Source organism: Nonomuraea aurantiaca (assembly GCF_020215705.1).
Lineage (GTDB): Bacteria > Actinomycetota > Actinomycetes > Streptosporangiales > Streptosporangiaceae > Nonomuraea > Nonomuraea aurantiaca.
Genome location: NZ_JAIWNB010000020.1, coordinates 56,509 through 112,532, shown reverse-complemented (window position 1 = coordinate 112,532; position 56,024 = coordinate 56,509). Strand labels below are relative to the sequence as shown.

Genomic DNA, 56,024 nt, shown 5'->3' with positions numbered 1-56,024 from the left:
ACGCCGAAGCGCTGAGGGCGCACGCCATCGAGGTGCTCACCGCACTCACGAGCGGATCACCCTCATCCCCGAGCGGATCGCCCACGCCGGGTACGCCCCGCCGCCCGTTCTGGAAGCGCACCTGACGGCACCGCCGGTGTGACCTGTGGGTATGGGGTGATGCTCCCGATGCGCCGGCCGGACGGCCAGCCGCCGGGGATCGCCGTCGAACGCCAGCTGCACCACGAATCTCGCCATACCCGCACGCTAGGCCCGCGGGCTGGACGGCCGCCGCATCACCGGGCACGGCCGTGGTGTATCACCTGATACATGACGCACACGCTGGCCGCCCTCCCGATGTTCCGTGAGCTGGGCGAAGAAGGGCTGCGCAGGCTGGAGTCCGTCGCGCGGCAGCGGCGCTACCCGGCGGGGCAGGTGCTCTGCACCGAGGGCGACCCGGCCGACCAGCTGATCGTGCTGCTCGACGGCCGGGTCAAGGCCGGGCGGGTGAGCGTCGACGGCCGGGAGGTGGTGCTGTCGGTGGACGCCGCACCCGTGGCGTTCGACAAGACGACGCTCCTGGTGGAGGGCACCCACCGGGCCACGCTGACGGCCCTCACACCGGTGGAGGTGGCCTACCTGCCAAGCGTGGCCGTGCTCGAGGTGATCGCCACCGAGCCGTCGGTGGCGGCCCGGCTCATGCGTACGCTCGCCCAGACCGTGCGCGACCTCGACGAGCGGCTCACGGACGCGGTCGTGCTCGACGTCTCCGCGCGGGTGGCCAAGTGGCTGGTACGACGGAGCGAGGGCGGCCGGGTCCCACTGCACGCCGGGCAGGCGGGCCTGGGGGCCGAGATCGGGGCGACCAGGGTGAGCGTCAACCGGGCCCTGCGCTCCTTCGAGCGTCGCGAGCTCGTCGAGATCGGCGACGGCGAGGTGACGGTGAAGGACGCCGGAGCGCTCGCCCGCATCGCGAAGACCACTCCGGCCGGCATTCCGGCCGGCGGCGGAACGAACTCCGGCAAGGTTTCCCCGAAAGACGAATAGGCGTCTATCGGAGTCCGGCGGGCTGTTCTATCGTCACCGTACATGGCGACCTCTCGCGCACCGCTGCGCTTCGCCGAGGCGATCTCCGCCACTGTTTCCGCGGCCCGGGAATCGGGTTTCTTCTTCGATTTCGACGGCACTGTCGCGCCCATCATGAACGATCCGGACGCGGTGCTCCCCGTCCCCGGGGCGGTGGAGCGGCTGAGCGCGCTGGCGGAGCTGTTCGCCCGCGTCGCCGTCGTCTCCGCGCGCCCCGCCGCGTTCCTGCGCGACCGCTTCTCCTGCGCCCCCGGCGTGCGGCTCTTCGGCCTGTACGGCCTGCAGACGGTGGTCGACGGCGAGATCAGGAACGCCGGTGAGGCTGAGTCATGGGCGCCGGTCATCCGCCGCCTGGTCGCCGACGCCGCCCGCGACCTGCCGGGCAAGGTGCTGGTGGAGGACAAGGCGCTGATGGTGGCGCTGCACTACAGAGCGGATCCGGCGCTGCGTGGCGTGGTGGAGAGGTGGTCGTCGGCGAAGGCCGCCGAGCTGGGCCTGGCCGAGCAGCTGGGCCGCATGGTGGTCGAGCTGAAGCCGCCGGTGCACGGCGACAAGGGCACCGTCGTCGAGGCGGAGAGCGGCGCCCTGACCAGGGCCTGGTACTTCGGCGACGACCTGTCCGACGCCCGCGCCTTCGAGGCCCTGCGTACGCGCGAGGAAGGCGACCCGGAGTTCGTCGGGGTCAGAGTGGCGGTGGCCAACAGCGAAACAGGCGACGAACTGGCCCGGCAGGCCGATTTCACCGTGGCCGGCCCGGCCGACGTCCCGGCCATGCTGGACGAGATAATCCGCGCTTTCCATGACAACCGGCAAACGCAATAGCCCGGCCGGAAATTCACCCGTCTCATTCGAGTCGTTCATCCGAGCCGGAAAGTCCTGTCGAGTACGCGCGGCACCATACTCTGGAGGGGTGAGCACCCTTGTCCTGGACGGTGGCCTGGCCACCCGCCTCGAAATGCTCGGCGCCGACCTGAGCGACGAGCTGTGGTCGGCGCGGCTGCTGGTGGAGGATCCGGCGCTGATCCGGCGCGTGCACGCCGACTACTTCGCGGCCGGCGCCGACGTGGCCACGACCGCGAGCTACCAGGCGTCGATCCCGGGGTTCGTCCGGCGCGGCCTCGACGAGGCGCAGGCCGAGCGGCTGATCAGGCTCTCGGTCGAGCTGGCCGCCCAGGCCCGTGACGAGGCCGGGGGCGGGCTGGTGGCTGCCTCGATCGGCCCCTACGGCGCCTACCTGGCCAACGGCGCCGAATACACCGGCGACTACGACCTCGACGAGCTGGGCCTGCTCTCGTGGCACCGGCCGCGCTGGGAGATCCTCGCCTCCAGCGGGCCCGACCTGCTCGCCTGCGAGACCATCCCGTCCTACCCGGAGGCGCGGGCGCTGGCCAGGCTGCTCGCCGAGACGCCTTCGGTCAAGGCGTGGGTGAGCTTCTCCTGCCGCGACGCCGCGCACCTCAACGACGGCACGCCGATCGCCGAGGCCGCCGCCTTGTTCGCCGGCAGCTCGCAGGTGGTGGCCGTCGGGGTCAACTGCACCGCGCCGCGGTACATCCCCGGCCTCATCGCCACGCTGGCCGGCGGCCTGCCGGTGGTCGTCTATCCGAACTCCGGCGAATACTGGGACGCCGAGCAGGGCCGGTGGCGCGGCACCGCCGAGCCCGTGGAGTACGGCCAGGCGGCCGAGGAGTGGCAACGGGCCGGCGCCTCGCTCATCGGCGGCTGCTGCCGTACCACTCCCGAGCACATCAAGCAGATCCGCGCCCACCTGACCTGAGCGCCGCGCCACGGCGGCTCCTGAGCATCGCGCCACGGAGGCCCGACGACGGAGGCCCGGCGGTCAGGCGATGGCGTGTCAGCCGCTGGCGTGTCAGCCGCTGGCGGTCAGGCCGCGACGTTCTCAGGGGTGCGGCGGCGGGACAGCACGCGGTCGAGGGCGAGCGCGCCGCCTCCGCTGAAGCCGACGGCCAGCGCGCCCGCCGCCAGCGACAGGACGAACTCGAAGCCGCCCTTGTCCACCGCGAACCCGTTGGCCCCGTGGACGAACAGGATCGCGCCCGCCATGTCGAGCGCCAGCAGCGTCCCCACCACGGGCAGCGCCACGCCGAGGATCAGCGCCAGGCCGCCCGCGACCTCCAGCACCGCCACCGCCGGAGCGGCGGCCGCGGCCAGCGGGATCCCGGCCGACTCGAAGAACTTGGTGGTCCCGGCGATCCCCATCGTGGCGAACTTCTGGTAGCCGTGCACCAGGAAGATCCCGCCGACGACCACGCGGGCGACCAGGATCGCTACGGAACGTGACTGGTCAAGCATGCGCACTCCATAAGGCAGTAGTTCAGATTTGAACCAGCACTCTACCCGGAAGTTCAAATCTGAACAACAAGTACACTGGACGCCGTGACGGACACCGCGTGGCTCGACGAGACGGAGATGGCGGCTTGGCGCGCCTTCCTGTCCACCTCCCACCTGCTGGAGCGGCGCATCGAAGAGCAGCTCAAGGCCGCGGCCGGGCTGACCCACCCGCAGTACGAGGTCCTGGCCCGCCTGGCCGACGCCCCAGACCGCCAGATGCGCATGACGGAGCTGGCCAGGGGTGTCGTGGTGTCGAAGTCCGCGCTGACCTACCAGATCGGGCAGCTGGAGAAGGCGGGCCTGGTCGAGCGGACCACCTGCCCGTCCGACGAGCGCGGCGTGCTGGCCGTGCTGACCGAGGCGGGCGTCCGCTGCCTGGAGCGCGTCGCCCCCGGCCACGTGGCGGTCGTCCGGGCCTACCTCATCGACCGGATGACCCGCGGCGAGCTGGAGACGATGACCACCGCCATGCGCAAGACCGAGCAGGCACTACGGCAATGACTACCGCCGGGCGCGAGACCGAGCAGGCGGCAGGGCGATCGCCGCGATGAGCGGTGGTCAGCCCTTGGCGGCCCGGGCCGCGCGCTCCATCTCGACCTTGGCGCTGGCGGCGTACTTGTCGACGTACTCCTGCTCCGACAGCTCCATGAGCGCGTACATGATCTCGTCGGTGACGGCGCGCAGCACCAGCCGGTCCTCCTCCATCCCGTAGTAGCGGGAGAAGTCGAGCGGCTTGCCGAACCGCACCCCGGGCCGGATCCCGAGCTTGGGCAGCGGGTGGCCGGGGGGCATCATCTCGAAGGTGTGGACCATGGCCCACGGGATCACCGGCACCCGCGACATGAGGGCCAGGCGGGCGACGCCCGTCTTGCCCTTGTACAGGCGGCCGTCGGGTGAGCGGGTGCCCTCCGGGTAGATGCCCAGGACGTTGCCCTCGCGCAGCACCCGCATGCCGGTGCGCAGCGCGGCCTCGCTGGCCTTGCCGCCCGAGCGGTCGATCGGCACGGTGCCGACGCCGCTGAAGAACAGCCGGGTGAAGAAGCCCTTGACGCCGCGCCCGGTGAAGTAGTCGGACTTGCCGAGCGAGATGACCTTGCGGCGCAGATGCAGCGGCCCGAAGAAGTGGTCGGCGAACGACAGATGGTTTCCGGCCAGAATGACCGGCCCCTGCCTGGGCACGTTCTCCACACCTTCCGCCCATGGCCGGAAGACGACGCGGAGGATCGGCCCCAAGATGGCCTTGACCACCCAGTAGAACACCCGGCCACCTCTTCTCCACAGCGCGGTCTGCAAGCAAAATCATCTTCGCATCTCAGGACCGATGCTCCTACCTCACCTCTCGCACAATCCACCTCGATCGTGCGACGATCGGGCAATTCCGGGATGAAATCCCATCGAGGAGCTGTTATGCCGCTCATGCCAGGCGCGGAGCCCTATCACCATGAAGCAGGACAGGTCGGCGTACTGCTGTGCCATGGCTTCACGGGCACCCCGCAGTCGTTACGGCCTTGGGGCGAGTATCTCGCCGGGCAGGGGGTGAGCGTCTCTCTCCCCCGCCAGCCCGGACACGGCACCACCTGGCAGGAGATGAACCGCACCCGCTGGGACGATTGGTACGCCGAGGTCGAGAAGGCGTTCGAGGACCTCCAGGGCCGCTGCGCGGACGTGTTCGTGGCGGGGCTGTCACTGGGCGGCTGCCTGGCGCTGCGGCTGGCCGAGGTGCACGGGGACGCGATCCGCGGCGTCGTCGTGGTCAACCCGTCGATCGTGCGCGACGTGCCGCTGCTGATGCTGGCCCCGGTGCTCAAGTGGTTCCTGCCGTCGGTGCCTGGGGTGGCCAACGACGTCAAGAAGCCGGGCGTGACCGAGCTGGCCTACGCGCGCACGCCGGTGAAGGCGGCCGCCTCGCTGCCCGGCCTGTGGTCGCTGGTCCAGGCCGACCTGGTGAAGGTGACGCAGCCGCTGCTGGTCTTCCACAGCACCGAGGACCATGTGGTGAAACCGAGGAGCGTGGAGATCATTCGCCAGAACGTACCGCAGGCCACGATCGAGGAGCTTACCGATAGCTACCATGTTGCGACGCTGGACAACGATGCCGACAAGATCTTTGCCGGTAGCCTCGACTTCATCCGGACACATGCCTCGGTACCCTTGCAGAGGGACTGATCGCACCCAGGGGGAAGTCGCGATCGCTGCGGAGAGGCCGATCTAGGTGACGCCCCAGAGTGACGAGGACGAGGTCTGGCGGCAGATCGTCGCGTCCTTCAACGACACAGCCGAGCGCGACTCGGCCGACCAGCCATGGCCGGACAGCGAGAACGTACCGGTCGAGCCTGTCCCCCGCGTGGTCAAACCCGCGGTCGACGAGGACGCCGACGTGGAGGCGGAGCAGGGCGACGACGACCTCGACGAGGATGGGGACGGCGAGGAGCGCTTCGTGCCCCCGCCCCCGCCGCCGCTGCCCAAGCTCGACCTGCCGACCAAGCTCGCCTGGGTGGCGCTGTTCGGCGGCCCCGCCTACCTGCTGATCGCCGCGATGGCCAACTGGCAGATGGAGGGCTGGGCGCTCTTCACCGCGGTGGCCGCGTTCATCGGCGGCTTCGTGGCGCTGGTGGTGCGGATGGGCGACGGCCCGCCCAACGACGGCTGGGACGACGGCGCCGTGCTCTGAGACCGGCCGCGCTCTGAGACCGGCTAGGAGTCCTTCAGCGAAGGCTCCCTGGGCCCGAACAACTCCACCACGTCCGTGTAGCGCTCGCGGGCGTCCACGGCGTGACCGACCGCCCAGACGTCGCCCTTGCCCTCGAGGTAGGTGACCGCCTGCAACCGCACGCTGTCCTTGCCCTTCGCGGCGCCGCCCCGGATGATCTCGCAGTCGCTCTTCTCGCAGCGCATCATGAACGGCTCGGCGGCCCGCGACGGGTCGAAGCCGGAGATCCAGAAGCGGCCCTTGCCGTCGCCGGTGACCCCGTAGAGCCGGGACTCGGTCTCGGGCAGCCGCTCGCGCTTCCAGCGCTTGCCGTTCCACGACAGGACGAGCGGATCCACCTCGCCGTCGCTGCGGTAGACCCCGCCCACGGCCAGCGCCCGTTTGGGGCCGTCGACCTGGATGTCGCGCAGATAGCCGCCGGAAATGTCGGGCACGCGCATGGGCTTCCAGGTGGCGCCCGACAGGTGCATGATCAGCGGTGCCCGGCCGGTGTCGCCGACGGCGAACCCGTTGGACACGCCATAGAGCGCGCCCGGCTCCAGGACCTTTCCGTCGTCGTCCCTTGGGGAGTCCTGGGTGGTCCACTCCCCGCCCTGGCCGGTGAGGATGAGCCAGGAGTCGTCGCGGCTGCCGACGGCCACGACGCGCCCCGGCCGGGCGTCGATGCCGCCGAGCCAGTCGCCCCCGCGCATCCCCTGCGCCCTGACCCGATCGAAGCCGCCGGTGTCTCCGTGGGCGAGGTAGGGCAGGCCGTCGTGACCGTCGCCCACGGCCCACACGTCGGACGGTGAGGTCGCGGCCACCCCGCGCAGGTTGCCGGCGCCGGTGGCGTCGCGCAGGGTCACCTCGGACCAGGTGGAGCCGTTCCAGTGGCGGACCGTGCCGCGGTTCTTCCAGACGTCCCAGATCTCCTGCTGGCCGACGGCCCAGACATCGCCTGACGAGAGCGCGGTAACGTCGGAGAGCGAGCCGTCGGCGTCCAGGCGGACGCTCGTCGACTGCTGCCACGCCTCAATGGTGGCGGGGCGGGGATCGGCATGCGCGGCGGGCGTGACCTGCGACAAGGCCACGGACGTCGCCAAGATCAGGGTGAGCGCACGCCGCTGATAGCGACGGGTCATGAGCAAATGCTACGGGTTCGCGGACCTCCCCGCCCCGTTAGGCCCCGACTCGCAACTCGGCGAGTACCGGCAGATGGTCGGTCGCGGCCGCCAGGTCGGCCTCGGGGGCGTCCGAGCCACCGCAGGAGACGACCGTCAGCTCGCGCGCCGCGAACACCGCGTCGATGCGCTCGCGCGGCTGCCGGGCGGGGAAGGTCAGCCCCTCCCCCCGGGGCGCGGCCGGCCGGCAGTCGGTGAGCCGCCCGGCCAGATAGCGCCAGGTGGGCTCGCTCTCCTGCTCGTTGAGGTCGCCGCCGATCACGATGGCGGCGCCGTACGCGGCCGCCGCACGCTCCATCAGCGTCATGGCCTCGTACGCGTGCCGCAGCCTGGCCGCCCCGTGGAGATCGAGATGGATCGAGCCGACGGCCAGTGGCACCCCCTCGACGCGCAGGACCGCGACGGCCAGCCCGCGGACCTCCAGGCCGGCGAACACCTTCAGCCGGTGGTGCTCGGCCGCCAGCACCTCGATCCCGGGGCGGGCGAACACCGCGACGCCGCCGAGCCGGCCCCCGGCCACCACCCGCAGGCCGCACGCCTCGGCCAGCTCGCGCCGCCGGCCACGCCAGTTGAGGAAGCGCGGGACCTCCTGGAGGCACAGGACGTCGGCCCGCATCGACTCGATCACCCGGACCAGCGCGGGCACGCTGTCACGCAGCCCACGGACGTTGTAGGTGGCCACGCGCGGCATCGCGAGGGTACCCGGTCAGCGCGACCTGGCGAGGTCGGCCGCGCCGACGACCCCGGCGGCGGCGCCCAGCTCGGCCAGCCGGATCTCGGCGAGCGGCCGGTGCCCCCTGCCGGTGAGCTGGCGGGCGAAGGTCTCGCGGGCCCGGTCGAGGAAGAGATCGGCCGCGCGGGAGACGCCGCCGCCCACGATGAAGCAGCCCGGGTCGAGGATCGCGGCCAGGTCGGCCATGCCCTGGCCGAGCCAGTCGGCGAGGCTGGCGAAGGCGGCGAGAGAGGCCTCGTCGCCCAGCTTGGCCGCCTCGGTGACCTCCTCGCCCTCGATCTTGCCACCCGCCAGGCCGAGCAGGATCTGGGCCCGCTCCGGCTGGGCGGTGGAGATCTGCCTGGCCTCGATGACCAGGGCGTTGCCGCTGGCGTACTGCTCCCAGCAGCCGAGCTGGCCGCACCCGCACAGCCGCCCCTCGGGCACCACCTGCATGTGCCCGAGCTCGGCCCCCATGCCCCAGTGGCCCCTGAACAGCTTGCCGTCGAAGACCAGGCCACCGCCGATGCCGGTGCCGACCGTGATGCAGACGACGTGCGACTGGCCGCGCCCCGCGCCGAACTTGGTCTCGCCCCAGGCCATGGCGTTGGCGTCGTTCTCGATGACGACCGGCAGCCCGACCAGCCCGCTGATCTTCTTCTGCAGGGGTTCCTCGCGCCAGGCCAGGTTGGGTGCGAACCGGACGACCGACCGGGTCTCGTCGACGAACCCGGCCGCGCCGACGCCGACGGCCTCGATCTCCCTGCCTTGGGCGAGCTCGCGCACGACCTCGGCCACCGTCGCGGCGACCTGCTCGGGCTGGTCGGCCGGGGTGGGCTTGAGCGCGTGGGCGATGACCTCGCCGTCATCGTTGACCACGCCCGCGGCGACCTTGGTGCCGCCGATGTCCACACCGATCGTGAGCATGCCCCTGTGTCTCCTCTATCCCAAACCTGGTCTATCCCAAACCTGGTCTATCCCGAACCTGGTCTATCCCGAACCTGGTCTATCCCAGATCAATATGTTCCACATTGTCGCGGCCACGCTCGCCGCTCTGATCGTCGCGTGGCCTGCGAGGGGCCGGCCTGCTCAGCGCGTCGATCGTCTGGCGGAACGCGGCGAACAGCTCGCCGCCGGCCGCCACCAGGTGCCCGGCGACGTCGTTGCCGGACTCCCGCTGTGCCGCGATGGCCCGGCAGACCGGGCAGGCACGGCAGATGTACTCCTCGTGGGGCTCGGACACCGCCTCGCTCCACACATCCCTGTCCCTCTGCCCGCCGCCGCCCCCGGTGAACGAGTTGAGCACGGTCCTGCCGACCTGGCGGGTGGCCCGTCCCTGGATGGTGTCGAAGAGCTTGCGCGCCTCGTCCGTGACGGTGCCGATCGGGTCTCTGTTGCTCTCAGTCATCTGGCCCTCCTGCTGTGAACCGTACCCGGAGCAGGCCGTCGCGGAGCGCCGCGCCGCTGATCCGTCTGCGGGCCAGCGCCGCGGGCAGTGCCAGGATCCTCCGGTAGGGGCCGGCGGTGATGATCAGCTCGTCGCCCTTGCGGGCCAGGTCCACGTCGGCCCGGTCGGCGCCCGGCAGGGCCAGGGTCAGCTCGTCGGCGGACAGCCGGAGCGGCGGCTCCACGTCCGGGGCGTCGAACGGGTCCACCTCCCCGTAGATCGCCGCGCCCACCTGGGCCAGCGCGTCCTTGCCGACCGGCTCGGCCGGGAGGTAGGGCACGACGTGGATGGGCAGCGGCGCGAACGACTCCTCGGCCTCGGCCAGGAGCCTCGACTGGGCCGCCACCCACTGGGCGCGCCACTCGTCGGCGCCCTCGGCGGGGAAGACCCGGTTGGCGATCACCGCGTCGACGCGGTAGCCGTACAGGTTGAGCGAGGTGAGGGTGCGCCTGGCCTCGGCGAGCACCACGGCCTCCGGCGTGAACACCAGGCGCACGGAGGCGTTGTCGCCGGTGAGCAGCTCGCGCACCTCCAGCAGGCCGCGGTGGAAGCGCTCGCCCGCGCTCAGGACCTCCTCGCCGGGCGCGCTGACGTGCGCGACGCTGCGCACGAACGGCGAGACGATCTTCATGATCTTGCGGCCGACCGGCATCAGCCTGGTCATGTGCCAGTCGAGCGCCTCGGGCAGGGCCAGCAGGCGCAGGGTCTCGGCGGTGGGGGCGCAGTCGACGACGATGACGTCCCAGCGGCCTTCGCGGGCGTGCTCGCGCAGCTCCAGGAGCGCGATGATCTCCTCGGCGCCGGGCAGGATGGTGATCTCCTCGGAGGTGATCTCGTCCAGGCCCAGCTCGGTGAGCAGCCCTCTGGCGTAGTCCTGCAGCTCGCCCCAGTGGCGCTCCAGCGTCTTCTGGGTGTCGACCTGGTGCAGGTGCAGCCCCGGCGCGACCTCGCCCGGCTCGACGCCGAGCGCGTCGGCCAGCGAGTGGGCGGTGTCGGTGGAGACGATCAGCGTCTTGAGGCCGCGCTTGGCGGCGAGCGTGGCGGTCGCCGCGGCGGCGGTGGTCTTGCCCACACCGCCCTTGCCGGTGAAGAGCAGAACTCGCGGGCTCACCTCAGTGCCCTTCGACGCGCTTCTTGAGGCCCTTGAGCGCGGTGTCCACAATGACCTTCTCCGCCTTGCGCTTGATCATGCCGATCATGGGCACCTTGAGGTCGGCCGCGAGCTCGTACGTCACCTCGGTGCCCCTGCCCGTGTCGGTCAGCTGGTAACTCCCCGCGAGCTCGGCGAGCATCTTGCCCGGCTCGACCACCTGCCAGCGGACGCTCTCGTCGTCCTGCCAGGTGTAGCCGAGGGTGTAGGCGTCGCTGATCACTCCGGCGTCCAGGACGAAGCGCACCGTCTCCGGTCTGCCGTCGGCACCGGTGCTGAGGATCTCCGCCTCTTTCACCTGGCCGGCCCATTCGGGGTAGGCCGCGAAGTCGGCGATGACGGCCATAACGGCGGCCCGGTCGGCGCCGACGGTGATGCTCGAAGTGGTGCGATCAGCCATGCGACCACCGTACCGGTCGGGTCACCATTCGAGGATGAACGGAACCCCCTTTCCCCGGAAATGACCCACGTTCACGCACTCGGTGCGGCCGATACGGGTGCGCCGGTGAAGTGGCTGGTGCACATGCCCGAACAGGGCGTAGCGCGGCTGCGTCCGCCTGATCGCCTCCAGCGTCGCCTCGCTGCCGCGCTCGAAGCGCCTGGCCACCACGTCGTACAGCAGCTCGGGCACCGCGGGCGGGATGTGACAGCACAGCACGTCGACCTCGCCGACCGCCTCGACCTTGGCGGCGAACTCCTCGTCACTGATCTCGTACGGCGTGCGGTAGGTGGTCTTGAGCCCGCCGCCGACGAAGCCGAACCGCCAGCCGCCGATCTCCACGCTCTGGCCGTCGAGCACCTGGTGGCCGTCCTGGACGTAGTCGGACCACAGGCGCGGGATGTCGACGTTGCCGTAGGTGAGGTAGGCCGGCGCGGGCATGGCCGCGAAAAGCTCTTTGTACTGGGCGCGTACGTTGCGCTCGATGTGCTCGCGCGGGTCGCCGTCGAGGGTGGACCACAGCCGCGCCGACAGGGCTCTGGCCTCGTCGAAGCGCTTGGCCGTGCGGAGCGCGATGAACTCCGCGGCCCGCTCGGCGCCGAACAGGTCGGGGAAGATGCCCTGCGCGTGGTCGTCGTAGTCGATGAAGAGGATCAGGTCGCCCAGGCAGATCAGCGCGTCGGCCCCCGCACCCGCGGCGGCCAGCGCGTCCGCCCGGCCGTGTACGTCGCTGATGACATGGACCCTCATGCGGGAAATCCTATGAGAGCGGCTGCTAGCGTGAGAATGACCCCTACCCGTGGGTAATTCAACGCGATAGCGTCCAGGCGGTCCCCCCGAACAGGAGTTGATTCGTGCGCGAGTACAGCGTCCCGGTGCTGGTCGACCTACCTGCCTCCGCGAGCCTGCCCGACACGGTCTTCAGGCGGGCCGAGCAGGAGCCCGGCGCAATCGTCATGCGGCGCAAGTCAGGCGCCGGCTGGCCCGCCGTCACCGCGTCCGAGTTCCGCGACCAGGTGGTCGAGCTGGCCAAGGCGCTGATCGCGGCGGGCATCGAGCACGGTGACCGGGTCGCGCTGATGTCGCGCACCCGCTACGAGTGGACGCTGATCGACTACGCGATCTGGTCGATCGGCGCGGTCACCGTGCCGATCTACGAGACGTCGGCGGTCGAGCAGGTCAGGTGGATCCTGTCCGACAGCGAGGTCAAGGCGGTGTTCGTCGAGCTCGACGCGCACGAGGAGACCGTACGCGAGGCCGCGCCCGACCTGAAGCCGATCTGGCGCGTCGACGAGACCCTCGACGGCTCCGAGGTGACCGACGCCGCCTTCGAAGAGCGGCGCGCCCGGGTCGGCTCGGCCGACCTGGCCACGGTCGTCTACACCTCCGGCACCACCGGCCGGCCCAAGGGCTGCCGGATCACGCACGACAACCTGCTGTTCACCGCCCGCAACGTGGTGGCGGGACCCCTGGAGGCGCTCTTCGCCGGCAAGGCGCCGGCGGCGCTGCTGTTCCTGCCGCTGGCGCACATCTTCGCCCGCATGATCCAGGTCGCCATCATCGAGGCGGGCGCCATCCTGGCCCACACCCCGAACATGAAGAACGTGGCCCCGGACCTGGCCGAGTTCCAGCCGACGTTCCTGCTCGGCGTGCCCCGCGTGTTCGAGAAGGTCTACAACGGCGCCGAGCAGCGGGCCATCGCCGGCGGCAAGGGCGCGATCTTCGCCCGCGCCGCCGACACCGCCGTCGCATGGAGCAAAGCCGAGAGCTCCGGCGGCGCGGGCCTGGGCCTGCGGCTGCGGCACGCCCTGTTCGACCGGCTGGTGTACGGCAAGCTCCGCGCGGCCACGGGCGGCCGGCTGACGGCGGCGGTGTGCGGCGGCTCGGCCCTCGGCGACCGGCTGGGCCACTTCTTCAGGGGCGTCGGCATCGAGGTGTTCGAGGGCTACGGCCTGACCGAGACCTCGGCGCCCTGCTCGGTCAACATGCCGGGCGCCAACAAGATCGGCACGGTCGGCAAGCCTCTGCCCGGCGTGTCGATCCGCATCGCGGACGACGGCGAGATCCTGGCCAAGGGCCGCCATGTCTTCCACGGCTACTGGCACAACGACCAGGCGACGGCCGACGCGATCGACGCCGACGGCTGGTATCACACGGGCGACGTGGGCGAGCTCGACGCCGACGGTTACCTGCGCATCACGGGACGCAAGAAGGAGATCCTGGTGACGGCGGCGGGCAAGAACGTCGCCCCCGGCCCGCTGGAGGACGCGCTCCGGGCGCACCCGCTGATCTCCCAGGCCATGGTCGTCGGCGACGGGCGGCCCTTCGTGGCGACGCTGATCACCCTGGACCCGGAGGCGCTGGACCACTGGAAGTCGGTCAACGGCCTGCCGTCGGCTACGCTCAGTGAGCTGTGCACGGATCCGCGCGTGCTGGCGGAGATGCAGAACGCCGTGGACACGGCCAATCGGACGGTGTCGAAGGCGGAGCAGATCAAGAAGTTCGCCGTCCTGGACGCGGACATCACCGAGGACAGCGGGCACCTGACGCCGACCCTGAAGATCAAGCGCAACGTGGTGATGCGAGACTTCGCCAAGGATGTGGACGCGCTGTACAAATGACTACGCTGGGTATATGAATCACTACCCGTTGTCCCGGATTCTCTGGACGCTCTTGACGCCACCCCGCTAGCCTGAGAAGGCAATCGGGACCGGAGATCTGTTACATCCCCGGTCCCTACCTTCAAAGGTAGGGGAGATAACTGTGAGCATCAAGGAAGCGGGTATGCGCTTCATCGGCAGCATCGAGAACGAATTCGTCCGGATAGGGGCCGACCAGATGGAGATGGGCCAGCAGCTCACTGAACGCATCAACGGCGTCGCGGACCGGGTCAAGACACTGGACGGCAAGGTCACCGTCCTGGACGCCAAGGTCACCTCCATGCAGGCGTCAATAGACGAGCTCCAGGCCGGACAGGCAAGGATGCAGACGTCGATAGACGGGCTTCAGGCCGGACAGGCAACGATGCAGCAGACCCAGACGCAGATGATGGACATCCTCATCGCCATCCAGCGCAAGCTCGACCTCAACTAAGCAGTCACGCGAACGGCCCCCGGCACCACGCCGGGGGCCGTTCGCGTGTCAGCCCTTCGTCGCGCCGCCCGTGAGCCCCTTGACGAACTGCTTCTGCAGCAGCAGGTAGAACACCAGGATCGGCAGCGTGGCCAGGAACATGAGCGCGAACATCCCGCCGAAGTCCGCCGCGTACTGCCCGAGCGACTTGTAGATGCCCGTCATGATCGTCGTACCCTCGCGCGGCCCATAGATGATCAGCGGGTTGAGGAAGTCGTTCCAGATCCACACCCCGAGGAAGATCAGCACGCTGGCCGTCGCCGGGCGCAGCAGCGGAAAGACGATCTTCCAGAACGTCTGCCACCGCGTGGCCCCGTCGATGGCCGCGGCCTCCTCCAGCTCCCGCGGCACGCCCTTCATGAAGCCGGAGAAGACGAAGACCCCGAACGGCACGTAGTAGCCGACGTTGAAGAGCACGAGGCCCTGCAGCGTCGACATCAGCCCGAGCGCCTTGAGCACCTGCGTGATCGGGATGAGGATCACCTGCGGCGGGATCATCAGCCCGCACAGCAGCAGGACCATGATCACCCGGGACCACCAGGTGTTCTGCCTGGCCAGGTAGTGGCCGAGCATGGCCGACAGGACCGTCAGGATGATGATCGACAGTGAGGTGACCAGGACGCTGGTCCGCAGCGACGACCAGAAGAGACTGTCCGGGCTGGTCAGTACCCGGATCAGGTTGTCGAAGGTGGGCGGGATCGGCAGCGACATGGCGCCGCTGGCGACCTGCCGGCTCTCCTTGAAGACGTTGATCAGCGCGATGTACAGGGGGATGAAGAACACTCCGCCGACGACCAGCGCGACCAGCGGGCGCAGCCACGGCACGGTGGGGCGCATCAGAGCTGCACCTCCCTGCGCTGCAGCACGCGCAGCGTGATCACCGACAGCAGCGCGATGACGATCAGCATGACGACGGCCTCCGCCGAGGCGTAGCCGGTGCGGTTCTCCACGAACCCCTCCTGGAGGATGACGAGCGCCACGCTCGCGGTCGTCCCCGTCCCGGGCCCGCCGTTGGTGATCACCTTCACGTGGTCGAAGATCTTGAACGCGGAGATGAGCAGGACGACCGTGTTGATGGTGAGCGCGGGCGCGAGCAGCGGCCAGGTGACGCTCCAGAACCTGCGCGCCGGACCCGCGCCGTCGATCGCCGCCGCCTCGGCCAGCTCCTGGGGTACGCCCTGGAGCCCGGCGAGATAGACGACCACGCAGAATCCGAGCATCTGCCAGCAGACGATCGACGACAGCGAGTAGAGCGCGATGTCCGGGTCGGACAGCCAGCCCGGCGGCTCACTGACGCCCAGCGCCCTGAGCCCCTGGTTGATCGGCCCGTCGTCGGCGAGGATGCGCGTCCAGATGACGCTGATGACCACGGAGCTGATCACCATCGGGGTGAAGAAGACGCTGCGCAGCGCGTTGTACAGCCAGCCGCGGCGATCGAGGAGCACGGCGATGGCGACGCCCAGGACGTTCGGCACGATGACGACGATCAGCGTGAGGATCGTGGTCACTCTCAGTGACTGCAGGAACGTCTCGTCCTGCAGGAGCAACTGGTAGTTACGCAGCCCGACGAAGTGCGTCTTGGGCCGCAGCAGCGCCTGGTCGGTCAGGCTGTAGCCGAAACTGAGCGTGATCGGCAGCACGACGAGGCAGAAGTAGATGAGCGTGCCGGGCGCGGCGAAGGACAGGAAATGCCACAGCCCGGCCCCTTTGCCGCCCGGCCGTCGCCAGCGTACTCCGGCCTGCGCGTGGCCGGGCTTGTGATGGTGGATGGTGGTGCCAGCGGCCATCAGGCCAGACCCCTCCTGGTCGGAATCGGACCCCGGTCAGATCGAGGGGCGGGCGCTCGGTGGCCCGCCCCGCCGGATCAGCCGGATTTCTCCCACTCGGTGTCGAGGAAGGCCAGTGCCTGGTCGACCGTCTTCTTGCCGCTGACCAGGTCCTGCGCCGTGGACCAGAACTTGCCCTGCATGCCCGGCAGCATCGCCGTGTCTCCGGCCTCCCAGCTGAACGCGGGGACGGTCGCCTTCTCGTTGAGCGCCTTCTGCCACAGGTCGTAGACGGCCTTGAACACCGGGCCCGTGTCCGACGGAGGCGTGTAGCCCTTGATCGCCGGGAAGAGCGCGTCGGCCTTGACCGAGGCGTCCAGGTTCTCCTTGGTGAGCTGGAAGGCCAGCGCGAACTTCTTGGCCGCGGCCATGTTCTTGGCCGTCGCGCTGACGGACAGCCCGCCGCCGGTGAAGGTCGGCATGTGCAGGGCGCCGTCGTCGCCGGGCCAGGCGAAGACCCCGATGTCGTCCTTCATGGACGAGGCGTCGGCCGCGGCGGCGAACCAGCTGCCCATCGGGTACATCGCGCCCTTGCCGCCGAGGAAGGCCTCCTGCGTCTTGGGATAGTCCTGCCCGATCTGCCGCTTGTCGAGGTAGCCCTTGGTGGCCAGGTCGGTGAACTTCTGCGTGGCGGCCTTCATGGCCGGGTCGGTGGCGAACTTCACCTCGCCGCCGCGCCGCTTGGTCATCCAGTCGGGCGTCTTGGCGTACAGGTCCGTGGCCAGGATGGCGGTCCACGGCTGGGAGGTGACGAACACGCCGCCCGTCACGAACGGGGTGATGCCCTTGGCCTTCAGCTTCTCGGCGTCGGCCAGCAGGTCGGCGTAGGTCTTCGGCGGCTCGGCGATGCCGGCCTTCTGGAACAGCTTCTTGCTGTAGTAGACGTTCGGGATCGTCTGCGTGTTGGTCGGCAACTGGAGGATCTTCCCATTGACCGCGCCGCAGGTCGGGCAGAGGAAGTCCTTCAGCTCCTCCGGCGTCCATGTGGCCAGGCTCGGCTCCAGGGCGATCAGGTCCTGCATGCCGATCTGTACGTCAGGCAGCTGCCCCGAAGCGGCCAGCTGCTTGGCGTAGTCGTTGCGCTCGGACTCCGAAGGCGCGGCGACCAGCTCGACCTCGAGGTCGGGGTTGGCCTTGGTCACCAGATCGACCTGGGCCTTCCAGTACGACTCCGGCAGGTTCGGCGAGGGGAACACCAGGAAGGAGACCTTCTGTTTGCCCCCGGAGGCCGGCGCCGAGGACTGGCTTCCACTGGGCGTATTGCTTGAGCAGGCACTAAGCGCGAGCGCGACGGCGAGTGTCATCGCCCCAGCCGCGAACAGCTTGTTCACTGTGCCACCCTTCTCACTCATCCGATCATTCGGTGGGGGCGCGAAATGATGCGTGTGAATAGGTAGGACCACTACTAGGGGTAACAGCTGAGCAGTGTCAACATAAGGCTTGATCCCGCAGAAAGGTAGGACCACTCCGGCTCAGCACATGCCATGTGATCGGATTGGTATGCGGGGAAAGGGTGTGAGACGCGTCCCGGCCGCCACTCCGAGGCCCCGGAGCAGCGGCAGGGCGCCCATGACCCGCCCGGCGGCACTCTCACGGAGGAGGGCGGAGCGGGAAACCATGTCATACCGCCAGTGCCCGGCCCCGTCAAGATCAAACGATGACCAGCTCGCCCGCCTGCTCCGACAGCGCGGTCCTGGCCGGCTCGGGCAGCCCGCCGTCGGAGATCACCACGTCGGCCTCGCCGAGCCGGGCGATCGTGCTGATGCCCACGGTCCCCCACTTGGTGTGATCGGCCAGCACGACCAGGCGGCTCGCGGCCTCGACCAGGGCGCGGTCGGTCTCGGCCTCCATCATGTTCGGCGTGGTGAACCCGGCCCGCGTGGTCATCCCGTGCACGCCTAGGAACAGCACGTCCACGTTGAGCAGCCGGATCGCGGCCACCGCCACCGGGCCGACCAGCGCGTCCGAGGGAGTGCGTACGCCGCCCGTCAGCACCACCGTCTGGTCCGGCCGGCCTCCGTGCTGGAAGACGTCGGCGATGCGCACCGAATTGGTCACCACGGTCAGGCCGGGCGTGTTCACCAGCTGGTGGGCGAGCGTCCAGGTCGTGGTCCCGGCCGAGAGCGCCACGGCGGTGCCCGGGAACACCATCTCGGCGGCGCGGCGGGCGATGACCAGCTTCTCGCCCTCCTGCTGGACCGACTTGGCGGCGAAGCCGGGCTCGTCGGTCGAACCGGCGCCGATGACGGTCGCGCCGCCGTGCACCTTGGCCAGCAGTCCCCGCTCGGCCAGCAGCTCGAGGTCGCGGCGGATCGTGATGTCCGAGACGCCGAACTCGCGCACCAGGTCGACCACCTTGACGGCGCCGTTCAGCCGTACGAGCTCCAGAATCGTCTGCTGTCGCTGGACGGCGAGCATCGCATCACCCAGTTCCCAACAGTTTCCCGACATTTCCCGACATGCCATTCGGACGCATCATGACACGCCACCTGCGGATTTCAAGGCCCGTGCTCGGTTGTGATGGTTCGTGGCGGCGTTCGACGTTAAGGAAATGACATCAAATCGTGCGTTGACAGCTGGTTGAGTGTGCTCTTCTCTGAAGGAAATCGAGCGAATTCGGGGGAATTTGAGGGTCCTGGCAAGGAGGAACCACCATGGTCCAACGTCTGCCGATCTCCCGTCGTAACCTGCTGCTCGGCGCGGCCGCCACCTTCGGCGTCCCGGCCGTCCTGGCCGGCTGCGGCTCCAGCCAGCCCGCGCCGCCGGGTGGTAAGTCGTCCGGAAATCTCGGCACGGTCACGTTAGGTTCCAACGCCTCGGACGAAATCCCCAAGAAGTCCCTCGAAACCGTTCTGAAGGGCTTCACCCAGGCCCAGGTGAAGATCAACACCGTGGACCACAACACGTTCCAGGAGAACATCAACCGCTACCTCAAAGGCACGCCGGACGATGTCTTCACCTGGTTCGCCGGATATCGCATGCAGTTCTTCGCCGAGCAGGGGCTCGCGACGGACATCTCGGACGTGTGGCGAGAGATCGGGAGCGACTACACGCCCGCCTTCAAGGCCGCCTCGACCGGCACCGACGGCAAGCAGTACTTCGTGCCGTTCACCTACTATCCGTGGGCCGTCTTCTATCGCAAGAGCGTGTGGCAGGAGAAGGGCTACGAGCCGCCCAAGACGCTGGACGAGTTCACCGCGCTGGCCAAGAAGATGAAGGCCGACGGGCTGATCCCGATCGGGTTCGCCGACAAGGACGGCTGGCCCGCGATGGGCACGTTCGACATCATCAACATGCGGACGAACGGCTACGACTTCCACATCTCGCTCATGGGCGGCAAGGAGTCGTGGACCGATCCCAGGGTCAAGCAGGTCTTCGACACCTGGCGCGGGCTGATGGAGTATCACCAGCCCGCCGCGCTGGGCCGTACCTGGCAGGAGGCCGGTCAGGCGCTGCAGCAGAAGAAGACCGGCATGTACCTGCTCGGCATGTTCGTCGCCCAGCAGTTCCCGGAGAACGAGCGCGACGACATCGACTTCTTCACCTTCCCCGAGATCAATCCGACCTACGGCACGGACTCCATCGACGCGCCCATCGACGGCTACATGATCTCGGGCAAGGCCAAGAACGTCGACGGGGCCAAGGCCGTGCTCAAGCACCTGGCCCAGGGCGCCTCGCAGAACATCGCCACCAAGCTCGACCCGGGCACCCTGGCCGCCAGCTCCAAGGCCGACACCAGCGGTTACAGCACGCTGCAGAAGCGCGGCGCCGAGCTGGTGTCCAAGGCGACGCACCTCGCCCAGTTCCTCGACCGTGACACCCGGCCCGACTTCGCCTCGACCGTGATGATCCCCTCGCTGCAGTCGTTCGTCGGCAAGCCGAACGAGATCGACTCCTTGCTGTCGAGCATCGAGAAGCAGAAGAGCAACATCTTCCGCTGATGGCCGCCAAGACCCGTCGCTACTCCGCCCGCGACGTGACCATCCTGGTCATCGGGCTGGGGGTGGCCATCATCGTCAACGTGGGCCTCATCTGGGGGCCCACGCTGGCCTCCATCGGGCTGTCGGGCACCGACTGGAACGGCATCAAGCCGATGGAGTGGGTGGGCGGCCGGAACTACGGCGACCTGGTCAACGACTATCCGCCGTTCTGGTCGGCCATCCGCAACAACGTGCTCTGGCTCGGCTTCCTCGGCCTGGTCGCGACGCCGTTCGGGCTGTTCTGCGCGGTGCTGCTGGACCGGCGGCTGCGGCTGTCGCGCGTGTACCAGAGCGCGCTGTACACGCCGGTCGTGCTGTCGCTGGCCGTTGTGGGGTTCATCGCGCAGCTCGTCTACTCCTCCGACTACGGCGTGCTGAACGCGGTGACCGGCCTGACCGTGGACTGGCTGGGCGACCGGTCGATCAACATCTGGGTGGTCATGGTGGCGGCCGCCTGGCGGCACGTCGGGTACGTCATGATCATCTATCTGGCCGGGCTGAAGGCGGTCGACCCCGCGCTCAAGGAGGCGGCCGCGATCGACGGGGCCAACGAGGCGCAGGCGTTCTTCCGGGTGGTGTTCCCGACGCTGCGGCCGGTCAACGTGATCGTGCTGGTGATCACGGTGATCGAGGCGCTGCGCGCGTTCGACATCGTCTACGCCATCAACAAGGGCAGGAACGGGCTGGAACTGCTGTCGGTGCTGGTCACCGAGAACATCGTGGGTGAGGCGAGCCGCATCGGGTTCGGCTCGGCGATCGCGGTGATCCTGCTGGTGATCACGCTCGGGTTCATCGTCACTTACCTGTCGCAGCTGTTCAGGGAGGAACGATGACGCTCATCGCGCCCACCGCCACGCCGCCGGTCCAGGACCGGCGGGAGCCGGTACGCCGCCGGGCGCGTCCGCTGCGGATCCTGCTGCACGCCTTCCTCGGCCTCGTGGCGCTGGGCTGGGTCCTGCCGCTCGCGCTGGCGCTCTACGCCTCGCTGCGCCCGTACGAGGAGACCTCGCGGCTGGGCTACTTCTCGCTGCCCGAGCATCTGACGCTGGACTACTACGGGCAGGCGTGGAGCCAGGCCGACCTGCCCCGCTACTACCTCAACACGCTGATCATCGTGATCCCGGGGGTGCTGATCACGCTGTTCATGGCGTCGTTCACCGCGTTCGCGATCGCGCGGCTGCGCATTCCGGGGCGCAAGGCGCTGCTGATCACGTTCACGGCGGGCAACCTGCTGCCGCCGCAGGTGCTGATCACCCCGCTCTACACCCTCTACACGCTCGTGCCGCTGCCCTCGTGGCTGTCGGACTCGCAGTCGCTGTACGACTCCTACCTCGGGCTGATCCTGGTGCACGTGGCGTTCCAGTTCGGCTTCTGCGTGTTCGTCATGTCGAACTTCATGCGCACGATCCCGGAGGAGATCACCGAGGCGGCGCTGGTCGACGGGGCCGGCGTGTGGCGCCGCTACTGGCAGCTCACGCTGCCGCTGTGCCGCCCGGTGCTGGCGGCGCTGGCCACGCTGGAGTTCACCTTCATGTACAACGACTTCCTGTGGGCGCTGGTGCTGATGTCGTCGGGCGACAAGCTGCCCGTCACCTCGGCCCTGAACAACCTGCGCGGCCAGTTCTTCACCGACTACAACCTGCTGGCGGCCGGGTCGATGCTGGTCGCGCTGCCCACGCTGATCGTCTTCCAGATGCTGCACAAGCAGTTCGTCGCCGGACTCACGCTGGGGGCCACCAAGGGCTAAAGGAGCGCGTGGAAGCGGGCGGCGACCTGGTCCCAGGTCCACTCGCCGGTGATCCAGTCACGGCCCCGGGCGCCCATCTTCCGGGCCCGTTCGGGGTCGCCGAGCAGCTCGATCAACGCCGCGGCGACCTCCTCCACGTCGGTACCGTCGACGACGAGGCCGGTCTCGCCCTGCCGTACCGCGTCCGGGGCGCCGCCGGACGCGCCCGCGACGACCGGCAGACCGGTCGCCGACGCCTCCAGGAACACGATCCCCAGCCCCTCGACGTCGACGCCGCCCAGCCGGGTACGGCACGGCATCGCGAACACGTCGGCGGCGGCGTAGTAGCCGGCCAGGCTCCCCGCCGGGACCGTGCCGGTGAAGCGGACGGACTCGTGCCCCCGCGCCAGCTTCTCCAGCCTCTTGCGGTACGGCCCGCCGCCCACGAGCAGCAGCACCGACTCCGGCACCGACCGCAGCACCCGGGGCCAGGCCCTGATGAGCTGGTCCTGTCCCTTGCGCGGCACCAGCCTCGACACGCAGATCACCACGGGCCGCCCGGCCAGCCCGAGCTCGGCCTTGACCGCGTCCGGGTGGAACTGGCCGGTGTCCACGCCCGGCGCCAGCCGTACCAGCTTGGCCGGCGAGATCGCGGCGGCCAGCCGGGCGCGTGTGTACTCGCCGAGGTAGGTCACCACGTCGGCGTGCTCGCCGATCCTGCGCAGCGCCCCGCGGAACAGCGGCGCGCTCGCCCACGACGCCTCGTGGCCGTGGGTGAGCATCACCACGCGCCGCGCGCCGGCCGCCCGTAACCCCGGCGCGAGCAGCCCCAGCGGGGCCGCCGAGCCGAACACCACGGTGTCCGCCCGCTGCTCGGCCAGCAGGCGGGCGGCCCGGCGGGCGACCGCCGGGGTCGGCAGCATGAGCGAGGTGGGGTGACGGACGATCCGGTACGGCTGGCGGCGGTCGAACTCCGCGCACCCCTGCCAGGCCGGGGCGTAGACGGCCACGCCGGGGGTGCGCAGGGCCAGCCCGTGCACGAACGACTGGATGCCGCCCGGCCGGGGCGGGAAGTCGTTCGTGACGATGAGCACACCGCTCACGGCTGCTGCCGGCCGTTCAGCGCGGCCCACTCCCGGGCCATGGCGATGCGTTCGGGGCCGGAGGGGTGCGACGCATAGAGGGCATATTCCACCGGATCCGGCGACAAGTCGGAAATATTGGTGATTGCCAGGCGTTTCTGCATCGAGATAAAGGTGGCCGGGTCCTTCGTGAGGTTCAGGGCGTGGAGGTCGGCGCGGGCCTCGATGTGGCGGCTGATCACGTTCTGGGCCGGCCCCGAGACGACCGTGGCCAGGCTCATCAAGCCCATGATCACACCCACCGCCCGCGGGTCGGCCGCCGAGCCGATGCCCGTGCGCCGCCGTAGCAGGCCCAGGAGCAGGAACAGCAGGATCGTGCCGAACGCGGCGCCCAGCCCGCCCACCAGCGTACCGACGAGCACGTCCCCGTATTTGGCGTGGCCCAGCTCGTGCGCCACGACCAGCTCGACCTCGGACTGCGGGGCTCTGAGCAGCGTGTCGTACACGACGATCCGGCGCGTGGCGCCGAAGCCGGAGACGTAGGCGTTGAGCGCGTTCGTCCGGCGGGAGGCGTCGGCGATCAGTACGTCCTCGACCGGGACATGGGCCCGCTCGGCCAGCATCATCAGGTTGGCTCTGAGCGCGCCCCCCGGCATCGGGCGGAAGTCGTTGAACAGCGGCTCGAACACGACCGGATACACGAACGACGCCACCAGGGTGAACGCGAACGCGCCCGCGGCGGCCGGGATCCACCAGCGCCGCAGCCACCTGGCCAGCGCCACCACGACCAGCACCATGATGGACTGCAGCACCACGTTCACGGCCAGGCTCTTGAGCCGGTCGCCGGTCCAGCCGGCCCAGTCCTGCGTGGACAGGCCGTAGTCGCGCAGCCGCACCTCGTACCAGATGCCCAGGGGCCACCTGATCGCCTCGACGATCGCGGTCAGCACCACCACCCCGAGCACGACCCGCACCCACCACGGCCCCCGCAGCTTACCCAGCACCTTGGCGCCGAACGGCGTGAGCACGAGCAGCCCCGCGAACAGCACGGTCAGCCCGAGGGAGAGGTAGCCGGGAAGGCTCGTGGCCGCGTCGAAGGCGGCGGCCCTGGCGATCTCGGCGGCACTGAAGTCACGCGCCGGATCCGGCGTCACCGTGGGGATGCCGGAGGGCATCACCCGCCAGGGCGTCGTGAACGCCACCACGGCCAGGATCACCACGCCGAGAACGACCAGCGCCCAACCGGCACCGGCCCGGCCGGCCACGCCGTCCCCACCGGACGTGACCCCGCCGCCGGACACGGCGCGGTCGCTCGGTCCTACGCGGTCGTCCGGCGCGGCGGACACGGCGCGGTCGCTCGGTCCCGCGCGGTCGTCCGGCGCGGCGGAGCCACTTGAGGCGTCGTCGTCAGGCGGCATGTCGCCGGTGCCCTGCAGATCGTCCATCCGCGTTCCCCTTACGCAAGCTGGTCCCGCACGTAGTCGCGCCATCGCGCCGTCAGCGTCCCCGCCGAGAGCCCGAGTCTGGTGAGCCCCTGGTCGATGCCACCCGTCTGGGCATCACGGTAGAGCCTCACCAGAGTCCCCTCACCGAACCGCGCGGCGATGAAGCGACACGCCAGCCACGCCTCCTGGTACGCCCGCGCCAGGCGTACGGGCTCCCGAGTGGACGGTGCGAATGCCGCAGACCCTGGCAATTCACTCGGCAAGCGCCCGGCCCGCACCTCTGCGGCCAACTCGGCGGCGGCCACCCGGACCGGCAACCCCGCGTCCCGGTAGCCCACGTAGTCGGCGAATCCCTCATAGAGCCACACCGGCAACCGCTTCGTCCCGGCCGCGACGTGGGTGAGCTCGTGGGTGAGCACGATGTCCCGCCCGGTGGGGGTCAGCCGGGCGAAGTTCTCGGGCACCACGACCACCCTCCCGCCGTCGGCCACCGCCGCCAGCCCGTCGACACTCCCCACCCCGGCCACCCGGGCGGCCTCGGCCGCCGAGCCGGGCACGAGCACCACGGGCCGCACCGGGCGGCCGAGCACGGCGGAGACCCGCGACCCGGCGGTATCGGCCCTGCGCGCCAGGTCGCGGAGCGACTCGGGCGCCGCGTGCTGACCGACGACGACCGACCGCACACCTCGTACGACCTCGGCGCCGTCCCCCCAGAGGCCCCGCGCCTCCGCCGGAAGCTCACGATCTCCGGCCCTCGGGCTGTGGCCGGTCGCGGACTGGCCGGGTCCGCCGGATGGCACGTCACGCACCGTCGCGGACTGGTCGGCCCTACCGGACGACAGATCACGAACCGCGACCGAGAGGCCGCCCGCCTCCAGCGACCGGTCCGGGGCGGCGCCGGCCGAGGCGAGGGCCAGGAGCAGCACCCCCGCCACCAAGACTCGGCGGCTCACCTGCACGGACACGTTCCCCGATCGTAGTCGCCCCTCGCCGCGGACCGGCAGTCGCGGAAAGGCCGGAGGTCGTCACGGAAAAGCCCGGACGTCGTCGCGGGAGACGCCGGACTCGTCGCGAAAGGCCCGGACGTCGTCGCGGGAAACGTCCGGACGTCGTCGCGGGAAAGGTCCGGAACACGCGAAGGTCCCGTCCCAGCTGGGACGGGACCTTCGTGACGGTCTATACAGGCCGGACTTACAGGCCGGGACGCACCGCACCCACGAACGACGCCTTGCGCCACCCGTTGAGCTTCTCGACGCGCACCGTCGAACCCGTCCTCGGCGAATGGACCATCTTGCCGTTGCCGACATACATGCCCACATGGCCGAGCCCATGGAAGAACAGCAGGTCACCTGGCTTCAGATTCTTCCAGGAGACCTTCTTCTTGATGCGGGCGAACTGGCTGTTCGTCACGCGCGGGATCTTGACGCCGGCCTTCTTCCAGGCGTACTGGACGAGACCGGAGCAGTCGAAGGAACCAGGTCCTGTGGCCCCGTAACTGTACGGGTCACCGATCTGGTCCTTGGCCACGGCGACGGCCGTACGGGCCTTCGCCTTCTGCCGAGCGACCGCTGTCTGCTGCGCGACCTTCTTCACGGACCTGACGGCCTTCGCCGCTGTGGTGGTCCGGGAAACTTCGGCCGCATCACGCGTCGTCGCCGCCTGCGCCGTCGGGGCAGGGAGGACCAAACCTCCGGCCGTCACGGTCATCGTGAGCGCTGCGCCACTCAGGGCAAGGCGGGACAGACGGGGGTTACAGGGGGAGGTAGACAGGATTTCTCCTTGGAGCTTCCACGAACGCCTACCGGGTTAGCTGACGGATTCGGGCCTGGAAGTCGCCCTACGGCGCGATACGCGCCGATTCACCCCTGATCCCGGGAGCGGGATCGCTGGGTCCCCGGCTCCGTGCCTCCTGGCTGCACGGACTCGGCAGGCCACCGCCACGTGAAGAACAGGTGGGAAGGCGGCGACCTAACGGATTTCTATCTGTCCACATCGGGGACCCGATGGAGAGTCGCGACGCCATGGCTTGTTCGCCGCGACGCCAGAAGTTACGCCCTTGAGTAACGCGCTGGCAAAGCCGTCATGGGGTTGTCAGGATCACTGAAAGGTCTCAGTAAAGTCTCCAACCGCAGCTGGAGCACCGGGCTATGTTACCAAAAAGTGACCCTTCTCACACTTGACGACACAGCGATCTGTCAGGTCCCTTTTGTCACTCTTGTCACACTGGTCCCACCAGTAACGCGCCGTAGGGCCCAGCGGATGGGGCCGACGAATGCGCGGAAGTGGGCGACTCGAGGGTCGCCAAGGAGCCGAGATCAGTGATCGTCGTCGCCTTTTGAAGGCATTCGAGGAGTGTGCAGCCGATCCGGCCAGCGGCATCGGCCTGCGTGCAGAGGGTCAGGTGACCAGCAAATCGGGGTCAGTTGAACAGCCGGTCGGGTTCCGCCGAACAAGCGACATGAGCCCGCTGAACAGCCGGTCAGAGCCCCTTGACCCCAGGCCGAGTCCGTCGGCCCGAGGCGGGGTCCGTCGGCCCGAGGCGGGGTCCGTCGGCCCGAGGCCGGGTCCGTCTACCCGAAGCCGGGGCCACAAGGCCGGGTTCGTCGACCGGCAAGCCGGTGAGTCCGCATGGACCGCCAAACGTCCACCGGCAGACCATCCGGCCCACGGCCACCTGAAGCCACGGACCGGGGTCAAGAGAGCGCACGTCACGGCGCCCAGCGCGCCCCACCGGAGGAGCGTGTCCCTGGACAGAGCCCAGCCACGGACGGCGGGTGGGGCCCACCGTGCTTGCCGTACAGAAAAGCAGCGGTTTTCGTACAAGAACTACGGCCGGATAGCTCCCACCAGCGTGCCGCCATAGGAGGACAGGGTGACGACCTTGACGACGTCGCCGGTCTGGGGAGCGTGGACGATCTGCCCGTTGCCCGCATAAATGCTGACATGGCCGAGCCCCGAGCTGAAGATCAGGTCGCCGGGCTGCAGGTCCTTCAGATCCACCTTGCGGGCCGCGCCCCAGGCCCACTGCTGCCACGTGGTGCGGGGCAGCGAGACGCCCCCGGCGCGCCACGACGCCTGCGTGAGGCCCGAGCAGTCCCAGCCGCGCGGTCCCGTGCCGCCGAACACGTACGGCTTGCCCACCTGCGCGTAGGCGAACCTGAGCACCGCCGCGGCGTTGCCGGAGGCCGAGCCGGTGTACTTGATGCCGGTGCTGTTGGGGTCACCGGTCTTGTAGGCGCCGAGCTTCTCGAGCAGCTTCTTCTGCTTCGCGATCAGCTTTTGGACCTCCGAGCGCTCCTTCTCGACCCCGTCGCGCTCTTTGTCGGCCGCCCGCAGCGCCGTCTCGGCCTTGTCGCGCTCCTCCTTGAGCCCGCGGTTCTCGCGGTCGAACGCCGCCAGCCGCGCCATCTTCTCCTCCGACAGCTGCCCCGCGAGCGCCATGCTGCCCAGCAGGCCCGTGGGATCCGGCTGGCCGATCATCGAGGGCCAGGAGGTGGTGTCGGGGCCGCGCTTGTAGGTGTCGACGGCCATCTCGACGACCTGGGCGCGCAGCGTCGCGACCGTCTCCAGCTTGCGCTTGTAACTGGCGTTCAGCTTGCCGTACTCGCCTTGGGCCGCCTTGTACTTCTCGGTCGCCGTGTTGTAGCGGTCGACGACCTTGTCGGCCTGGTCGTTCAGCTTCTTGAGCTTGGCTTTCGCCTGTTTGATCGTGGGCTTCGGCGCGGCCAGTGCCTCGCTTGTGGGGGAAAGCAGCAGCCCGATCGCGAGACCAGCGGCCAGTGGCACCCGGCCAAACCTCACAGTGTCGCCTCCAGGGGAATATATCTGGGGCGAAATGGTACAGAAGTGGCGGGTGTGCTTTCACCCTAACCACCGATTCGTAATCTAGGCGCGGCCCAGCCTGCGCAGCAGCAGAGCCGACGGAACCGGTCTGGCTCCCATGCGCCGGACGGACTCGGCCACCTCGCGGTCGGAGGAGACCACCGCCATGGCCCGGCCGGGCGGCTCGGCGCGGACGAGCTGGCGGATCAGGTCGTCGGCGATCTCGCCGGGCGCGCTGAAGAGCACCCGCACGCCGCGCGGCGCCACCACCTGGACGGGCGCGTTGAGCTCGGCGCCGTCGAAGACCACGGTCACCTCGACCCTGGTCTGCGCGACCAGCCCGCCGAGGCCGGTCATCAGCCGGTTGCGCTGGTCGGCCAGGGTCAGCGTGCCGTAGCCGGTCTTGGTCACGTTGTAGCCGTCGATGATCAGGTGCACCTGCGGCAGCCCGAGGAGCTGGTCGAGGAGCTGCGGGTCGTCGTCGGCCAGGGCGCGGGCGGGCACGCCCCGGACGCCGGGGCGCTCGCCCGTGAGCGCGGCGACCGAGTCGGCGGGCCTGCTGATCATGGTGGGCAGAGCCAGCTCCCTTCGCAGCCCGGCGGAGGCGTCCTGGAGCGCGTCGAGCAGCACCCTGACGCGGGCGTCCTCGATGCTCCTGCCCTCACGCGCGGCCCGGCGCGAGGCCTCGAGCTGTTTCTCCACATCGGCCAGCCGCTCGCGGAGCCGACGCAGCTCGGACTCGCCCGCGCTGCCCGCGGCCGTGGCGGCGGACTTGGCGTCGTCGGCCGCGTGCTCCATCTCCTCGGCGCGGCGCACGGCCGCCTTGCTCCGCTCGCGGGCCTCGTGGAGCTTGCGGCGCAGGTCGGAGTTCTCGGCGCGGGCCGCCCTCAGCTGCTCGCGCAGCCGGTCGGACTCGTCCTTGGCGGCGCTCTTCTGGGCGGCGAGCTGCTCGCGCAGCCGGGCCACCACCTCCTCGCGCTCGGTCCCCTCGGCCGCGACCGCCGACTGCTCGAGATCGGCCCGGGCGGCCTCGACCATCTCCGCCCACCCGACCGGCCGCGTCAGATAAGCCGCGGCGGCCACCAGCACGGGGTCGGCGGCGGGTGGCACGTTGCCCTCGATCAGCGAGGCGACGAGCTCGGGCCACCCGGCGGCCACCGACTCGGCGACCACCTCGCGGAACTCTTTGTCGTTCTCCAGCTGGGCGGCGATGGGCGCGCTGCCCAGCTTGGCGCGCTTACGCGGGTCGAATTTGGCGATGCCGCGCAGCGGCGGCGGAATCGTGGCAGCGGGCATGGACCCGAGGACCTGCGCCGCCAGATCGACGACGTTGAGTCTCACCTGCTCGGGAAGCGGGCGAGACAGACCTTCACCCGCTGAACTCATCCCACGGTCCCTTCGTGACATGCCCTTTCAGACAAGGGTACGGCTGTCGTGTACCTGACCGTAACGGCAGGTCGCATATGGACAAGCGCTTGCTAGGGGTATACGACTGGGCCGGGACCCGCGTTCACCCGGTGTTCATCCAGGAGGCCCACCGTGACGGACGAGATGCGCACATCCACCCGTGACCTGGTGGAACTGCGCGATCGGCTGGGAATCTGGCTCAGCGGGCGAGTTGACCGGCCGGTGACGGTGTCCGAGCTGTCGAGGCCCCTGGAAAACGGCATGTCCAGCGAAACGCTCTTCTTCACCGCGTCCTGGCCCGGACAGCGCGTCCGGTGCGTGGCCAGGATGGCGCCCGCCCAGGAAGCGGTGCCCGTCTTCCCTTCGTACGATCTGCGGGCCCAGTTCGAGATCATGCGCTCGGCCAGGGAAAAAGCTGGAATTCCAGCGCCGAGGGCCCTCTGGTTCGAGCCCGACCCCGGTCCGCTGGGCACCCCCTTTTTCATCATGGAACGGGAGGATGGTGCCGTACCGCCCGATGTCCTGCCGTACACGTTCGAGGGCTGGATGCTCGACGCGGCGCCGCGCGATCGGCGCCGGCTGCAGGACGCGACGGTGGCGATCGTGGCCGCGCTGCACGACGCGCCGTTCACCGAGCGGGACCTGGCCGTACTCCCGCAGGGCGGGCTGCGCCGCCACGTGGACGGGCAGCGCGCCTATTACGAGTGGGCGCACGGCGGGACGCGGATCCCGCTGCTGGAGCGGGGCTTCGACTGGCTGGAGGCGCACTGGCCCCGCGACCCGGGACCCGACGTGCTCTGCTGGGGCGACGCCCGCATCGGGAACGTGATGTATCGCGACTTCAGGCCTGTGGCGGTGTTCGACTGGGAGATGGCCGCGGTGGGGCCGCGGGAGCTCGATCTGGCGTGGATGATCTTCCTGCACCGCTTCTTCCAGGACCTCACGGAGGGCCTTGGCATGCCCGGAATTCCCGACTTCATGCGACGCGACGATGTTTGCGAGAAATATCGGGAGCTGACGGGTTATCGGGTGCGGGACATGGAGTTCTACGAGATGTACGCGGCGCTGCGGCACGGGGCCATCATGGCCAGGGTGTGGCAGCGCCGGATCCACTTCGGCGAGCAGCCCATGCCGGACGACCCCGACGACCTGGTGCTGCACCGGGCCACGATCGAGCGGATGCTCAAAGGCTGGCGTCGTACACCGTGAGCGCGATCTGCACCCGGTTGTTGAGGTCCAGCTTGGTGAGGATCCGCGAGACGTGCGCCTTGACCGTGGCCACGCTCATGTAGAGCTCGCGGCCGATGGCGGCGTTCGACTTCCCCTGGCCGACGGCCAGCGCCACGTCGCGCTCGCGCTCGCTGAGCTTGGCCAGCAGGCCGCGGGCCCTGTCCGTACGCCGGCCCGCCCCGCCGCCGTCATCGGAGACGTGCGCGATGAGCTGGCGGGTCACGGCGGGCGACAGGATCGGCTCGCCCGCCGCCACCTTCCGGATCGCCTCGACCAGCTCGCGCGGCGGAATGTCCTTCAGCAGGAAGCCCGCCGCCCCCGCGCGCAGTGCCCGCACCACCTGGGCGTCGGCATGGAAGGTGGTCAGCACCACCACCTCGGGCGGCGACTCCGCGGCGCGCAGCGCCTCCGTCGCGGTGAGCCCGTCGACGTCGGGCATCCGGATGTCCATCAGCACCACGTCGGGCCGGTGCGCGGCGACCAGCGGCGGCACCTCCGAGCCGTCGCCCGCCTCGGCCACGATCTCGATGTCGCCCGCCCCGCCCAGGATCATCGAGAGTCCGGCGCGTACCAGGGCGTCGTCGTCGACGATCAGCACGCGGATCGGCGCGGTCATGCGTCCTCCAGGGAAGTCTCCACCGGCCAAGGTAACCAGGCGCGCACCAGGAAGTCGCCTTCGCGGGTCGCGCCGTGTTCGAGTCGCCCGCCCGCGAGCTGGGCTCGCTCGGTCAGGCCGATGAGCCCGGCGCCGGCTCCGGGGATGCGCGTGTTCTGGCGTACCCGAAGCGGGTTGCGGACCTCTGCCGTCAGGCCCGCCCCCGGACCGCCGGCGACGGTGACCGTCACGGGAGCGCCGCTCGCGTGCTTGCGCGCGTTGGTGAGCGCCTCCTGGACGATGCGGTAGACGTTGCGGCCCAGTCCCTCCGGCGCGTCACCGGCGTCGAGGGCGAAGTCCACCTCCATGCCCGCTTCGTGGCACTCCTCGATCAGCGGAGGCAGGTCGGCCAGCGTGGGCTGCGGGCGGTCGGGCACGGGGTCGCCGGCCGCGGGCGCCGAGTAGCGCAGCACGCCGATCACTTCGCGCAGGTCCTGCAGCGCGTGGTGGGCGCTGCTCCTGATCGCCGCCGCGGCCCTGGCGATCTCCTCGGCGGGCGCGTTCGGCCGGAACTCCAGCGCTCCCGCGTGCAGGCTGAGCATGGAGATGCGGTGCGCGAGCACGTCGTGCATCTCCCTGGCGATCCGCTCGCGCTCGAGCCGCTTGGCCTCCTCCGCCGCGCTGTCGGCGCGCTGCCTGAGCGACCAGACGAGCTGCCGCCTGGCCCGCACCACGATGCCCCAGGCGAACACGGTCAGCACGATGGCCACCCCGACCACGGTCTGCCCCAGCACGCCCAGCTCCTTGTCGGGCCTGAGCATGGAGAACGGGATCAGCGTCAGGCCGCCGAGCAGCGCGACCGGCCCGGAGATCTTGAACGGCCGGTGCACCGCCACGGTGAACAGGGCGACGACCGCGGCCCCGCCCACCAGCGTCAGAAAGGCCGACAGCACCGTGGTCACCAGCGCCAGCCCGACCGGCCACCTGCGGCGCAGCCACACCGCCGCGCACGCCAGCGCGCCGACCACCTGCTCGATCACCACCACGGGCGTCGGCTGTCCCTCCAGGTCCGGCATGCTCAACAGAGCCAGCCCGCAGGCGCTCAGGAACATCAGGACGTCGACGATCCAGTCGCGGGTCGAGCGCCGCACCGGACGCCGCTCATCGCCGTCCCCCAGCAGGACCGAGGGCAGCAGCCACCGGTATTCCGTCACGTTCCACGAGGTTAGAGCCTGGCCGGGCCCAGGGACAGCGACCAAAGTCGATGGTCGCCGAGACCTACGGCCGACGCGGCGGGGATCGCGGGCGCGGAACGCTGGATGGCATGAAGGTGATACTGGACCTGGTCGGCTGGCTGCTGGTGGCGCAGGGCGTGGGTGGCGTGGTCAACACCCTGCTGGGCTGGTGGCGGTGGGCCCACGACCTGCTGCTGGTCAACATCCTGCCGTTCCTCCACGGCCGCGAGATCTTCGCCTCCATCGTGATCGGCGTGCTCGGGCTGGTGCTCCTCTCGGCCTCGGCGTCGATGCGCAAGCCGGCGAGCCGGACGTGAGTCACGACAGCGCTGCGCGAGCCGCCAAGCCGGACGTGAGCGCGACGACGCTGCGTCCGCCGCGCAACCAGGCCGACAGGCGGGCGATCTCCTGGTGGACGGTCCAGGCGATGATCCTGGCAGTGCCGGTGGCCGGCGCCGCGGTGGCGGCCTACTGGCTGTTCACCGACCGGTCCACCTGGCTGGGGATCGTGACGGCCGTCTTCGCGGCGGGCTGCCTGCTGCTGGCGGTGGCCGCGCCACGCGCGTACTACCGGGTGGAGCGCTGGGAGGTCACCGGCGAGGCCGTCTACACGCGCAAGGGCTGGCTGACCCACACCTGGCGGGTCGCGCCGATGTCACGCATCCAGACTGTCGACACCGCGCGGGGGCCGGTGCAGCGACTGTTCGGGCTGGCGGACGTCACGGTGACCACCGGCTCGGCGGCGGGCGCGATCAAGATAGAGGCGCTGGACCACGAGCTGGCCGCCGAGCTGGCGCGGCGCCTCACCACGATCACCCAGGCGACGCCGGGGGACGCGACGTGAGCTGGCGGAAGCTCTCCTCACGGAGCCTGGCCGCGTCGTCGGTGCTGTCGCTGGCGATCGTGGCGCCGGCGGTGACCGTCCTGGTGCGTACGCTCATCGGGCTCGACTGGCCGCTCGGCGCGACGGCCGCGGCGGGCGCGGGCGCGGCGGTGCTGATCGTGGCCGGGGTCCTGGCCTACGCCTGGGCGCGGCTCCGCTCGACCCGGTGGCGGCTCACCACGGAGCGCCTGGAGCTGCGCTCGGGCATCGCCGTACGACAGCACCGCTCGATCCCGCGCGACCGCGTGCGCAGCGTCGACCTCACCGCGGATCCGGTACGGCGGGTGTTCGGGCTGACCGTCGTCAAGGTCGGCACCGGAGAGCACCCGGGCGAGGGGACCGAGCTCACCCTGGACCCGCTGCCCAGGCGGGAGGCCGAGGCGCTGCGCCGTACCCTGCTGCGGACCGGCGAGGTCCCGCTCGGGGACGGCGGCGCGCTGGCGGAGCTGCGGTGGGCCTGGATCAGGTACGCGCCGCTGTCGGTGTGGTCGTTCGCGGGCGGCGCGCTGGTGCTGGGGGCGCTCTACAAGCTGCTCGACGCGTTCGGCGTGAACCTGTTCACCACCGGGACGGCGGCGGGCGCCTGGGGCTGGGTCACGGCGCGGCCGTGGCTTGCGGTGCCGCTGCTCGTGGCGGCCAATGTGGTGGTCGGGGTGGCGGGGGCGCTGCTGTTGTTCGCCGAGTCGTGGGGGCGCTACCGGCTGGAGCGCGAACCGGGGCGGCTGCGGCTGCGGCGCGGGCTGCTGACCAGCCGGTCGCTGACGCTGGAGGAGCGGCGGCTGCGCGGCGTGGAGATCAGTGAGCCGCTGCTGCTGCGGCTGGGCGGTGGAGCGCGGGTCAAGGCCGTGGCCACCGGGCTGCGCAAGGCCGCCGAGAACGAGACGGAGGACGTGGCCGCGCTCACCCCACCGCTCCCCCGCGCACTGGCCGAACAGATCGCCGAACGCGTCCTGGGCCTGGGACGGCCCGGAACGGAGTCCCCCTTGGCTGAGCCGGGGCAGGGCGCGACGTCGCCCGCCATGAGCCCGTGGCGGGCCGGGCTGGTGGCGCATCCGGCGGCGGCCCGGCGCAGGCGCGTCGTCCGCGCGGTCGTCGCCGTCGCGGCACTGGCCGTGCCGGCCGCAGTGCCGTCACTCCTCTGGACGTGGCAGGGGGGCTGGATCTGGCCCGCGGCCGTGCTGGTCATCGGGCTCCCGGCCGGCCTGTGGCTGGCCGCCGACGCCTATCGGGGGCTCGGCCACGCGCTCGGCCCGCGCCACCTGGTCACCAGGCGGGGCTCGGCCGCACGGCGTACGGTCGCGCTCGACAGAAGCGGCATCGTCGGCTGGACGGTCGAGCAGTCGTTCTTCCAGCGCCGCGCCGGCCTGCTCACGCTCTCGGCGACGACGGCGGCGGGGGACGGGCACTACGACGTGGTCGACGTCGGCACGGGCGAGGGGCTCGACCTGGCGGCACGCGCCGTGCCCGGCCTGCTGGAGCCCTTCCTCGCCGGGAAAAGCAGCGAGCCGCGGATCTCCCCCGGCTTGCCCACGCCCCTGTATTGGACAAGCTAGATCACGCGGCTCATTTGCTTTGCGGGGCCCACGCTATTTACCGCGCTTGCAACGCACTTGCAGAGCTGTAACCGTCGCCGTCAAGCTCCCGCCGGGGGGACGATCCGCGAGGGGAGGATCCGTGGCGGCTCCAGGGGCGGCTCACCTGCCGAGCCCGCGCCAGGCGGGCCGCCTGCGGCCAGCCGCCTGCCGGGGCCGCCGAGTGCCTCTACGGGGAGCTGAGCGGCCCCCAGAGGTCCGGTGCGAAGCAAGTCATACCCGTGACCGTGACCGGGCTGGCGGTGCGCGACAGTGGCCGCTGAACGGCCTGGAGCGCCCGCCGCCCGGCCAGGCTGGAGCGCCCGCCGCCCGGGTCAGCTGCCGATCGGCTTCTTGGCCAGCTCGGCCAGATACGTCTTGGCCAGGGACAGCGCCCCGTCTCGTGCTTCCTTGTCGGGCATCAACTTGACCTTGGGCGAGTTGACGGGCTCGTCCTTGGGCCGCTCGGCGCCCGAGTAGTCCACCACGATCACCGTCGCCCCCTGCCGCAGCACCACCGTGCCCGAGGAGGCGAAGGTGTCGCCGTGCATGATCCGCACGTACTGGCTGAAGGCCGCCTCTCCCACGCCCTTGACCTCGGACAGCCCGCTCCACGAGATGCCGCCGATGGTGGAGCCCGCGTTGGTGCCGCGGCTGCCGCGCTGCCCCGCGTAGTAGGCCCGCGCGGCCGGCGCGTCCTCGACGCCGGCCCGGTTGGTGAAGCGGTGCGTGGTGATCAGCGCGCTGCGGATGCGCTTGACGTCGGCGCCCACGGGGATGTCCAGGTTCAGCCACCGGCACTCGGTCTGCGCGTCGCCGCCCGCCTCGGTGCCGCGGGCCCGCGGCGTGGGCGAGGGGACCAGCCGGGTGACCGATCCGGTCATGGCCTGGCAGGCGGCCGGGAAGACGGCGAGGTTGGTGGGCGAGGGCGTTCCTTCGGGCGTGGGCGTACTGGTGGTGACGGACTTGTCCGGCTGGGCCAGCACGTTGGGGTGCTGCGCCTTCCAGGCCGCGATGCCCTTGGCGATGTGCCCGAGTACGGTGCTGGCCTCGCGGATCCCGTTGGCCTCGGTGACCGACTGGGTGGTCGCGTTGCTGAGGATCCGCGCGTCCTTGCGCTGCTGGTCGGCTTGGTACTTGACCTTGATCGTCATGTCGTCGACGCGGGCGTGGGCCTCGCCGAAGGAGTACCACAGCAGCTTGCCGGAACGGCGCCAGGTGTACTGGGCGAACGCGGCGTCACCGATGCCGGGCACATCCTTGACCGGGGAGACGTACTCCTTCTCCCCCTTCTCCGGCGTGGGCTTGGCCGTCTCGGCGTACTTGCCGCCGCCGTAGTCGATGTCGTAGGAGTTCTGGGCCATCGTCCGGCCGGTCTTCGCGCCGTCGCCGCGGTGCTGCTCAACGCGGACGTCGATCTCCCGGCTGCGCCAGTATTCGCCGAACGAGATGCGGCGGTTGACCCAGTTGCAGGTGAAGCTGAGCGTGTAGTCGCCGTCCCTGGAGCTCTTGGACACCGTCGCCTGAGGCACGAGGCGTTCGGCCTCGGTCTTGGGCAGCATCGAGCACACGTCGAGCGCCGGCGCCGCCGCCGAGACGGGCGACTTGACCGGCTTGGCCCCGGTCGAGGGCGTGGAGCGGGCGACCTTCCCGTACACGATGTACGCGCCCGCGCCGCCCGCGATCAGCACGACCACGGCGACGGCCACCACGGGCAGGATCCACGACCGCCTGCGCGGCGGAGGCGGGGGCGGAGGCTGGGGCGGCCCCCAGGGCGGTCCAGGTGGCATGGTCGGCTGCTCGAACTGCCTGCCCTGGATCGGATAGGGGTTGGTCGGCGGCTCGAACGCGCTACCGGGATTCACGAGGGACTCCTGAGGTTGCCCTGACTTGCGGGGAAACATGCTAGTCACACCACTTGCAAGATGCTTGCGAAGGGCTCAGTTGTGCAGCGCCGCGGAGACCACGCGGGCGGCCTCGATCGCCGTCTTCCTGTCGGCCGGGGAGCTCGGCGAAACGTCCTCGCGGCGCAGGATGACCTCGCCCATGAGGTTACTCGTACGGAAGAGCAGCGTGCTGTCCGATCGGCCGGATTTGGTGCTGCTCAGGTAGAGCTCGTAGGAGTCCTGGACGAACGCCGCCTCGCCCACCCCCGGCACGTCGGCCAGAGGGCCGACGGTCTTGCGGAAGACCGTGCCCTTCGCCGCCGCCCGGCTGCCCCGCTCGCTGTCGAACCGCAGCCGGGCCACGGCGGGGCCGCTGTAGTCGCCGTTCGGCTGCTCGGCCCTGGTCCGGACGGTGATCGAGCGGACGATCCGGGAGCCGTCGCGCACCTGCCACACGCACTCGCCCGCCCTGGTGCGCAGCCGCTGCACCGTGCCCTTCAGCACCTGCCCGGGGTCCTTCTGCCCTGGCCCGGGGTCGTTCAGCAGTTGCCCGGCCCGCGCGTCGCCGATCAGCCCGCACGGGTCGGGCGCCGCCGCGTAGCCGCCCGTCTCCTTCGGCCCGTTCAGTACGCTCAGGCCGTACCAGCCGCCCGCCCCCACCACCGCGACGGCGGCCAGCACGGCGAGCACGAGCCACCACCGGCGCCGCCGAGCACCGGAGGCGGTCACGCCGCTCAACCGCTCGTCACCCAGCCGTTCGCCGATCTGCTCGGCCGACGGCCGGGCCGCGGGGTCCTTGGCCAGCATGGCCATCAGCAGGCCGCCGAGCTCGCGCCCCGCCCTGGCCGGGAACGGCGGGTCGTGCAGCAGCACCGCGGCGGCCACCGCGGCCGGCAGGGCGCGCTCGAACGGCGGCCGCCCCTCCACCGCGGTGTAGAGGCTCGCGCCGAGCGACCACAGGTCGGAGGCGGGGCCGGCGGGCTGCTCGTTCAGCCGCTCGGGGGCCATGTAGCCGGGCGAGCCCGCGGTGCCCTGCCGATCGCCCCGGCCGCTCATCGGAGTCGCGATGCCGAAGTCGGTGAGCATGGCCGAGCCGTCGGCGTCGAGCATGATGTTGCCCGGCTTGACGTCCTGGTGCAGGATGCCGTGCGCGTGCGCCACCCGCAGCGCCGACAGCACCTGCGCCCCGATGCGGGCCACGGCCTGCGGCGGGAGCGGGCCGCGCTCCTCGATGACCTTGTCCAGCGAGCGCCCGGCGACCAGGTCCATGACGATCCACGGCTGGTCGCCGTCGAGCACCACGTCGTGGACGAGCACGATGGCGGGATCGCGCAGCCGTCCAGCGGACCTCGCCTCATGGATGGCCCGATCGGCGAACTCGGCCCGCTGGCGCGGCGTCAGCCCGGCCGGCACCCGCATCTGCTTGACCGCGACCTGCCGGTCGAGCGTCTGGTCGAGCGCCCGCCACACGGTGCCCGCGCCGCCTTCGCCGAGCCGCTCCACCAGGCGGTAACGGCCGGCCAGGAGGTAGAAGTCAGCCTGCACTGCGCAACGCCCGCTCGCTGGCCCGCGCGGCCTTCAGCGCCGACTGCCTGATGTCCTCGTCGGTGGGCTTGGTGGCGAGCGTGGTGTACTCGACGCTCACCACCAGGTTGGCCAGCCGGTAGTAGACGTGGGCGGAGTGCACCCGCCCCGACGGCCCGGTGAGCTCGAAGGCGAAGCCCTCCTCCCCGATGCCGGTGAGGGCGTGGACGGGAGTGCGCTTGGCCTTGAGTGAGTTCTTCACGCCGATCTCCGGCCAGGTCCAGTCGATCTCGTCGTACTTGGCCCAGTAGCGCTGCTGGTTGCCGAGCAGCGTGTGGGCCGTCACCGGAGTCATCGACCAGGGGTCGGGGGTGTCGGAGTCCTTCTGGAGCTGCAGCCCCACGCCGGTGCCCTGGACCGGCCAGCCGCACTTGGGGCCCACCTCGTCGGAGCCGGGTTGCGGCTTGGGCGGCTGCCGGGTGTTCAGCAGCTCGCCGATCTCGGCCTGGGCGAGGAGCGAGCACACGTTCATGGGAACGCTGAAGGCTTCCGGCACCTTGTCCTGATTTTTCGTCACAAGGTACGTAGCGCCGGCGGCGATCACCAGCACCGCCACCGCGGCGGCGGCGATCCAGACGATCGCCTTACCGCGGCGCTTCACCCGGCCGGGCGCGGTGAGGTCGTGCTGCGTCGCGAGCCGGGCCGTCCGCCCCGCCGCGACCTCCCCGAGCGCGTGGCCGGCGGCCCGCGCGTCGAGGCGGGCGGCGGGATGGCGCGCCATCATGGCAGCGAGGACCGGCCCGATCGGGCCGGGCACGACCGGCGGCGGCAGCGTCAGCGTCGCCCTGATCCGCTCGGCCGGCGAGCCGCCGTAGGCCGGCCCGCCCGCGGCGGCCGTGAACAGCGTGGCGCCGAGCGACCAGATGTCGCTGGCCGGACCGCCCGGCTCACCCTCCAGCCGCTCGGGCGCGATGAAGCCGGGCGAGCCGATCATCAGCCCCTGCTCCGTGAGCGTCGCCTGCCCCTCCTGCCGGGCGATGCCGAAGTCGGTGAGCACCACCCGGCCGCCCTCGGTGAGGAACACGTTGCCCGGCTTGACGTCGCGATGCTGCACCCCCTGCGCGTGCGCGGTGGACAGCGCGTCCAGGACGCGCACCCCGATGTCGGCGACCTGCTCCTGCGGCATCGCCCCGCGCTCCCGGACCGCGTCCGCGAGCGTGCGGCCCCGCAGCAGCTCCATGACCAGCCACGGCCGCTCGTGCTCGACGATGACGTCGTGCAACGCCACGATGCCCGGATGGCGCAGCCGGGCGGTCGCCTGCGCCTCGCGTACGGCCCGGGTGACGAGGTCGCCGCGCTCCTTGGCGGACAGGCCCTCGGGCAGCGTGAGCTCCTTGACCGCCACCTCGCGGTCCAGCATCTCGTCCCTGGCCAGCCACACCCGGCCCATGCCGCCGCTGCCGAGCGGCCGCAGCAGTGAGTAGCGGCTGGCGAGTCTTCCCCCGGACATAAACGGAAGGGTAACTAAGGATCAAGCCGGACAGTTATTCGTTCGAATCTGATAACTGTCGGTCTACCTCTCTATGGTCTTGGTTCGTGGATCCGGTTCAAGGCACTCTCGACGAGCTCGGCACTCCGCTGAGCGACGTCACGTTCGTCGTGTTCGACCTCGAGACGACCGGGGGTTCCCCGGCCGATCACATGATCACCGAGATCGGCGCGGTCAAGGTGCGAGCGGGCGAGGTGCTCGGCGAGTTCTCCACGCTGGTCGATCCCGGCGGGCCGATCCCGCCGTTCATCTCCGTGCTGACCGGCATCACCGATGCCATGGTGGTGGCCGCGCCGCGCATCGAGTCGGTGCTGCCGGCCTTCCTGGAGTTCATCCGCGGGACCACCCTGGTCGCCCACAACGCGAGCTTCGACACCCGTTTCGTCAAGGCGGCCTGCGCGGCCCACGGCTATCCCCCACCGGCCAACCCGGTCGTCGACACCGTCGACCTGGCCCGCCGCGTGCTGACCCGCGACGAGACGCCCAACGCCAAGCTCGCCACACTGGCCCGGTTCTTCCGCAGCCCGACCGATCCCTGCCACCGCGCCCTGCACGACGCCAGGGCCACCGTCCACGTGCTCCACGGCCTGATCGAGCGGGCCGGCTCCTTCCAGGTCCACACGCTCGAAGAGCTCAAGTCCTTCGTCCGCGCCCCCACCCCCGAGCAGCAGCGCAAGCGCCACCTGGCCGAGTCGGTGCCCCACTCCCCCGGCGTCTACCTCTTCGAGGACGACCGCGGCGAGGTCCTCTACATCGGCAAGAGCACCAACCTGCGCAACCGCGTCCGCTCCTACTTCACCGCCAGCGAGACCCGCCCGCGCATCCGCGAGATGATCGGCATCGCGGAGCGGGTCCGCCACATCGTCTGCACCACCGCCCTCGAAGCCGAAGTACGCGAGCTGCGCCTGATCGGCGGCGCCAAACCCCGCTACAACCGCAGGTCGCGCTTCCCGGAGAAGGTCGTCTGGCTCAAGCTCACCGACGAGCCGTTCCCCCGGCTGTCGATCGTGCGCGAGCTCAAGGACGACGACGCCGCCTACCTCGGCCCCTTCTCCAGCAGCCGCTCGGCCGAAGACGCCCGCATCGCCCTGCACGAGGCGGTGCCGCTGCGCCAGTGCACCCAGCCGATCAGCCTGCGCACCCAGCGCGCGGCCTGCGTCCTCTATGAGATGGGCCGCTGCGGAGCGCCGTGCGAGGGCAGGGAGAGCCAGGCCGACTACGCGCTGCACGCCCAGGCCGCCCGCCGGGCCATGACCCTCGACGCCTCGTCGGTCTTCTCCGCGGTGTCGGCCCGCATGGAGCGCCTGTCGGTCGAGCAGCGCTACGAGGAGGCGTCCATCGACCGCGACCGCCTGGCGGCCTTCGTCCGCGCCGCGGCCCGCATGCAGCGCCTCACGGCCATCACCCGCATCCCCCAGCTGGTCGCCGCCAGCCCGGCCTTCGACGGCGGCTGGGACATCCACGTCATCCGCTACGGCCGGCTCAGCGCGGCCGGCGTCATGCCACGCGGCGCCCACCCCGTCCCCTACGTCGAGTCCCTCGTGGCCATGGCCGAGAGCGTCATTCCCGGCCCCGGGCCCGTCCACGCGGCCAGCGCCGAAGAGACCGAGTGCATCCTGCGCTGGCTGGAGTCACCGGGGGTGCGCCTGGTGGAGGTCGACGGCGAGTGGAGCCTGCCCGCCCACGGCGCCGCCCGCCACAAGGCCCGCATCGACCTCGCCTACCGCGGCCTCGATCAGGGCCGCTAGAGTTGGCCCATGGTCACGGCTATCGTCCACATCAACGCCGAGGTAGACCGGATCCCGGAGGTCGCCCAGACGATCGCCGAGATCGAGGGGGTCAGCGAGGTCTACTCCATCACCGGCGAATACGACCTGCTGGCGATGGTCCGGGTGGCCGCCTACGAGCAGATCGCCGAGGTGATCCCGGGGCGCCTCAACAAGGTGGCCGGCGTGCTCCACACCGAGACCCACATCGCCTTCCGCACCTACTCCAAGCACGACCTCGACGCGGCGTTCTCGATCGGCTTCGGCGAAAGCGACTAACTCGGGAAAATCAGGCTTTTTTACGGCTGGCACGATGAGCCCCAATGCGAGTGCGGGGCTGGGCCCTGTCCAGGGATACGGTCCTGAGGTGTGCGGGGCTGGGCACCGCACCCGCCGCGTGCAACTCACCGTGCCCGCAGTGTGCAGCTCGATGTACTCGCCGTGCGGCAGCCGCTTGATCACGGCGGACTCGACGCCGTGCGAGACGACACCCGCGCGAGAGAACACCGGCCCTGAAGACACCTGAAAACACCTGAGGACAAAGGAGCGGGCCCGGACGGATGATCCGTCCGGGCCCGAACCGAAGAGAAACTACCGCGTCAGCGAGTGGTCGTCGCCGGCGCCGATCGCCGCGTGCTCCTCTTCCTCATGCCCTTCACCGTGCGCGTGCCCGTCGCCGAGAGGAATCTTCTCCCCTCCGTACGCCTTGGACATCCGGGCGCGCAGCTTGCCGAGCGGGCCGCGCATGCCCTTCGGCGGGATGCCCGCGCTGTCGGGGGCGGCCGGCAGCATCAACACCGGCTCCTTGCCCCGCACGTGCGCCTCGATGTCCTCGTGCGGCGGCGTGTGCAGCTCGATGTACTCGCCGTGCGGCAGCCGCTTGATCACGCCCGACTCGACGCCGTGCGAGACGACGCCCGCGTCGTAGCGCTGCAGGCCGAGGCAGATGCGATACGTGATCAGGTACGCCAGCGCGGGCGCCAGGAAGATCAGCACCCGCCCCGCGTACGTGGTCACGTTGAGGCTGATGTGGAAGTTGGCCGAGATCTCGTCGTTGGCGCCGAGCAGCCAGAGCACGCCGTAGAACGTGATGGCCGTCATGCCGATCGCGGTGCGGTGCGGGTTGTTGCGCGGGCGCTCGGCGAAGTGGTGCTCGCGCTTGTCGCCCGTCACCCAGCGTTCCAGGAACGGATAGAGCGCCAGGCCCGTCATGATGATGCCCATGGGCACCAGCGCCGGGATGATGACGCTGAGCGGCAGTGTTCCCGCATGGGACGTGCCGAACAGGTTGATCTCCCATGGCACCATGATGCGCAGCGCGCCTTCGAGGAAGCCCATGTAGAAGTCGGGCTGCGAACCGGCCGACACGTCGGCGGGCGTATAGGGACCGAACAGCCAGATCGGGTTGATCTGGGCGAACGTCGCCAACCCCGCCACCACCGCGAACGTGAACAGGAAGTACGCGCCCGCCTTGGCCATGAAGGCCGGGTAGAAGGGCGCTCCCACCACGTTGTGGTTGTTGCGGTTCTTGCCGGGCATCTGGGTGTGCTTCTGCGTCCACATGAGCACCATGTGGGCGGAGACGAGCGCCAGGATGATGCCCGGGATGAGCAGGATGTGCAGCGAGTAGAACCGGGAGACGACATCCTCACCCGGATATTCTCCGCCGAACAGGAAGAACGTGACGTACGTGCCGACCAGCGGCAGCGAGATCGCCACACCCTCGGTGATCCGCAGACCGGCGCCGGACAGCAGGTCGTCGGGCAGGGAGTAGCCGGTCAGCCCTTCGAGGAGCGCCAGCGTCAGCAGCCCGACGCCGATGAGCCAGTTGAGCTCGCGCGGCTTGCGGTACGCGCCGGTGAAGAACACCCGCAGCGCGTGCACCGTCATGCCGGCCACGAACATCAAGGCCGCCCAGTGGTGCATCTGCCGCATGAGCAGACCACCCCGGACGTCGAAGCTGAGCTCCAGCGACGACGCGTAGGCCTGGGACATCATGACGCCCTTGAGCGGGGCGTACGACCCGTCGTAGGCGATCTCCGCCATGCTCGGCTTGAACCAGAACGTCAGGAACGTACCGGTCAGCAGCAGGATGACGAAGGAGTAGAGCGCGATCTCGCCCAGCAGGAACGACCAGTGGTCGGGGAAGACCTTGCGAAGATTGCGCTTGAGGAAGTTGCCCGCGCCGAGGCGCTCGTCGAGGAAGTTCGACGGGCCGCCGATGGCCTTGGGAACAGTGGTCAGCTCGCTCATGCCTGGCCTCCCTTGGACCTGGCCTCGGCTTCGGCGTCGCCGCGCTCCCAGTAGCTGGGACCGGGCGGCACGTTGAAGTCCCCCTTGGCGACGAGGAAACCCTCACCGTCGACCGTGATCGGCAGCTGCGGCAGCGGCCGGGCGGCCGGGCCGAAGATGACCTTCGCACCGTCGGCGGCGTCGAAGGTCGACTGGTGGCAGGGGCAGAGGATGTGGTGGGTGGTCTGCTCGTAGAGAGCCGCGGGGCAGCCCACGTGCGTGCAGATCTTGGAGTAGGCGACGATGCCGTCGTGCGTCCAGTTCTGGTTCGTCCCGGACTTGATCTCTTCGGGGCGGAACTTGATCAGGATCAGCGTCGCCTTGGCCAGGGCGTTCAGGTCGTGCTGGTAGCCATCGGGCACCACCGACAGGATGCCGCCCGGCGAGTTGAAGTCGGCGGCGCGGATCGGCTGGCCGGTGCCCTCGACGACGAGCCTGCGCGGCTTGCCGTCCTTGGTCTTCTCACCCCAGACCGTGTGCCGCAGCGTCTTGTTGAAGGCGGCGCCGGGCATCTTGGAGTTGTCGAGGTCACGCAGCAGCACCACCGGGAGCAGGCCCAGCGGCGCGGCCGCGAGCAGCAGCGTGCGGCGCAGCAGCTTGCGCTTGACGAACCCGCTCTCGTTGGCGCCCTGAATGAAGGTCTCGGCGACGACCCCCCGGGTCTCCTCGGCGGAGACCATGGGGTGGCGCTCCTGGACCAAGGAGTACTTCGGCATGATCATGCGGACCCAGATCACGATGCCGACGGCCAACCCCAGCAGCGCCACCGTCAGCGTGCTGCCGAGCGCCAGGTTGGACACACCGGTGCTCTCCGGGCTGCCGACCTGGAAGTAGACGTAGGAGATGATGAACGCGATGGCCGCGAGGAACGTGACCGTGAAGCAGAGCGCCACGATCTTCTCGGCCTTGCGCGCCTTCTGCTCGTCCTGCAGCGTGACGCCCGGGATCTCTACCTCGACGTCCTCGCGTTCGGGGGCGCCGAGCATCGAGGTGCCCGGTGCGGGGGTGCCGATGACGCGCCGTGGGACGCGTTCGTCCGGCTGCTCGATCTCGTGCTCGTTGTCTGTCATGACTTCTGTCGCTTCTTCGCGGTGATCCAGATGGCGGCGAGGGCGAGGGCACTGAGGCCCGCTATCCAAGCTACGAGACCTTCGGTGACCGGGCCAATACGCCCGAGGCCAAAACCTCCCGGGTCCGTCTGCTCGCGAACACTGGTGATGTAGGCGATCATGCTGCGCTTCTCTTCAGGCGTGATCGTCGAGTCATTGAAGACCGGCATCGCCTGCGGGCCGGTGATCATGGCCTCGTAGATCTGCGTGGGAGACGCCTGGTTCAGGTTGGGGGCGTATTTGCCCTGCGTCAGCGCGCCGCCCGCGCCGACCCAGTTGTGGCACTGGATGCAGTTGGCGCGGAACAACTCACCGCCCTTGCCCGCGTCGCCGAGCTTGGCGTCGACCTGCTCCTTGCCGGGCACCTGCGGACCGCCGCCGAGCGACTGCACATAGGCGCCGAGCTTGCGGATCGAGTCCGGGTTGACCCACCTGTGCTCCGGCTTGCGCGGCGCCTGGGCGCCGGAGTCGGCCGCGGGCATGCGGCCGGTGCTCACCTGGAAATCGACGGCCGCGGCCCCGACGCCGATGAGCGTGGGAGCCTTCCCGCTGATGCCCTGCGCGTTGAGCCCGTGGCAGCTGGAGCAGTGCAGCTCGAACAGGGCCTTGCCCTCGGCCACGTCGTCGACCCTGCCTGACGCGAGGGCCGCGTCAGCAGGCTTACCCACCTGGACAAAGGCGGTGTATGCCATCCCGACCAGCGCCAACGCGAAAATCAGGACGGCGTATCTCGCGAGGGGATGCCGCCGCCAAGCGGTGATCCTAGTCACAGAGATCCCGTTCCTTAACGAATAATGTAGATGGTCGCGAAAAGACCGATCCAGACGACGTCGACGAAGTGCCAGTAGTAGGACACGACGATGGCGCTGGTGGCCTGCTCATGCGTGAAGCGCTTCGCGGCGTACGTGCGTCCCAGCATGAAGAGGAACGCGATCAGGCCACCCGTAACGTGCAGGCCGTGGAAGCCCGTCGTCAGGTAGAACACCGAGGTGAAGGCGTTCGCGGACAGGGTCGCGCCCTCCTTCGCCAGCTCGCCGTACTCGTACAGCTGACCGGCGACGAAGACCGCGCCCATCAGGAAGCTCACGAGGTACCAGAAGCGGAGCTTGCCGACCTGCCCCTTCTCCGCGGCCCATACGCCCAGCTGGCACGTCACACTCGACAGGACCAGGATGATCGTGTTGACCGTCGCGAACGGGATGTTCAGGTGAGCGCCTTCGGCTTCCACGCCCTTCTGCAGGAGCGCGGGGCCCCACTCGAGGCCGTTGCCCTCGCTCACCGACCGGATGGTGAAGTACATCGCGAACAGCGCCGCGAAGAACATGAGCTCGGAGGACAGCCAGACGATCGTACCGACACTGACCAGATTGGGTCTGCGGTACGGCTGTGCTGTCGTCGTCGAAGTTATTGCGGATGCTGTCGCCACGGGCAGCATTATTGCGGCTTCTGTGGGCGGTCCCGCGCACGACCCCCCCGTAAGCAGGAACAAACATGCCCGTAACCTCAAAAAATGAGGACAAAACGCCCGCCAGAGACGGTGGCCTGGGATTGCGGGCCAGGGCACCGGTACGATCCCAGGTGACCATACAGCTACGACCGATAGTGAGCGCGACCGTGAGCACCGACGACACGATGAGGGTCCTCGTCTACAGCGACGACGCCGCCACCCGTGAAGAGGTTCGGCTGGCGATCGGCCGGCGACCCGCCGCCGATGTCCCCCTCGTGGAGATCGTGGAGTGCGCCACCGAGCCCAAGGTTCACCAGTGGCTGGGTTCCGGCGAGATCGACGTGGCCATCCTCGACGGCGAGACCCAGCCCGCCGGCGGCATGGGCGTCTCGCGCCAGGCCAAGGACGAGGTCTACGACTGCCCGCCCGTCTGCCTGATCATCGCCCGGCGCGACGACCGCTGGCTGGCCGACTGGTCCAAGGCCGACGCCGTGGTGCCGCAGCCGCTGGAGCCCATGGTCCTGGCCGACACCGTCGCCGACCTCATGCGCCGCCGCGCCTTGACCCGACTCAACGCGAAGTAGGTGCCTGCCGTGGATGCCCGGACGACCTGGCCCGCCCTGCTCTCGGCTCTCCTGTCGGGTGAGCATCTGACCGCTGATGAGACGTCCTGGGCGATGCGGGAGATCATGTCGGGCTCCGCGACGTCGGCCCAGATCGCCGGGTTCGCGATCGCGCTGCGGGCCAAGGGCGAGACGGTGGCCGAGGTCGTGGGCCTGGCCCGCACCATGCTGGAGCTGGCCACCCCCCTCGACGTCGAGGGCCCGGTCGTCGACGTCGTCGGCACCGGCGGCGACCGCGCCCACACGGTCAACGTCTCGACGATGGCCGCCATCGTGGCCGCCGGCGCGGGCGCGCGCGTGGTCAAGCACGGCAACCGGGCCGCCTCCTCTTCGTGCGGCGCCGCCGACGTGCTGGAGCACCTGGGCATCCGCCTCGACCTGACGCCCGAGCAGACGGCCCGCGTCGCCCGCGAGGCGGGCATCGCCTTCTGCTTCGCCCCGGTCTACCACCCCGCGCTGCGCTTCGCCGGGCCGCCGCGCAAGGAGATCGGCGTCCCGACGGTCTTCAACTTCCTCGGCCCGCTCACCAACCCGGCCCGCCCCGCGGCCCAGGCCATCGGCGTCTTCGACAAGAACATGCTGCCGGTCCTCGCCGGCGTCTTCGCCGAGCGCGGCGTCTCCGCCCTGGTCTTCCGCGGCGACGACGGCCTCGACGAGCTCACGATCGCGACGACCTCCACGGTCTGGATCGTCAAGGACGGCGTCGCCACCCAGACCGTCTTCGACCCCTCCGTCCTCGGCATCCCCCGGGCCGACGCGGGCGCCCTCAAGGGCGGCGACGTCGCCTTCAACGCCCAGGCGGTCCACGACCTGCTGCGCGGCAAGACGGGCCCGGTGCGGGACGCCGTGCTGCTCAACGCGGCGGCGGCCCTGGTGGCGCTGGACGGGCCCGGCGACGACCTCGACGCGGCCATGATCGACGGCTACGCGCGCGCCGTCCAGGCCGTCGACTCGGGCCGCGCCGCCGCCGCCCTGGACCGCTGGATAGAGACCAGCCGCTCCCTCCGACCGGCCTGACCCAACCAGGGCCCTCAAGTACGGCACGACCCTCAAGAGGGCTGCCATGAGGGCTACAGGGACGGACAGAGGGTTTCTGCGATTAGCGATAGAGCATGGTGGGTGCGGCCTTGAGTGAGCTCCACTTGAGCCACTCCCGCCAGCTCTCCTGCCAGTGCCCCCACCCGTTGGTCGGCTCCAGCACCCGGGGCGAGCCCGTGATGATGATCGGATCCCCGATCAGCGTGTTCTTGATGAACCAGGCCGCGTTCTCCGGGCTGACGTTCACGCACCCGTGGCTCACGTTGGCGTAGCCCTGCGAGCCGACCGACCACGGCGCGCTGTGCACGTACTCGCCGCTGTTGGAGATGCGCACGGTGTTGTAGACGGTCATCTGGTAGTAGCCCGCCGACCCGGGCCCGATGCCCGGCGAGGTCATGACGGTCACCGGTTCCCTGGACATGGCCAGGTGGATGCCGGAGGTCGTGTAGTACTTCCAGTCCCCGCCCTGGCCGGCGCTCATCGGCATGGTGCGGATCTTCTTGCCGTCGCGGCGGACCGTCAGCACGTGGACGTCGGTGCTGCCCTTGGTGATCTGCGAACGGCCGATCTTGAAGTCGAAGGCGAAGTCGCGCTTGCCGTACACGCCTTCGGCCCCGCGTACGCCGGCCAGGTGGGCCTCCAGGCGGACGTCGGTGTGCGCCGGCCAGTAGTGCAGCGGCCGGAAGTCCACGTGCCGGTCGTCGAACCAGTGCCAGGCGCCCTCGACCGGCTTCGAGCTGTGGATGAGGAGATTGCGCTCGACCGCCACCCGGTCGGTGATCGGCTGGTCGAACGTGATCATGACCGGCATGCCGACGCCGACCGTCAGGCCGGTGTCGTACCGGTTCGGCGTCACCGTCTCGATGTCGAAGGTCTTGGTCGCCTTGACCGTCGAGAAGGTGCTGGTGGTCTCGATCGGCTTGCCGTCGGTTCCAGTGGCGAGCGTGGTGATCGTGTACGTGGTGCCCGGCCTGGCGGTACGGGTGCTGCGCCAGGCGGTGCCGTCGGCGCTGAGCACGCCCGGCAGTCCGCCCGCCTTGCCGCCGCCCTGGATCCGGACGCTCTTGAGGGTGCCGGACTGGGCGGCGACGACTACGGTCTGGTCAGTCGGGATATTTCCGGCTTTGTCGAGTGGATTCACCACCACGGTGGCCGCCACCGCCGGCTTCGCCGCTCCCGCACCGACCGCGGCGGTCTGACCGGCGGCGGCACCCCCACCGGCACCGGTCGCCCCGGCGCTTCCTGAAGGGACGGTCTGGGTCCCCGAGCACGACGTCAGCAGGGCCAGGGCCAGCAGCCCGGCGGATCCATGAGCCAAGCGCCCCACGTGCACTCCCCCGTCCGAGATCGATCCATTCCCCTCACTTGTTACCCTGAGTGCTCGATTCGTCACATCCGTGCACCGGCAAAGAACAACAAAAAGCGGGCGTCCTCTCCCAGAAGAGGACACCCGCCGAAAGCCTCGCGGTCAGTGCGAGAAGTTACCCCGGTAGTACTGGAACACGAATCCGATCATGGCCATGATGATCAGGAACACGCCGATCAGGAACATCCAGAACCCGATCACGAACCCGGCGAACGCGAACGCCGCCGCCAGGCAGAGGAACAGCGGCCACCAGCTGCTCGGGCTGAAGAACCCGATCTCACCGGCGCCGTCGCTGATCTCGGCCTGCTTGTTGTCCTCGGGCTGGTCGCCGATGCGCCGCGCCGTGAACATCAGGTAGTAGCCGATCATGAACGCGAAGCCGACCGAGATGGCCATGGCCGTGGTGCCGACCGGCTCGCCGTGACCGGTGTCCGCCTTGGTCCAGAACCAGTAAGCGACGTCCACGCCGGCGAAGAACAGGCCGCACAGCAGGAACAGCCAACCCTGTACCTTCATCAGGCCTCGACCTCCTGGGGCGTCTTGGCGGACACGTGCGGGTAGTGCAGGTCGAACGCGGGACGCTCGGACCGGATCCGCGGCAGCATGCTGAAGTTGTGCCGCGGCGGCGGGCAGGAGGTCGCCCATTCGAGCGAGTTGCCGTAGCCCCACGGGTCGTCGACCGTGACCTTGGGCGCGCTGCGCGCGGTCTTCCAGACGTTGTAGAAGAACGGCAGCACCGACAGGCCGAGCACGAACGCGCCGACCGACGAGATCAAGTTCAGGTCGGTGAAGCCGTCGGCGGGGCTGTAGTCGGCGTAGCGGCGCGGGAAGCCGACGACGCCGAGCCAGTGCTGGATCAGGAACGTCGCGTGGAAGCCGATGAACAGCAGCCAGAACTGCACCTTGCCGAGCTTGTCGTCGAGCATCTTGCCGGTGAACTTGGGCCACCAGAAGTAGAAGCCCGCGAACATCGCGAACACCACCGTGCCGAACACCACGTAGTGGAAGTGCGCCACGACGAAGTAGGTGTCGCTGATCTGGAAGTCGAGCGGCGGCGAGGCCAGGATGACGCCGGTCAGGCCGCCCAGCAGGAAGGTGATCAGGAAGCCGATCGAGAACAGCATCGGCGACTCGAACGTGAGATGCCCACGCCACATCGTGCCGATCCAGTTGAAGAACTTCACGCCCGTCGGCACCGCGATGAGGAACGTCATGAACGAGAAGAACGGCAGCAACACCTGCCCGGTCGGGAACATGTGGTGCGCCCAGACCGTGATCGACAGGCCGGCGATCGAGATCGTCGCGGCCACGAGGCTGATGTAGCCGAAGATCGGCTTGCGGCTGAACACCGGGAAGATCTCACTCACGATGCCGAAGAACGGCAGCGCGATGATGTAGACCTCCGGATGGCCGAAGAACCAGAACAGGTGCTGCCACAGCAGCGCCCCTCCGTTCTCCGGGGTGAAGATGTGGGTGCCGAGCTTGCGGTCGGCCTCCAGGGCCAGCAGCGCGGCGGCCAGCACCGGGAAGGCCATCAGCACGAGCATGCTGGTCAGCAGGATGTTCCAGGTGAAGATCGGCATGCGGAACATGGTCATGCCCGGCGCGCGCATGCAGATGATCGTGGTGATGAAGTTGACCGAGCCGAGGATCGTCCCCAGGCCGGACAGCGCCAGACCCATGATCCACAGGTCACCGCCCATGCCCGGCGAGCTGATCGCGGTCGACAGCGGCGTGTAGGCGAACCAGCCGAAGGAGGCCGCGCCGTTGGGCGTGAAGAAGCCCGACACCGCGATGATGCTGCCGAACAGGTAGAGCCAGTAGCTCACCATGTTCAGCCGGGGGAAGGCCACGTCGGGCGCGCCGATCTGCAGCGGCATCAGCTCGTTGGCGAACCCGGCGAACAGCGGCGTCGCGAACATCAGCAGCATGATCGTGCCGTGCATGGTGAACAGCTGGTTGAACTGCTCGTTGCTGACGAACTGCAGCGCCGGCTGCGCCAGCTCGGCCCGCATGATCAGCGCCATGACGCCGCCGATCAGGAAGAAGGCGAACGACGTGATCAGATAGAGGTGACCGATGATCTTGTGGTCGGTGCTGGACAGCCACTTCACGACCACCGCGCCCTTGGCAGCGCGCCTCGGGGTCGTCGAGATTGGCTCTTGGATGGCGGTCACTGAGCGCTCCCAGCCTGAGTCGCGATGTACTGGTCGTACTCAGCCTGCTTGACGAGCTTCACCGAGAAGAGCATCCGGCTGTGGTCGACGCCGCACAGCTCGGCGCAGCGGCCCGCGTAGACGCCGGGCTTGTCGAGCGTCTTGATCTCGAAGAAACGGCCCTTGTTGTCCTTGGGCAGCCCCGGGATGACGTCACGCTTGAACAGGAACGCCGGCACCCAGAAGGAGTGGATGACGTCGGGCGACTCCAGCTCGAACTCCACCGTCTTGCCCACGGGCAGCACGAGCTGCGGGCCCGACTTGTAGTCGCTCACGGGCTGGCCCACGACCGGCTTCAACGTCTTGCCGTTGAGCGTCGTGGTGAACCGCCAGCTCCACTGGAACGCCTCCACCTTGACCTTGACGTCAGGGTGGCCGGACAGCGCCTGCAGATCCCGGCTGTCACGCGCGGTGAAGAAGAAGAACACCGACACCATGACCAGCGGGATCAAGGTGTAGAGCATCTCGATCGGCAGGTTGTAACGCACCTGCGGCGGGAGCTCGGCCTTGGCCTTGCGCTTCACATGGAACAAACACGCCCAGATGATCAGGACGATGACCACGGCGCCCGTGGCGAGTGCGGCGACCCAGGCCCCGTTCCAAAGATTCTGGACGATGTCGCCCTGGCTGGTGATGTGCTCAGGAAGCAGACCCTTGGACCAATCGGCCTTGGGAACGTCATTAGCACACGCCGTAGCGGAGGCCAGCAGCAACGCCAAAGCGGCGGCTCGCGGCACTCTGCGCCGGGCCAACGAACGCCGTGTCGAACGGCGAGTCGGACTCACGGATCGCCTACCCCACAGATGAAGCCCAGGAGTCCTCCTGGGCGCTCGTATGTCTAAAAGCACAGCTGATTGCAGACACATTAGCGTGCAAGAGCCCCGCCCTCCCGCGCGCCCCCTCGATGGGGGAAGGCAAGTGGGACGATGGGTCTCGTGGCGTACTTTGACGCGGCCTCGACCGAGCCGCTCCACCCCCAGGCCCGCGAGGCGCTCCTGGCGGCGATCGATGTCGGCTGGGCCGACCCCGCGAGGTTGTACGGCCAGGCCCGCCGTGCGCACCTGCTGCTGGAGCAGGCCCGTACGGAAGTGGCCGAGGCGCTCGGCGCGCGCCCGGACGAGGTGTCGTTCACCTCTTCGGGCACGCAGGCCGTGCATCTCGGCGTGCTCGGCACCCTACACGGCAGGCGGAGGGCGGGGCGGCATCTGGTGACGAGCGCGGTCGAGCACTCCAGCGTGCTGCACGCCGCCAGCCTGCACGAACGCGGCGGCGGCACGGTGGAGATCGTGGGGGTGGATCTGCGCGGACGCGTCGACCCGGCCGCCTTCACGGCCGCCGTCGCCGGGCCCGACACGGGCCTGGCCTGCCTGCAGACGGCCAACCACGAGGTCGGCACGCTCCAGCCGGTGGCCGAGGTGGCCGCGGCCTGCCGGGAGCACGGCGTCCCGCTGCTGGTCGACGCCGCGCAGACGGCCGGGCGGCTGCCGATCCCGGAGGGCTGGTCGGTGCTGACGGCCAGCGCCCACAAGTGGGGCGGTCCGGCCGGGGTGGGGGTGCTGGCGGTGCGCAAGGGCACGCGGTTCAGGTCGTTCCTGCCGGAGGACGAGCGCGAGCGGCGCCGGGTCCCCGGGTTCGAGAACGTGCCGGGCATCGTCGCCGCCGCGGCCGCGCTGCGCGCGATGACCGCAGAGGCGGCGCGCGAACGTGACCGGCTCTCGGCGCTCGTCGACAAGATCCGGCGGACCGTGCCGGAGATCGTGCCCGACGTGGAGGTGATCGGCGACCCGGTCGAGCGGGCGCCCCACATCGTGACGTTCTCCTGCCTCTACGTCGACGGGGAGGTCCTGCTCACCGAGCTGGACAAGGCCGGATTCGCAGTATCGTCCGGGAGTTCGTGCACCGCTAGTACGCTTCGTCCATCGCACGTTCTGGAAGCCATGGGCGTGCTCACGCATGGGAATGTCCGGGTGTCACTGCCCAGGGGCGCTTCCGCGGCCGAGGTCGACAGGTTCCTCGCCGTGCTGCCCGATGTGGTGCACCGAATCCGGCAGGACGCAGGAGTCGCATGACCGAGGTTATTCAGCCGGCGTTGACGATCGACGCGCTCGGGAAGAAGTGCCCGATCCCGATCATCATGCTCGCCGAGCAGATCAACTACGTCCCGCTCAACGCCGTGATAGCCGTCCTGGCCGACGATCCGGCCGCGTTCACGGACGTCCCCGCATGGTGCCGCCTGAAGTCCCACCGCCACGTGGGCTCCTACGAGCTGCCGCAGGGCGGCTGGTCCATCCACGTACGCCGCAATTACTGACATTTCGTACGTACGGCGCAGAGCATCCCAAAATGGGTAGGAACCCCCTCGGGTCAGACCATCGACTTCCGGGGGGAAGACATGACTCACGGACATCCGCACCAGACCGCGCGCGACCTGATGAGCCGGGGCGCGGAGTGCATCCCCGCCCACGAGACGCTCGACCGGGCCGCGCAGATGATGCGTGACAGCCACGTCGGGGCACTGCCGGTCTGCGTGGACGACCGCGTGACCGGGATCATCACCGACCGCGACATCGTGCTCAAGTGCGTGGCCGAGGGCCGTGATCCGTCGGCCATGCGGGCGGGCGACCTGGTGGTCGGGCTGGTCTCGGTGCCGGCCGACGCCACGGTCGAGGAGGCCCTCCAGCTCATGGAGGAGCACCAGATCAAGCGGCTGCCGGTGATGTCGGACATGCGGGTCATCGGCATGATCACCGAGGCCGACCTGGCCAGGCACCTGCCCGACGACCAGCTGGTCGAATTCGTCCACCGGGTGTACGCGGGCGCCTGACCGCCGGCGTACAGCCGTCGCGGAAAACACACCACCCCGCCGCACTGACCGTGCGGCGGGGCGCTCCGCGAGCGGTGCGGTGGGTCAGGCGTGGTGGCAGCGGACGACGCCGGCGATCTCCTCGGCGGCCCTGGCCCCGTAGGCGGCGCCGAACCGCTCCAGGAAGGCCTTCTGCCCGAGCTCGTACTCCTGGCCGCCGACCCGCTCCAGCACGTGCGTGGCGGTCAGGTTGCCGACCTGGCCGCAGCGCTCCAGCGGCAGGCCCCAGGCCAGACCGGACAGGAAGCCCGCGCGGAAGGCGTCGCCGACACCGGTCGGGTCGGCCTTGCCCTGCTCCGGCGCGGGAGCGACCTGGATGGACGGCTCGCCCGCGCGGTCGATGACGGCGCCCTTGGGGCCGAGCGTGGTGATGCGGACGCCCACCCGGTCCAGGACCTCGGCGTCGGACCAGCCGGTCTTCTGCTCGATGAGCCCCTTCTCGTAGTCGTTGGAGAACAGGTAGGCGGCGCCGTCGACGAGGTCACGGATCTGCTCGTCGGCCATGCGCGCGAGCTGCTGCGAGGGGTCGGCGGCGAACGGGATGCCCCGCTGGCGGCACTCGTCGGTGTGGCGCAGCATGGCGTCGGGGTCGTTCGGGCTGATGAGCACCAGGTCGAGCCCGCCCACGCGGTCGGAGACGGGCCGCAGCTCGATGAGCCGGGCCTCGGCCATCGCGCCGGTGTAGAACGAGGCGATCTGGTTGTGGTGCTCGTCCGTGGTGCAGAGGAAGCGGGCCGTGTGATGGTTCTCGGAGACGTGCACGGAATCGCAGTCCACGCCGTGGCGCTCCAGCCAGGAGCGGTAGTCGGCGAAGTCCGAGCCGACCGCGCCCACGAGAATCGGTTTGAGCCCCAGGCAGCCCATGCCGAAGGCGATGTTCGCCGCGCACCCACCGCGACGGATCTGCAGGTCGTCGACCAAGAAGGAGAGCGACACCCGATCGAGCTGCTCGGCGATCAGCTGATCGCCGAAGCTTCCTGGGAAGGTCATCAGGTGGTCGGTCGCGATGGAGCCGGTGACGGCGATGCGCACGGGATTCTTCTTCCTCGTTGTCAGCAAGCCAATGAACCAAACGAGGATACGCGAGGAAGGATACGCGAAGGTCCCGCGTCGCATGGATGCGAGCGGGACCTTGGCCGCACCGACTAGTTGAACGAGTCGCCACAGGCACAGGAGCCGGTGGCGTTGGGGTTGTCGATGGTGAAGCCCTGCTTCTCGATCGTGTCCACGAAGTCGATGGAGGCGCCCAGCAGGTAAGGGGCGCTCATCCTGTCGGTGACCACGCTCACGCCGCCGAAGTCGGTAACGACGTCGCCGTCCATCGAGCGGTCGTCGAAGAAGAGCTGGTAACGCAGACCGGAGCAGCCACCCGGCTG

57 protein-coding genes and 1 riboswitch (2 of these 58 only partly in view) are annotated in these 56,024 nt (G+C 69.7%); of the genes, 23 read left to right on the top strand and 34 right to left on the bottom strand.

Translation table 11 applies throughout. The annotated features are described in order from the left end of the window. From LDL49_RS57465 to mmuM, 4 genes are all read left to right on the top strand, one after another. On the top strand, positions 1–125 hold the end of the coding sequence (locus LDL49_RS57465) for a VIT domain-containing protein (protein ID WP_263655975.1). Its footprint begins 2,287 nt before the window's first position; the window shows 125 of its 2,412 coding nt (coding positions 2,288–2,412); its start codon lies off the left edge, out of view; it ends in the stop codon at positions 123–125. A 184-nt stretch (positions 126–309) separates the two neighbouring features. Beyond that, positions 310–1,026: a Crp/Fnr family transcriptional regulator gene (locus tag LDL49_RS37270; protein ID WP_225298520.1), complete on the top strand. Its 717-nt coding sequence runs from the start codon at positions 310–312 to the stop codon at positions 1,024–1,026. Positions 1,027–1,068: 42 nt separating this feature from the next. Then, the gene (gene otsB / locus LDL49_RS37265; protein ID WP_225298518.1) at positions 1,069–1,887 is read left to right on the top strand and encodes a trehalose-phosphatase; all 819 of its coding nucleotides are present in this window, start codon (positions 1,069–1,071) and stop codon (positions 1,885–1,887) included. Between the two features lie 88 nt (positions 1,888–1,975). Continuing rightward, positions 1,976–2,842, top strand: coding sequence for a homocysteine S-methyltransferase (gene mmuM / locus LDL49_RS37260; RefSeq protein ID WP_225298515.1), 867 nt, complete (start codon positions 1,976–1,978; stop codon positions 2,840–2,842). Positions 2,843–2,949: 107 nt separating this feature from the next. Here mmuM and LDL49_RS37255 read toward each other — a convergent pair whose 3' ends face one another. Beyond that, positions 2,950–3,378, bottom strand: coding sequence for a DoxX family protein (locus LDL49_RS37255; protein WP_225298513.1), 429 nt, complete (start codon positions 3,376–3,378; stop codon positions 2,950–2,952). 84 nt (positions 3,379–3,462) lie between these two features. Here LDL49_RS37255 and LDL49_RS37250 point away from each other — a divergent pair, with 84 nt between their 5' ends. Next, positions 3,463–3,918: a MarR family winged helix-turn-helix transcriptional regulator gene (locus LDL49_RS37250; protein WP_225298511.1), complete on the top strand. Its 456-nt coding sequence runs from the start codon at positions 3,463–3,465 to the stop codon at positions 3,916–3,918. Between the two features lie 57 nt (positions 3,919–3,975). Here LDL49_RS37250 and LDL49_RS37245 read toward each other — a convergent pair whose 3' ends face one another. After that, complete coding sequence (locus LDL49_RS37245) at positions 3,976–4,677, bottom strand: lysophospholipid acyltransferase family protein (protein ID WP_225298509.1); 702 nt, start codon at positions 4,675–4,677, stop codon at positions 3,976–3,978. Positions 4,678–4,824: 147 nt separating this feature from the next. On the opposite strand from LDL49_RS37245, the gene LDL49_RS37240 reads away from it, so the two are divergent. Together LDL49_RS37240 and LDL49_RS37235 are read left to right on the top strand one after the other, a co-directional pair. Then, entirely contained in the window at positions 4,825–5,583 is a 759-nt protein-coding gene (locus tag LDL49_RS37240) for an alpha/beta hydrolase (protein ID WP_225298507.1), read from the top strand. Positions 5,584–5,629: 46 nt separating this feature from the next. After that, positions 5,630–6,088, top strand: a complete 459-nt coding sequence (locus LDL49_RS37235; protein ID WP_225298506.1) for a hypothetical protein — start codon at positions 5,630–5,632, stop codon at positions 6,086–6,088. Between the two features lie 23 nt (positions 6,089–6,111). On the opposite strand, the gene LDL49_RS37230 is transcribed toward LDL49_RS37235, so the two are convergent. From LDL49_RS37230 to LDL49_RS37200, 7 genes are all read right to left on the bottom strand, one after another. Beyond that, complete coding sequence (locus LDL49_RS37230) at positions 6,112–7,248, bottom strand: hypothetical protein (RefSeq protein ID WP_225298504.1); 1,137 nt, start codon at positions 7,246–7,248, stop codon at positions 6,112–6,114. Between the two features lie 37 nt (positions 7,249–7,285). Then, positions 7,286–7,978 carry an endonuclease/exonuclease/phosphatase family protein gene (locus LDL49_RS37225; protein WP_225298502.1) on the bottom strand — a complete coding sequence of 231 codons (693 nt, stop codon included), beginning with the start codon at positions 7,976–7,978 and terminating at the stop codon, positions 7,286–7,288. Between the two features lie 15 nt (positions 7,979–7,993). Beyond that, positions 7,994–8,926 carry an ROK family glucokinase gene (locus LDL49_RS37220; protein ID WP_225298501.1) on the bottom strand — a complete coding sequence of 311 codons (933 nt, stop codon included), beginning with the start codon at positions 8,924–8,926 and terminating at the stop codon, positions 7,994–7,996. 79 nt (positions 8,927–9,005) lie between these two features. Next, a complete protein-coding gene (locus LDL49_RS37215) occupies positions 9,006–9,407 on the bottom strand; it encodes a DUF5304 family protein (protein ID WP_225298500.1) in 402 nt (133 codons plus the stop codon). After that, positions 9,400–10,557 carry an ArsA family ATPase gene (locus tag LDL49_RS37210; protein ID WP_225298499.1) on the bottom strand — a complete coding sequence of 386 codons (1,158 nt, stop codon included), beginning with the start codon at positions 10,555–10,557 and terminating at the stop codon, positions 9,400–9,402. Before LDL49_RS37210 ends, LDL49_RS37215 begins: the two co-directional genes overlap by 8 nt. 1 nt (position 10,558) lies before the next feature. Further along, the gene (locus LDL49_RS37205) at positions 10,559–10,996 is read right to left on the bottom strand and encodes an SRPBCC family protein (protein ID WP_225298498.1); all 438 of its coding nucleotides are present in this window, start codon (positions 10,994–10,996) and stop codon (positions 10,559–10,561) included. Positions 10,997–11,017: 21 nt separating this feature from the next. Further along, positions 11,018–11,785: a metallophosphoesterase family protein gene (locus LDL49_RS37200; RefSeq protein WP_225298497.1), complete on the bottom strand. Its 768-nt coding sequence runs from the start codon at positions 11,783–11,785 to the stop codon at positions 11,018–11,020. Positions 11,786–11,889: 104 nt separating this feature from the next. Here LDL49_RS37200 and LDL49_RS37195 point away from each other — a divergent pair, with 104 nt between their 5' ends. Together LDL49_RS37195 and LDL49_RS37190 are read left to right on the top strand one after the other, a co-directional pair. After that, complete coding sequence (locus LDL49_RS37195; RefSeq protein ID WP_225298496.1) at positions 11,890–13,656, top strand: AMP-dependent synthetase/ligase; 1,767 nt, start codon at positions 11,890–11,892, stop codon at positions 13,654–13,656. Between the two features lie 142 nt (positions 13,657–13,798). Further along, positions 13,799–14,128, top strand: coding sequence for a hypothetical protein (locus LDL49_RS37190; RefSeq protein ID WP_225298494.1), 330 nt, complete (start codon positions 13,799–13,801; stop codon positions 14,126–14,128). A gap of 48 nt (positions 14,129–14,176) precedes the next feature. On the opposite strand, the gene LDL49_RS37185 is transcribed toward LDL49_RS37190, so the two are convergent. From LDL49_RS37185 to LDL49_RS37170, 4 genes are all read right to left on the bottom strand, one after another. Further along, entirely contained in the window at positions 14,177–15,004 is an 828-nt protein-coding gene (locus LDL49_RS37185) for a carbohydrate ABC transporter permease (RefSeq protein ID WP_225298492.1), read from the bottom strand. Next, complete coding sequence (locus tag LDL49_RS37180) at positions 15,004–15,954, bottom strand: carbohydrate ABC transporter permease (protein ID WP_225298490.1); 951 nt, start codon at positions 15,952–15,954, stop codon at positions 15,004–15,006. Before LDL49_RS37180 ends, LDL49_RS37185 begins: the two co-directional genes overlap by 1 nt. Positions 15,955–16,031: 77 nt before the next feature. Further along, positions 16,032–17,324, bottom strand: coding sequence for an ABC transporter substrate-binding protein (locus LDL49_RS37175; RefSeq protein WP_225298488.1), 1,293 nt, complete (start codon positions 17,322–17,324; stop codon positions 16,032–16,034). A gap of 319 nt (positions 17,325–17,643) precedes the next feature. After that, complete coding sequence (locus tag LDL49_RS37170) at positions 17,644–18,411, bottom strand: DeoR/GlpR family DNA-binding transcription regulator (protein WP_225298486.1); 768 nt, start codon at positions 18,409–18,411, stop codon at positions 17,644–17,646. Between the two features lie 236 nt (positions 18,412–18,647). On the opposite strand from LDL49_RS37170, the gene LDL49_RS37165 reads away from it, so the two are divergent. Genes LDL49_RS37165 through LDL49_RS37155 form a run of 3 tightly spaced genes read left to right on the top strand, consistent with a single transcriptional unit; the run spans position 18,648 to position 21,720 of the window. Beyond that, entirely contained in the window at positions 18,648–19,934 is a 1,287-nt protein-coding gene (locus LDL49_RS37165) for an ABC transporter substrate-binding protein (protein ID WP_225298484.1), read from the top strand. Beyond that, positions 19,934–20,806 (top strand): carbohydrate ABC transporter permease, encoded by an 873-nt coding sequence (locus tag LDL49_RS37160; protein WP_225298483.1) that lies wholly within the window; start codon positions 19,934–19,936, stop codon positions 20,804–20,806. The genes LDL49_RS37165 and LDL49_RS37160 overlap by 1 nt, the downstream gene beginning before the upstream one ends. After that, positions 20,803–21,720: a carbohydrate ABC transporter permease gene (locus LDL49_RS37155; protein ID WP_225298481.1), complete on the top strand. Its 918-nt coding sequence runs from the start codon at positions 20,803–20,805 to the stop codon at positions 21,718–21,720. Before LDL49_RS37160 ends, LDL49_RS37155 begins: the two co-directional genes overlap by 4 nt. Here LDL49_RS37155 and LDL49_RS37150 read toward each other — a convergent pair. The 6 genes from LDL49_RS37150 to LDL49_RS37125 all read right to left on the bottom strand — a co-directional run bounded on the left by LDL49_RS37150 (position 21,717) and on the right by LDL49_RS37125 (position 29,434). Then, positions 21,717–22,802, bottom strand: coding sequence for a glycosyltransferase family 4 protein (locus tag LDL49_RS37150; RefSeq protein ID WP_225298478.1), 1,086 nt, complete (start codon positions 22,800–22,802; stop codon positions 21,717–21,719). The genes LDL49_RS37155 and LDL49_RS37150 overlap by 4 nt on opposite strands. Continuing rightward, complete coding sequence (locus tag LDL49_RS37145; protein ID WP_225298476.1) at positions 22,799–24,226, bottom strand: M48 family metallopeptidase; 1,428 nt, start codon at positions 24,224–24,226, stop codon at positions 22,799–22,801. The genes LDL49_RS37150 and LDL49_RS37145 overlap by 4 nt, the downstream gene beginning before the upstream one ends. Positions 24,227–24,237: 11 nt before the next feature. Continuing rightward, positions 24,238–25,191 (bottom strand): basic secretory family protein, encoded by a 954-nt coding sequence (locus tag LDL49_RS37140; RefSeq protein WP_225298474.1) that lies wholly within the window; start codon positions 25,189–25,191, stop codon positions 24,238–24,240. Positions 25,192–25,417: 226 nt separating this feature from the next. Next, entirely contained in the window at positions 25,418–25,819 is a 402-nt protein-coding gene (locus LDL49_RS37135) for a C40 family peptidase (RefSeq protein WP_225298472.1), read from the bottom strand. A gap of 187 nt (positions 25,820–26,006) precedes the next feature. Further along, positions 26,007–26,165, bottom strand: a riboswitch (cyclic di-AMP (ydaO/yuaA leader). Positions 26,166–27,052: 887 nt separating this feature from the next. Then, positions 27,053–28,012, bottom strand: coding sequence for a C40 family peptidase (locus LDL49_RS37130; protein WP_225298470.1), 960 nt, complete (start codon positions 28,010–28,012; stop codon positions 27,053–27,055). Between the two features lie 99 nt (positions 28,013–28,111). Beyond that, positions 28,112–29,434, bottom strand: coding sequence for an NYN domain-containing protein (locus tag LDL49_RS37125; protein WP_225298467.1), 1,323 nt, complete (start codon positions 29,432–29,434; stop codon positions 28,112–28,114). Between the two features lie 153 nt (positions 29,435–29,587). Between LDL49_RS37125 and LDL49_RS37120 the strand changes: the two genes are divergently transcribed. Then, complete coding sequence (locus tag LDL49_RS37120) at positions 29,588–30,664, top strand: phosphotransferase family protein (RefSeq protein WP_225298465.1); 1,077 nt, start codon at positions 29,588–29,590, stop codon at positions 30,662–30,664. Here the strand turns inward: LDL49_RS37120 and LDL49_RS37115 are convergent. Together LDL49_RS37115 and LDL49_RS37110 are read right to left on the bottom strand one after the other, a co-directional pair. Continuing rightward, the gene (locus LDL49_RS37115) at positions 30,639–31,301 is read right to left on the bottom strand and encodes a response regulator (RefSeq protein ID WP_225298463.1); all 663 of its coding nucleotides are present in this window, start codon (positions 31,299–31,301) and stop codon (positions 30,639–30,641) included. The two genes, LDL49_RS37120 and LDL49_RS37115, sit on opposite strands and share 26 nt — an antisense overlap. Next, entirely contained in the window at positions 31,298–32,494 is a 1,197-nt protein-coding gene (locus LDL49_RS37110; RefSeq protein WP_225298462.1) for a sensor histidine kinase, read from the bottom strand. Before LDL49_RS37110 ends, LDL49_RS37115 begins: the two co-directional genes overlap by 4 nt. A 110-nt stretch (positions 32,495–32,604) precedes the next feature. On the opposite strand from LDL49_RS37110, the gene LDL49_RS37105 reads away from it, so the two are divergent. The 3 genes from LDL49_RS37105 to LDL49_RS37095 are packed head-to-tail and all read left to right on the top strand — an operon-like array spanning position 32,605 to position 34,951. Next, the gene (locus LDL49_RS37105; protein ID WP_225298460.1) at positions 32,605–32,832 is read left to right on the top strand and encodes a hypothetical protein; all 228 of its coding nucleotides are present in this window, start codon (positions 32,605–32,607) and stop codon (positions 32,830–32,832) included. Next, positions 32,829–33,359 (top strand): PH domain-containing protein, encoded by a 531-nt coding sequence (locus LDL49_RS37100; protein WP_372470515.1) that lies wholly within the window; start codon positions 32,829–32,831, stop codon positions 33,357–33,359. The genes LDL49_RS37105 and LDL49_RS37100 overlap by 4 nt, the downstream gene beginning before the upstream one ends. Then, positions 33,356–34,951, top strand: a complete 1,596-nt coding sequence (locus tag LDL49_RS37095) for a PH domain-containing protein (protein WP_225298457.1) — start codon at positions 33,356–33,358, stop codon at positions 34,949–34,951. The genes LDL49_RS37100 and LDL49_RS37095 overlap by 4 nt, the downstream gene beginning before the upstream one ends. Positions 34,952–35,304: 353 nt before the next feature. Here the strand turns inward: LDL49_RS37095 and LDL49_RS37090 are convergent, their stop codons facing one another. From LDL49_RS37090 to LDL49_RS37080, 3 genes are all read right to left on the bottom strand, one after another. Then, on the bottom strand, positions 35,305–36,834 hold the full coding sequence (locus LDL49_RS37090) for a hypothetical protein (RefSeq protein WP_225298455.1): 1,530 nt from the start codon (positions 36,832–36,834) through the stop codon (positions 35,305–35,307). 75 nt (positions 36,835–36,909) lie between these two features. Further along, positions 36,910–38,400, bottom strand: coding sequence for a serine/threonine-protein kinase (locus LDL49_RS37085; RefSeq protein WP_225298453.1), 1,491 nt, complete (start codon positions 38,398–38,400; stop codon positions 36,910–36,912). Next, on the bottom strand, positions 38,390–39,889 hold the full coding sequence (locus tag LDL49_RS37080; RefSeq protein WP_225298452.1) for a serine/threonine-protein kinase: 1,500 nt from the start codon (positions 39,887–39,889) through the stop codon (positions 38,390–38,392). Before LDL49_RS37080 ends, LDL49_RS37085 begins: the two co-directional genes overlap by 11 nt. 86 nt (positions 39,890–39,975) lie before the next feature. On the opposite strand from LDL49_RS37080, the gene LDL49_RS37075 reads away from it, so the two are divergent. Both LDL49_RS37075 and LDL49_RS37070 read left to right on the top strand, forming a co-directional pair. Next, on the top strand, positions 39,976–41,676 hold the full coding sequence (locus tag LDL49_RS37075) for a DEDD exonuclease domain-containing protein (protein ID WP_225298450.1): 1,701 nt from the start codon (positions 39,976–39,978) through the stop codon (positions 41,674–41,676). A gap of 9 nt (positions 41,677–41,685) precedes the next feature. Next, the gene (locus LDL49_RS37070; RefSeq protein ID WP_225298448.1) at positions 41,686–41,973 is read left to right on the top strand and encodes an Lrp/AsnC family transcriptional regulator; all 288 of its coding nucleotides are present in this window, start codon (positions 41,686–41,688) and stop codon (positions 41,971–41,973) included. Between the two features lie 312 nt (positions 41,974–42,285). On the opposite strand, the gene qcrB is transcribed toward LDL49_RS37070, so the two are convergent. The 4 genes from qcrB to ctaE form a co-directional block, all read right to left on the bottom strand. Continuing rightward, positions 42,286–43,947: a cytochrome bc1 complex cytochrome b subunit gene (qcrB, locus tag LDL49_RS37065; RefSeq protein ID WP_225298446.1), complete on the bottom strand. Its 1,662-nt coding sequence runs from the start codon at positions 43,945–43,947 to the stop codon at positions 42,286–42,288. After that, positions 43,944–45,056 (bottom strand): cytochrome bc1 complex Rieske iron-sulfur subunit, encoded by a 1,113-nt coding sequence (gene qcrA / locus LDL49_RS37060; RefSeq protein ID WP_225298444.1) that lies wholly within the window; start codon positions 45,054–45,056, stop codon positions 43,944–43,946. Before qcrA ends, qcrB begins: the two co-directional genes overlap by 4 nt. Further along, the gene (gene qcrC, locus LDL49_RS37055; protein WP_225298442.1) at positions 45,053–45,802 is read right to left on the bottom strand and encodes a cytochrome bc1 complex diheme cytochrome c subunit; all 750 of its coding nucleotides are present in this window, start codon (positions 45,800–45,802) and stop codon (positions 45,053–45,055) included. The genes qcrA and qcrC overlap by 4 nt, the downstream gene beginning before the upstream one ends. Positions 45,803–45,879: 77 nt before the next feature. Continuing rightward, complete coding sequence (ctaE, locus tag LDL49_RS37050) at positions 45,880–46,530, bottom strand: aa3-type cytochrome oxidase subunit III (protein ID WP_225298440.1); 651 nt, start codon at positions 46,528–46,530, stop codon at positions 45,880–45,882. Between the two features lie 197 nt (positions 46,531–46,727). On the opposite strand from ctaE, the gene LDL49_RS37045 reads away from it, so the two are divergent. Both LDL49_RS37045 and trpD read left to right on the top strand, forming a co-directional pair. After that, positions 46,728–47,126 carry a hypothetical protein gene (locus LDL49_RS37045; RefSeq protein WP_225298709.1) on the top strand — a complete coding sequence of 133 codons (399 nt, stop codon included), beginning with the start codon at positions 46,728–46,730 and terminating at the stop codon, positions 47,124–47,126. 9 nt (positions 47,127–47,135) lie between these two features. Further along, a complete protein-coding gene (gene trpD, locus LDL49_RS37040; RefSeq protein ID WP_225298438.1) occupies positions 47,136–48,182 on the top strand; it encodes an anthranilate phosphoribosyltransferase in 1,047 nt (348 codons plus the stop codon). 82 nt (positions 48,183–48,264) lie between these two features. On the opposite strand, the gene LDL49_RS37035 is transcribed toward trpD, so the two are convergent. The 4 genes from LDL49_RS37035 to ctaC form a co-directional block, all read right to left on the bottom strand. Further along, positions 48,265–49,530: a L,D-transpeptidase gene (locus LDL49_RS37035; RefSeq protein WP_225298436.1), complete on the bottom strand. Its 1,266-nt coding sequence runs from the start codon at positions 49,528–49,530 to the stop codon at positions 48,265–48,267. Between the two features lie 141 nt (positions 49,531–49,671). Then, on the bottom strand, positions 49,672–50,085 hold the full coding sequence (locus LDL49_RS37030) for a cytochrome c oxidase subunit 4 (RefSeq protein ID WP_225298434.1): 414 nt from the start codon (positions 50,083–50,085) through the stop codon (positions 49,672–49,674). Further along, complete coding sequence (gene ctaD, locus LDL49_RS37025) at positions 50,085–51,746, bottom strand: aa3-type cytochrome oxidase subunit I (RefSeq protein WP_225298432.1); 1,662 nt, start codon at positions 51,744–51,746, stop codon at positions 50,085–50,087. Before ctaD ends, LDL49_RS37030 begins: the two co-directional genes overlap by 1 nt. Next, positions 51,743–52,537 (bottom strand): aa3-type cytochrome oxidase subunit II, encoded by a 795-nt coding sequence (ctaC, locus tag LDL49_RS37020; RefSeq protein WP_225298430.1) that lies wholly within the window; start codon positions 52,535–52,537, stop codon positions 51,743–51,745. Before ctaC ends, ctaD begins: the two co-directional genes overlap by 4 nt. A 174-nt stretch (positions 52,538–52,711) precedes the next feature. Between ctaC and LDL49_RS37015 the strand changes: the two genes are divergently transcribed. The 3 genes from LDL49_RS37015 (at position 52,712) to LDL49_RS37005 (ending at position 54,609) form a co-directional block, all read left to right on the top strand. Further along, complete coding sequence (locus LDL49_RS37015) at positions 52,712–53,854, top strand: cysteine desulfurase family protein (protein WP_225298428.1); 1,143 nt, start codon at positions 52,712–52,714, stop codon at positions 53,852–53,854. Next, positions 53,851–54,096, top strand: a complete 246-nt coding sequence (locus tag LDL49_RS37010; protein ID WP_225298426.1) for a sulfurtransferase TusA family protein — start codon at positions 53,851–53,853, stop codon at positions 54,094–54,096. Before LDL49_RS37015 ends, LDL49_RS37010 begins: the two co-directional genes overlap by 4 nt. Before the next feature lie 81 nt (positions 54,097–54,177). Continuing rightward, positions 54,178–54,609, top strand: coding sequence for a CBS domain-containing protein (locus LDL49_RS37005; protein ID WP_225298424.1), 432 nt, complete (start codon positions 54,178–54,180; stop codon positions 54,607–54,609). Positions 54,610–54,693: 84 nt separating this feature from the next. On the opposite strand, the gene LDL49_RS37000 is transcribed toward LDL49_RS37005, so the two are convergent. Next, positions 54,694–55,680 (bottom strand): carbohydrate kinase family protein, encoded by a 987-nt coding sequence (locus LDL49_RS37000; protein ID WP_225298422.1) that lies wholly within the window; start codon positions 55,678–55,680, stop codon positions 54,694–54,696. 113 nt (positions 55,681–55,793) lie between these two features. Beyond that, a protein-coding gene (gene erpA, locus LDL49_RS36995) for an iron-sulfur cluster insertion protein ErpA (protein ID WP_214637841.1) crosses the window boundary here: on the bottom strand, positions 55,794–56,024 show its 3' portion. It continues 123 nt past the right edge of the window; the window shows 231 of its 354 coding nt (coding positions 124–354); its start codon lies beyond the right edge, outside the window; it ends in the stop codon at positions 55,794–55,796.

Bases quoted from the DNA above. Each gene is read 5' to 3' on its own strand.
- LDL49_RS37270 (WP_225298520.1), top strand. From the start codon at position 310: ATGACGCACACGCTGGCCGCCCTCCCGATGTTCCGTGAGCTGGGCGAA.
- otsB (WP_225298518.1), top strand. From the start codon at position 1,069: ATGGCGACCTCTCGCGCACCGCTGCGCTTCGCCGAGGCGATCTCCGCC.
- LDL49_RS37255 (WP_225298513.1), bottom strand. From the start codon at position 3,378: ATGCTTGACCAGTCACGTTCCGTAGCGATCCTGGTCGCCCGCGTGGTC.
- LDL49_RS37240 (WP_225298507.1), top strand. From the start codon at position 4,825: ATGCCGCTCATGCCAGGCGCGGAGCCCTATCACCATGAAGCAGGACAG.
- LDL49_RS37230 (WP_225298504.1), bottom strand. From the start codon at position 7,248: ATGACCCGTCGCTATCAGCGGCGTGCGCTCACCCTGATCTTGGCGACG.
- LDL49_RS37225 (WP_225298502.1), bottom strand. From the start codon at position 7,978: ATGCCGCGCGTGGCCACCTACAACGTCCGTGGGCTGCGTGACAGCGTG.
- LDL49_RS37220 (WP_225298501.1), bottom strand. From the start codon at position 8,926: ATGCTCACGATCGGTGTGGACATCGGCGGCACCAAGGTCGCCGCGGGC.
- LDL49_RS37215 (WP_225298500.1), bottom strand. From the start codon at position 9,407: ATGACTGAGAGCAACAGAGACCCGATCGGCACCGTCACGGACGAGGCG.
- LDL49_RS37205 (WP_225298498.1), bottom strand. From the start codon at position 10,996: ATGGCTGATCGCACCACTTCGAGCATCACCGTCGGCGCCGACCGGGCC.
- LDL49_RS37200 (WP_225298497.1), bottom strand. From the start codon at position 11,785: ATGAGGGTCCATGTCATCAGCGACGTACACGGCCGGGCGGACGCGCTG.
- LDL49_RS37185 (WP_225298492.1), bottom strand. From the start codon at position 15,004: ATGCGCCCCACCGTGCCGTGGCTGCGCCCGCTGGTCGCGCTGGTCGTC.
- LDL49_RS37180 (WP_225298490.1), bottom strand. From the start codon at position 15,954: ATGGCCGCTGGCACCACCATCCACCATCACAAGCCCGGCCACGCGCAG.
- LDL49_RS37170 (WP_225298486.1), bottom strand. From the start codon at position 18,411: ATGCTCGCCGTCCAGCGACAGCAGACGATTCTGGAGCTCGTACGGCTG.
- LDL49_RS37165 (WP_225298484.1), top strand. From the start codon at position 18,648: ATGGTCCAACGTCTGCCGATCTCCCGTCGTAACCTGCTGCTCGGCGCG.
- LDL49_RS37160 (WP_225298483.1), top strand. From the start codon at position 19,934: ATGGCCGCCAAGACCCGTCGCTACTCCGCCCGCGACGTGACCATCCTG.
- LDL49_RS37155 (WP_225298481.1), top strand. From the start codon at position 20,803: ATGACGCTCATCGCGCCCACCGCCACGCCGCCGGTCCAGGACCGGCGG.
- LDL49_RS37145 (WP_225298476.1), bottom strand. From the start codon at position 24,226: ATGGACGATCTGCAGGGCACCGGCGACATGCCGCCTGACGACGACGCC.
- LDL49_RS37125 (WP_225298467.1), bottom strand. From the start codon at position 29,434: ATGAGTTCAGCGGGTGAAGGTCTGTCTCGCCCGCTTCCCGAGCAGGTG.
- LDL49_RS37115 (WP_225298463.1), bottom strand. From the start codon at position 31,301: ATGACCGCGCCGATCCGCGTGCTGATCGTCGACGACGACGCCCTGGTA.
- LDL49_RS37105 (WP_225298460.1), top strand. From the start codon at position 32,605: ATGAAGGTGATACTGGACCTGGTCGGCTGGCTGCTGGTGGCGCAGGGC.
- LDL49_RS37080 (WP_225298452.1), bottom strand. From the start codon at position 39,889: ATGTCCGGGGGAAGACTCGCCAGCCGCTACTCACTGCTGCGGCCGCTC.
- LDL49_RS37070 (WP_225298448.1), top strand. From the start codon at position 41,686: ATGGTCACGGCTATCGTCCACATCAACGCCGAGGTAGACCGGATCCCG.
- qcrB (WP_225298446.1), bottom strand. From the start codon at position 43,947: ATGAGCGAGCTGACCACTGTTCCCAAGGCCATCGGCGGCCCGTCGAAC.
- qcrA (WP_225298444.1), bottom strand. From the start codon at position 45,056: ATGACAGACAACGAGCACGAGATCGAGCAGCCGGACGAACGCGTCCCA.
- ctaE (WP_225298440.1), bottom strand. From the start codon at position 46,530: ATGCTGCCCGTGGCGACAGCATCCGCAATAACTTCGACGACGACAGCA.
- LDL49_RS37045 (WP_225298709.1), top strand. From the start codon at position 46,728: ATGAGGGTCCTCGTCTACAGCGACGACGCCGCCACCCGTGAAGAGGTT.
- LDL49_RS37030 (WP_225298434.1), bottom strand. From the start codon at position 50,085: ATGAAGGTACAGGGTTGGCTGTTCCTGCTGTGCGGCCTGTTCTTCGCC.
- LDL49_RS37015 (WP_225298428.1), top strand. From the start codon at position 52,712: ATGGGTCTCGTGGCGTACTTTGACGCGGCCTCGACCGAGCCGCTCCAC.
- LDL49_RS37010 (WP_225298426.1), top strand. From the start codon at position 53,851: ATGACCGAGGTTATTCAGCCGGCGTTGACGATCGACGCGCTCGGGAAG.
- LDL49_RS37005 (WP_225298424.1), top strand. From the start codon at position 54,178: ATGACTCACGGACATCCGCACCAGACCGCGCGCGACCTGATGAGCCGG.